Origin of the sequence: Streptomyces sp. CA-249302, assembly GCF_050936785.1 — a bacterium.
In the GTDB taxonomy this organism is placed as follows: Bacteria; Actinomycetota; Actinomycetes; order Streptomycetales; family Streptomycetaceae; genus Streptomyces.
This window is the reverse complement of the sequence record NZ_JBNJMG010000001.1, coordinates 8202502-8259385: the sequence shown is the minus strand read 5'-3', so window position 1 is coordinate 8259385 and position 56884 is coordinate 8202502. Positions and strand designations below refer to the sequence as shown.

The 56884-nt window shown below is 72.1% G+C and carries 47 protein-coding genes (2 of these 47 running past the window's edge); 23 read left to right on the top strand and 24 right to left on the bottom strand.

All coding sequences use genetic code 11. The features are described 5' to 3' along the window. Nucleotides 1–1087 carry the 3' portion of a nickel/cobalt transporter gene (locus ACQEWB_RS37445; protein ID WP_432839113.1) on the top strand. 434 nt of this gene lie to the left of the window's left edge, so only the last 1087 of its 1521 coding nucleotides appear in the window; its start codon lies beyond the left edge, outside the window; its stop codon occupies nucleotides 1085–1087. A gap of 344 nt (nucleotides 1088–1431) precedes the next feature. Here ACQEWB_RS37445 and ACQEWB_RS37440 read toward each other — a convergent pair whose 3' ends face one another. Beyond that, on the bottom strand, nucleotides 1432–2415 hold the full coding sequence (locus ACQEWB_RS37440) for a hypothetical protein (RefSeq protein WP_432839111.1): 984 nt from the start codon (nucleotides 2413–2415) through the stop codon (nucleotides 1432–1434). Nucleotides 2416–3013: 598 nt separating this feature from the next. On the opposite strand from ACQEWB_RS37440, the gene ACQEWB_RS37435 reads away from it, so the two are divergent. The 3 genes from ACQEWB_RS37435 to ACQEWB_RS37425 all read left to right on the top strand — a co-directional run bounded on the left by ACQEWB_RS37435 (nucleotide 3014) and on the right by ACQEWB_RS37425 (nucleotide 9029). Next, complete coding sequence (locus tag ACQEWB_RS37435; RefSeq protein ID WP_432839109.1) at nucleotides 3014–6376, top strand: BTAD domain-containing putative transcriptional regulator; 3363 nt, start codon at nucleotides 3014–3016, stop codon at nucleotides 6374–6376. A gap of 197 nt (nucleotides 6377–6573) precedes the next feature. Further along, nucleotides 6574–8361 (top strand): serine/threonine-protein kinase, encoded by a 1788-nt coding sequence (locus ACQEWB_RS37430; protein WP_432839107.1) that lies wholly within the window; start codon nucleotides 6574–6576, stop codon nucleotides 8359–8361. Continuing rightward, nucleotides 8358–9029: a hypothetical protein gene (locus ACQEWB_RS37425; RefSeq protein ID WP_432839105.1), complete on the top strand. Its 672-nt coding sequence runs from the start codon at nucleotides 8358–8360 to the stop codon at nucleotides 9027–9029. Before ACQEWB_RS37430 ends, ACQEWB_RS37425 begins: the two co-directional genes overlap by 4 nt. Before the next feature lie 36 nt (nucleotides 9030–9065). Here ACQEWB_RS37425 and ACQEWB_RS37420 read toward each other — a convergent pair whose 3' ends face one another. Then, entirely contained in the window at nucleotides 9066–12458 is a 3393-nt protein-coding gene (locus ACQEWB_RS37420; RefSeq protein WP_432839103.1) for a BTAD domain-containing putative transcriptional regulator, read from the bottom strand. A 79-nt stretch (nucleotides 12459–12537) separates the two neighbouring features. Between ACQEWB_RS37420 and ACQEWB_RS37415 the strand changes: the two genes are divergently transcribed. The 3 genes from ACQEWB_RS37415 (at nucleotide 12538) to ACQEWB_RS37405 (ending at nucleotide 14705) form a co-directional block, all read left to right on the top strand. Beyond that, nucleotides 12538–12981 carry an RrF2 family transcriptional regulator gene (locus tag ACQEWB_RS37415; RefSeq protein ID WP_432839101.1) on the top strand — a complete coding sequence of 148 codons (444 nt, stop codon included), beginning with the start codon at nucleotides 12538–12540 and terminating at the stop codon, nucleotides 12979–12981. 76 nt (nucleotides 12982–13057) lie between these two features. Next, nucleotides 13058–14251 (top strand): globin domain-containing protein, encoded by a 1194-nt coding sequence (locus ACQEWB_RS37410; RefSeq protein ID WP_432839099.1) that lies wholly within the window; start codon nucleotides 13058–13060, stop codon nucleotides 14249–14251. Nucleotides 14252–14276: 25 nt separating this feature from the next. Continuing rightward, a complete protein-coding gene (locus ACQEWB_RS37405; protein ID WP_432839097.1) occupies nucleotides 14277–14705 on the top strand; it encodes a hypothetical protein in 429 nt (142 codons plus the stop codon). Here the strand turns inward: ACQEWB_RS37405 and ACQEWB_RS37400 are convergent. Then, entirely contained in the window at nucleotides 14702–15619 is a 918-nt protein-coding gene (locus ACQEWB_RS37400; RefSeq protein ID WP_432839095.1) for an alpha/beta hydrolase, read from the bottom strand. The two genes, ACQEWB_RS37405 and ACQEWB_RS37400, sit on opposite strands and share 4 nt — an antisense overlap. Before the next feature lie 77 nt (nucleotides 15620–15696). Beyond that, nucleotides 15697–16776: an NAD(+)/NADH kinase gene (locus ACQEWB_RS37395; RefSeq protein ID WP_432839093.1), complete on the bottom strand. Its 1080-nt coding sequence runs from the start codon at nucleotides 16774–16776 to the stop codon at nucleotides 15697–15699. A gap of 223 nt (nucleotides 16777–16999) precedes the next feature. On the opposite strand from ACQEWB_RS37395, the gene boxC reads away from it, so the two are divergent. The 4 genes from boxC to ACQEWB_RS37375 are packed head-to-tail and all read left to right on the top strand — an operon-like array spanning nucleotide 17000 to nucleotide 22493. Beyond that, the gene (boxC, locus tag ACQEWB_RS37390; protein WP_432839091.1) at nucleotides 17000–18634 is read left to right on the top strand and encodes a 2,3-epoxybenzoyl-CoA dihydrolase; all 1635 of its coding nucleotides are present in this window, start codon (nucleotides 17000–17002) and stop codon (nucleotides 18632–18634) included. A 4-nt stretch (nucleotides 18635–18638) separates the two neighbouring features. Next, entirely contained in the window at nucleotides 18639–20060 is a 1422-nt protein-coding gene (boxB, locus tag ACQEWB_RS37385; protein ID WP_432839089.1) for a benzoyl-CoA 2,3-epoxidase subunit BoxB, read from the top strand. Between the two features lie 10 nt (nucleotides 20061–20070). Further along, nucleotides 20071–21639 (top strand): benzoate-CoA ligase family protein, encoded by a 1569-nt coding sequence (locus ACQEWB_RS37380; protein WP_432839087.1) that lies wholly within the window; start codon nucleotides 20071–20073, stop codon nucleotides 21637–21639. Beyond that, on the top strand, nucleotides 21636–22493 hold the full coding sequence (locus ACQEWB_RS37375) for an amidohydrolase family protein (protein WP_432839085.1): 858 nt from the start codon (nucleotides 21636–21638) through the stop codon (nucleotides 22491–22493). Before ACQEWB_RS37380 ends, ACQEWB_RS37375 begins: the two co-directional genes overlap by 4 nt. 13 nt (nucleotides 22494–22506) lie before the next feature. Here ACQEWB_RS37375 and ACQEWB_RS37370 read toward each other — a convergent pair whose 3' ends face one another. Beyond that, nucleotides 22507–23352, bottom strand: coding sequence for a PaaX family transcriptional regulator (locus ACQEWB_RS37370; RefSeq protein ID WP_432839082.1), 846 nt, complete (start codon nucleotides 23350–23352; stop codon nucleotides 22507–22509). 130 nt (nucleotides 23353–23482) lie between these two features. Beyond that, nucleotides 23483–23908: a DUF6299 family protein gene (locus tag ACQEWB_RS37365; RefSeq protein WP_432839080.1), complete on the bottom strand. Its 426-nt coding sequence runs from the start codon at nucleotides 23906–23908 to the stop codon at nucleotides 23483–23485. Between the two features lie 229 nt (nucleotides 23909–24137). Here ACQEWB_RS37365 and ACQEWB_RS37360 point away from each other — a divergent pair, with 229 nt between their 5' ends. Then, nucleotides 24138–24332 (top strand): DUF5999 family protein, encoded by a 195-nt coding sequence (locus ACQEWB_RS37360; RefSeq protein WP_432839078.1) that lies wholly within the window; start codon nucleotides 24138–24140, stop codon nucleotides 24330–24332. Between the two features lie 31 nt (nucleotides 24333–24363). On the opposite strand, the gene ACQEWB_RS37355 is transcribed toward ACQEWB_RS37360, so the two are convergent. Then, complete coding sequence (locus ACQEWB_RS37355) at nucleotides 24364–24762, bottom strand: RidA family protein (RefSeq protein ID WP_432839076.1); 399 nt, start codon at nucleotides 24760–24762, stop codon at nucleotides 24364–24366. Then, the gene (locus ACQEWB_RS37350; protein WP_432839074.1) at nucleotides 24759–26006 is read right to left on the bottom strand and encodes an acyl-CoA dehydrogenase family protein; all 1248 of its coding nucleotides are present in this window, start codon (nucleotides 26004–26006) and stop codon (nucleotides 24759–24761) included. The genes ACQEWB_RS37355 and ACQEWB_RS37350 overlap by 4 nt, the downstream gene beginning before the upstream one ends. Nucleotides 26007–26134: 128 nt before the next feature. Between ACQEWB_RS37350 and ACQEWB_RS37345 the strand changes: the two genes are divergently transcribed. The 5 genes from ACQEWB_RS37345 to ACQEWB_RS37325 all read left to right on the top strand — a co-directional run bounded on the left by ACQEWB_RS37345 (nucleotide 26135) and on the right by ACQEWB_RS37325 (nucleotide 31333). Further along, a complete protein-coding gene (locus ACQEWB_RS37345; RefSeq protein ID WP_432839072.1) occupies nucleotides 26135–27727 on the top strand; it encodes an AMP-binding protein in 1593 nt (530 codons plus the stop codon). 15 nt (nucleotides 27728–27742) lie between these two features. After that, nucleotides 27743–28579 (top strand): PaaX family transcriptional regulator, encoded by an 837-nt coding sequence (locus tag ACQEWB_RS37340; protein WP_432839070.1) that lies wholly within the window; start codon nucleotides 27743–27745, stop codon nucleotides 28577–28579. A 95-nt stretch (nucleotides 28580–28674) separates the two neighbouring features. Continuing rightward, nucleotides 28675–29226: an adenylyl-sulfate kinase gene (cysC, locus tag ACQEWB_RS37335; protein ID WP_432839068.1), complete on the top strand. Its 552-nt coding sequence runs from the start codon at nucleotides 28675–28677 to the stop codon at nucleotides 29224–29226. Then, nucleotides 29223–30125, top strand: coding sequence for a sulfate adenylyltransferase subunit CysD (gene cysD / locus ACQEWB_RS37330; protein WP_432839066.1), 903 nt, complete (start codon nucleotides 29223–29225; stop codon nucleotides 30123–30125). The genes cysC and cysD overlap by 4 nt, the downstream gene beginning before the upstream one ends. 2 nt (nucleotides 30126–30127) lie before the next feature. Then, a complete protein-coding gene (locus tag ACQEWB_RS37325) occupies nucleotides 30128–31333 on the top strand; it encodes a sulfate adenylyltransferase subunit 1 (RefSeq protein WP_432839064.1) in 1206 nt (401 codons plus the stop codon). A gap of 35 nt (nucleotides 31334–31368) precedes the next feature. Here the strand turns inward: ACQEWB_RS37325 and ACQEWB_RS37320 are convergent, their stop codons facing one another. Both ACQEWB_RS37320 and ACQEWB_RS37315 read right to left on the bottom strand, forming a co-directional pair. Further along, nucleotides 31369–33636, bottom strand: a complete 2268-nt coding sequence (locus tag ACQEWB_RS37320) for a bifunctional salicylyl-CoA 5-hydroxylase/oxidoreductase (RefSeq protein WP_432839062.1) — start codon at nucleotides 33634–33636, stop codon at nucleotides 31369–31371. A 7-nt stretch (nucleotides 33637–33643) separates the two neighbouring features. Continuing rightward, nucleotides 33644–34471 (bottom strand): enoyl-CoA hydratase family protein, encoded by an 828-nt coding sequence (locus tag ACQEWB_RS37315; protein ID WP_432839060.1) that lies wholly within the window; start codon nucleotides 34469–34471, stop codon nucleotides 33644–33646. Nucleotides 34472–34743: 272 nt separating this feature from the next. Here ACQEWB_RS37315 and ACQEWB_RS37310 point away from each other — a divergent pair, with 272 nt between their 5' ends. Then, complete coding sequence (locus ACQEWB_RS37310; protein WP_432839058.1) at nucleotides 34744–35196, top strand: ATP-binding protein; 453 nt, start codon at nucleotides 34744–34746, stop codon at nucleotides 35194–35196. Nucleotides 35197–35207: 11 nt separating this feature from the next. On the opposite strand, the gene argF is transcribed toward ACQEWB_RS37310, so the two are convergent. After that, on the bottom strand, nucleotides 35208–36215 hold the full coding sequence (argF, locus tag ACQEWB_RS37305; protein WP_432839056.1) for an ornithine carbamoyltransferase: 1008 nt from the start codon (nucleotides 36213–36215) through the stop codon (nucleotides 35208–35210). A gap of 85 nt (nucleotides 36216–36300) precedes the next feature. Beyond that, complete coding sequence (locus ACQEWB_RS37300) at nucleotides 36301–37524, bottom strand: arginine deiminase (RefSeq protein WP_432839054.1); 1224 nt, start codon at nucleotides 37522–37524, stop codon at nucleotides 36301–36303. A 130-nt stretch (nucleotides 37525–37654) separates the two neighbouring features. Here ACQEWB_RS37300 and ACQEWB_RS37295 point away from each other — a divergent pair, with 130 nt between their 5' ends. Together ACQEWB_RS37295 and ACQEWB_RS37290 are read left to right on the top strand one after the other, a co-directional pair. Further along, nucleotides 37655–38791 (top strand): SPFH domain-containing protein, encoded by a 1137-nt coding sequence (locus ACQEWB_RS37295; RefSeq protein WP_432839052.1) that lies wholly within the window; start codon nucleotides 37655–37657, stop codon nucleotides 38789–38791. Nucleotides 38792–38852: 61 nt separating this feature from the next. Further along, nucleotides 38853–39752, top strand: coding sequence for a hypothetical protein (locus ACQEWB_RS37290; RefSeq protein ID WP_432839050.1), 900 nt, complete (start codon nucleotides 38853–38855; stop codon nucleotides 39750–39752). A 252-nt stretch (nucleotides 39753–40004) separates the two neighbouring features. On the opposite strand, the gene ACQEWB_RS37285 is transcribed toward ACQEWB_RS37290, so the two are convergent. From ACQEWB_RS37285 to ACQEWB_RS37255, 7 genes are all read right to left on the bottom strand, one after another. After that, the gene (locus ACQEWB_RS37285; protein WP_432839048.1) at nucleotides 40005–42545 is read right to left on the bottom strand and encodes a polynucleotide kinase-phosphatase; all 2541 of its coding nucleotides are present in this window, start codon (nucleotides 42543–42545) and stop codon (nucleotides 40005–40007) included. Further along, nucleotides 42542–44011 carry a 3' terminal RNA ribose 2'-O-methyltransferase Hen1 gene (locus ACQEWB_RS37280; protein WP_432839046.1) on the bottom strand — a complete coding sequence of 490 codons (1470 nt, stop codon included), beginning with the start codon at nucleotides 44009–44011 and terminating at the stop codon, nucleotides 42542–42544. Before ACQEWB_RS37280 ends, ACQEWB_RS37285 begins: the two co-directional genes overlap by 4 nt. Nucleotides 44012–44109: 98 nt before the next feature. Beyond that, complete coding sequence (locus ACQEWB_RS37275; RefSeq protein WP_432839044.1) at nucleotides 44110–44487, bottom strand: nuclear transport factor 2 family protein; 378 nt, start codon at nucleotides 44485–44487, stop codon at nucleotides 44110–44112. Nucleotides 44488–44631: 144 nt separating this feature from the next. Beyond that, nucleotides 44632–45084 carry a MarR family winged helix-turn-helix transcriptional regulator gene (locus ACQEWB_RS37270; RefSeq protein WP_432839042.1) on the bottom strand — a complete coding sequence of 151 codons (453 nt, stop codon included), beginning with the start codon at nucleotides 45082–45084 and terminating at the stop codon, nucleotides 44632–44634. A gap of 121 nt (nucleotides 45085–45205) precedes the next feature. Next, nucleotides 45206–45745, bottom strand: coding sequence for a methyltransferase domain-containing protein (locus ACQEWB_RS37265; RefSeq protein WP_432839040.1), 540 nt, complete (start codon nucleotides 45743–45745; stop codon nucleotides 45206–45208). A 312-nt stretch (nucleotides 45746–46057) separates the two neighbouring features. After that, nucleotides 46058–47308 carry a 3-deoxy-7-phosphoheptulonate synthase gene (locus ACQEWB_RS37260; RefSeq protein ID WP_432839038.1) on the bottom strand — a complete coding sequence of 417 codons (1251 nt, stop codon included), beginning with the start codon at nucleotides 47306–47308 and terminating at the stop codon, nucleotides 46058–46060. Further along, entirely contained in the window at nucleotides 47308–48798 is a 1491-nt protein-coding gene (locus ACQEWB_RS37255) for a class I adenylate-forming enzyme family protein (protein WP_432839036.1), read from the bottom strand. The genes ACQEWB_RS37260 and ACQEWB_RS37255 overlap by 1 nt, the downstream gene beginning before the upstream one ends. A gap of 157 nt (nucleotides 48799–48955) precedes the next feature. On the opposite strand from ACQEWB_RS37255, the gene ACQEWB_RS37250 reads away from it, so the two are divergent. From ACQEWB_RS37250 to ACQEWB_RS37240, 3 genes are all read left to right on the top strand, one after another. After that, nucleotides 48956–49879, top strand: coding sequence for an AurF N-oxygenase family protein (locus ACQEWB_RS37250; protein ID WP_432839034.1), 924 nt, complete (start codon nucleotides 48956–48958; stop codon nucleotides 49877–49879). A gap of 24 nt (nucleotides 49880–49903) precedes the next feature. Further along, nucleotides 49904–52051 (top strand): aminodeoxychorismate synthase component I, encoded by a 2148-nt coding sequence (gene pabB / locus ACQEWB_RS37245; protein ID WP_432839032.1) that lies wholly within the window; start codon nucleotides 49904–49906, stop codon nucleotides 52049–52051. Nucleotides 52052–52123: 72 nt separating this feature from the next. Then, on the top strand, nucleotides 52124–52840 hold the full coding sequence (locus tag ACQEWB_RS37240) for a hypothetical protein (RefSeq protein WP_432839030.1): 717 nt from the start codon (nucleotides 52124–52126) through the stop codon (nucleotides 52838–52840). A gap of 46 nt (nucleotides 52841–52886) precedes the next feature. On the opposite strand, the gene ACQEWB_RS37235 is transcribed toward ACQEWB_RS37240, so the two are convergent. The 5 genes from ACQEWB_RS37235 to ACQEWB_RS37215 form a co-directional block, all read right to left on the bottom strand. After that, nucleotides 52887–53714 carry an aminotransferase class IV gene (locus ACQEWB_RS37235; RefSeq protein WP_432839028.1) on the bottom strand — a complete coding sequence of 276 codons (828 nt, stop codon included), beginning with the start codon at nucleotides 53712–53714 and terminating at the stop codon, nucleotides 52887–52889. Further along, nucleotides 53714–54436 carry a 2-hydroxychromene-2-carboxylate isomerase gene (locus ACQEWB_RS37230; RefSeq protein ID WP_432839026.1) on the bottom strand — a complete coding sequence of 241 codons (723 nt, stop codon included), beginning with the start codon at nucleotides 54434–54436 and terminating at the stop codon, nucleotides 53714–53716. The genes ACQEWB_RS37235 and ACQEWB_RS37230 overlap by 1 nt, the downstream gene beginning before the upstream one ends. 119 nt (nucleotides 54437–54555) lie before the next feature. Next, nucleotides 54556–55302, bottom strand: coding sequence for a 3-oxoacyl-[acyl-carrier-protein] reductase (gene fabG / locus ACQEWB_RS37225; RefSeq protein WP_432839024.1), 747 nt, complete (start codon nucleotides 55300–55302; stop codon nucleotides 54556–54558). A gap of 36 nt (nucleotides 55303–55338) precedes the next feature. Further along, nucleotides 55339–56676: a beta-ketoacyl synthase N-terminal-like domain-containing protein gene (locus tag ACQEWB_RS37220; protein WP_432839022.1), complete on the bottom strand. Its 1338-nt coding sequence runs from the start codon at nucleotides 56674–56676 to the stop codon at nucleotides 55339–55341. A 28-nt stretch (nucleotides 56677–56704) separates the two neighbouring features. Further along, nucleotides 56705–56884 carry the 3' end of a beta-ketoacyl-[acyl-carrier-protein] synthase family protein gene (locus ACQEWB_RS37215; protein WP_432839020.1) on the bottom strand. The gene runs 1071 nt beyond the window's last position, so the window shows 180 of its 1251 coding nt (coding positions 1072–1251); the start codon falls outside the window, past its right edge; it ends in the stop codon at nucleotides 56705–56707.

The following is a 56884-nucleotide window of genomic DNA, read 5'->3' as shown; positions in this document are numbered from 1 at the left end:
CGACCCGCCGGGAACGAAACTGACGACGGTACAGACGATGGTCATGACCGCCGACAACCGGCAGATCGACTCGGCGAACGTCAAACGCGCCGACAACGACCGCACCGTCACCGTCACCGGCGCCAGCGCCAGCGCGACGAACAAAACTCCGCAGAGCACCGCGGCCGGCACATCGGCCTGGGGCAGCAGCGCCATGCTCGACGCCCTGCGCACCCCCATGACCTCCCCCTGGGCCCTGCTGGCCCTGGTGGGCACCTGCGCTCTCCTCGGCGCCCTCCATGCCCTGACCCCCGGTCACGGCAAGGCCCTGCTCGCCTCCTACCTGGTCGGCGCCCACAGCACACCCCGGCAGGCGGTCATCCTGGGCGCCGTCATCACCATCACCCACACGGCATCCGTGATCGCCTTCGGTACGGCGGTGCTCTTCGCGGGACAGTTCGTCATGCCGGAAGTGCTGGTGCCGGCACTCCAGGCCGCCAGCGGGGCCGCGATCCTGTTCCTCGGCGCGCGGTTGCTACACCGCAGGTGGCTGCAGCAGCCGGCCGCCAACAGCCAAGGGCATGACCACCATCACGACGAGGGCCACCACCACAGTGACGCCCCCGCACTTGCCCACGCCCACACCCACGCGCTCAGTCACGGTGCCACCGACGACCATGGCGACAGCCACAGCCATCAGGATCACGGCGCCGACCACAGCCACAGCCACCATGACCATGGTCACAGCCACGGCGGGCATCACCACCATCACCCGACTGTCATGCCCACCACTTTCCGCGGCATCGCCGCCATGGGCGTGTCCGGGGGGATCATCCCCTGCCCCGAGGCCCTGGCTGTCCTGCTGCTGGCCATCGGCCTGAACCGCACCGCACTGGGCCTGACCATGATCGTCGCGTTCAGCATTGGCCTGGCCGGCGTCCTGGTCGGCCTGGGCCTGATCCTGGTGAGCGCCCGAACCAGCCTGACAGGACTCCGCCAACGGGGCTCCGGACGGCTGACGCACTGGCTACCCGTGGCCTCCGCCATCGTCGTGACCACCCTCGGCCTCATCATCACGCTCGAAGGAGTCAGCGGGCTCGCCAGCTAACTCCGTCCCCGGCCTGGGCACACCCCCATGCCCCGGCCTCGGACACACACCGACGGCGGGCGGGAGCCACCCAGGCGGCGTGGGAAAACCAGGTAAGCAGGAAAAGACCACCGGTCGGCCCTCACCGCCTCATCGAGGCCGGAGACCGTGCCAGGCGTCGGGGACAGGGACTGCGGAGGCCCGGCTGGTGAGAATCAGCGGATGCCGCGGGGACAGCGCGGACTCGGAGACATACAGTGGCCGAGGCGTCACTCCCGCGGCGGGGGCGGCAGCCGCAGGGCATCCCGTATGCCGAAGGTGGGGCCCCGTTACCGCCCAGACCGTCGCAACAGCCCAGAAGGCGTTCACCCGTTCAGATACGGCTTGAGCTCCTCCGGTGTCGGCTCACAAGTGTCCGGCATCCTGGGCAGCAGGGTCAAAGGGTCCGTCGTCCGTACATAGTCGCGCGCCCATGCCAGCCAGCGCCGGGCGGAATCCAGAGCCGATTCGTCCGCGCCACCGCCCAGTTCACCAAGGCGACGTTCCATGGCGTCGCAGTACTGCCTCAGCACAGCGGCCTCCCGCCATCGTCCGGCTTCCTCCCGAAGCACCTCGGCCAGTTGATCCTGCACTGCTTGCTTCCTGGCCTCCTCCAAGGCCGCCTGCCAACGGATCTGGCGTTCCGCCTTGGCCCGCTCCTCACCTGCCCGACGCTGGGCGTTGCGCACCGCCCGCACCTCGATCTCCCCGAGGATCACGCCCAGGAAGTCCTCCAACGTCCCGCTCTTCCGATCGCGCCAGCGGCCGGGACGACTGGTATGGCCGTGATCAAGCTCTACGACGAGGCGTGCGGCACGCTCCGGGTTGGTGGACTGCGGGAACTCCCGCTTGACGGTGACGCTGCAGGCGAAGCCCTCGACGACCACGCTCACCCCGCCCTCTCTCGGCGAGTAGTACGTCCGGCACTCCTGTACGCCGTACCCCCGCCGCTCCGCCTCGGCTGCCAGCGCCTGCAGGAGCAGAAGTGCCCGGTGCCGAAGCGCAGGAGGCATCACGAGCTGCTCCTCCGCGTCTCTGAGCGCGGCCACGGCCGGATGAAGAGAAGTCAGCCGCGTCGGAACCGGAACCACCGAGGCGTCGCCCGCCGGCTTCCGGCTCCGCGAGTTGGGATGTGGTCCCTCTGCGAGGTACAGCTCCCACCCGCCTGCCCCGAGGCGGACCTTCCCGATCCGTTTGCCGGGAGGTTCCAGTCCGTGCCGCTTCGCATAGTCGATGACCTTCCGCCATTCATCGACCTGGTCTTCATCGGCGAGACGGACACGCCCCTCGGTTAGCAGCCGCTCGACCAACTCGTTCGCCTTGGCTCGTCGCGCACGAGCGACGGGCCGTTCAGCGTGGGACGCGGAGCTACGCCCGCGCCCAGCAGGTCCGGCGGATGCCGCCTGGTCGCCCCCTTCAGCCGACATCGGCTCCTCAGGGCGATGACCGTGTCGAAGGTAGTGGCGACCGTCCTCGGTAACCTCCACGAGCGTCTCCCCACCGCCCCGATCGATCCTCAACAACCCTCGATCACGCAATGCATAAGCCGACCGCCACTCCCCCGGCGCCCAGGCTGCGGGATGTTCCTCACCGGCCGCGAGCCGCTCAAGCAGTGCGCGTTGCCGTTCATTCGGGCCAGACCGTCGATCCACGATCACCAGCCCACAGCGCACCCGTATGCCCTGTACAGAGCCGAAAGAGTGGCTCCTGGCCGTGGGAGTTCTCTGGGACTTTCCTGGGACTTCCGGCCGCATCAGCCAGCACCAGCGTGAAACAACCGAAAGGGAATTTACGCAGGTCAACGACCTACGACAGCAAGACCCCGCAGGTCACGGCGTCGGCTGGTCTCTTCCGGGACATCTGACAAGCGGGAACGAGCGGCGCTGCGTGCCGGGCACTATGGGGCGTATGGAGCACGCAGACGGAGAGGGGCCCAGACCGGGCCCCCGGGGACCGGACCCGCACGGGGCCGCCGGGCTGCGGGTCGGTGTCCTCGGCGAGTTGGCCGTGACGTGCGACGGACGGGCCCTGAACCTCGGTGGGCCCCGGCCGCGTGCCCTGTTCGCGCTGCTGGTGCTGGCACGGGGCGCCGTGGTCACCTGCGACCGGCTGATCGACGTCGTGTGGGGCGAGGAGCCGCCGCCCAGCGCGGTCGGTGCTCTGCAGGCGTATGTCTCGCGGCTGCGGCGGGAACTGGAACCGGCCCGGACGGCCGGTACCCGCAGCAGTGTCCTCGTGCGGGAGGGCGCCGGTTACGCGATCCGCCTCGACCCGGACGAGGTCGACGCCTGGCGGTTCGAGGCGCTGCTCGGGCAGGCCGCCCGGTCCGTGGCGTCCGCGCCGGAGAAGGTCGCCCTGCTCACCGAGGCACTCGCCCTCTGGCGGGGCCCGGCCTTCGCCGGGTTCACGGACGGACCCTGGGCCCGGGCCGAGGCGGCGCGTCTGGCGGAACTGCGTGAGGTGGTACGGGAACGGCTCCTGACGGCGCGCCTGGAGCGGGGGGAGCACGGCGAGGCTCTGCTCGACGAGGTCGAGGCCCTCGTCGCCGAACAGCCCCTGCGCGAGGAGCGCTGGTCCCTGCTGGCCCTTGCCCACTACCGAGCCCACGGCCAGGCCGAGGCCCTCTCCGTACTGCGTCGCGCCCGGCGTACGCTCGCCGACCGGCTGGGCATAGATCCAGGTCCCGCTCTGCGTGGCGTCGAGGCCGAGATCCTTTCCCATGCGCCGCGCCTCGCCGTGCCCCCACCACCGCCCGCGTCGGTGTCCACGCGCGCGTTCGGCCGACTCGTCGAGCGGGAACACGAGTTGGCCGACCTGCGGGACTGCCTTTCGGAGGCGGTCGCGGGCCGCGGCGGGCTGGTGTGCGTTCAGGGCCCTGCCGGGATCGGCCGGAGCGCACTGCTGGCGGAAGCCGGGCGGCTGGGCAGGGAGTGGGGCGTACGGGTACGGGGCGCCGACGGCGGCCCGGGTGATCCCTACGACGTCGTACGCCGGTTGCTGGGCCCGGAGCTCGCCGAGCGGGGCGGCACGCTGCCGGCCGGGGCGACGCCGGTGTCCGATGCGCAGGCCGTCGACGGGCCGGACGGCTTCGACGTGCTGCACGGGCTCTACCGGCTCACCGAGCGGCTGGTCACCGACGACGACCCGTCGCGGCGGCCCCTGCTCCTCCTCGTGGACGACCTTCAGGACTGCGACACGGCATCCCTGCGCTTCCTCGCCCATCTGCTGCCGCGCGTCCAGACACTGCCGGTCCTCGTCGTCACCACCCTGCGCACCGGGGAACTCCCCGCCCTGCCGGAGAGCGAACAGGTGCTGGCCGACATCACGCTGGACCCGGCGGTGGTGCATCTCCGGCCCCAGCCGCTCAGCGCGTCAGGAGTCGCCCGCCTCGTGCGCCGGCGGCTCGGCGCCCCGGTGCGCGAGGAGGTCGTCCGGGCCTGTCACCGGGTCTCGCTGGGGCTGCCGCTGCTGCTGACACACGTGCTCGGGATGCTGGAGACGGCGGAGAAGGTGACGGACCCGCGCGTTGTGGAGGAGTCCGGCGTGCTTGCCGTCTCCGACCTGCTGCTCGGCCGGCTGGAGCGGCTGCCGCCCGCCGCCACGGACGTCGTACGGGCGATCGCGGTCCTCGACGACGGGGCCTCGCTGCCGGCGGTGGCCGCCTTCACGGAACTGTCCGAGCAGGACGTGGCCGCGGCGACGGCGGTCCTGGTGCGGGCCGAAGTGGTCCGTGACCGCTACCCGTTGGAGTTCGTCCATCCCCTGGCCGGCGAGGCCGTGCTGCGGACCGTGTCGCAGCGCGAGCGTCCGGCCCTGCACGAAAGGGCGGCTCGGCTCCTCGACCGGGCCGGGGCGGCTCCGGAGCGAACCGCCGCACATCTGCTGCTGGTTCCCTACCGGGGCGACCCGTGGGTGATCGGCGTCCTGCGCACCGCCGCGGCCCGCGCGAGTGCCGGCGGCGCCAACGACGCGGCCGCCACCCTGCTCACCCGGGCGCTGCTCGAACCGCCCGCGCCGGACGTCCGGCCCGAGGTGCTCCTGGAACTGGGCCGGGCCGAAGCGCTGGTCGACGGGCCGGCGGCGGCCCGGCATCTGCGGGAGGCGTACGAGACGTCTCCGTCGGCCGCGGGCGCCGCGCGCCTGCTCGCGCAGACGCTGATCTATACCGGCAGGCCCGGCGAGGCGGCCGAGTTCGCGGCCCGGGCGGCGGCGGAGCTGCCCATCGGGCAGGCCGCCGCGGACGGTACCGACCGCATGGTCGACGAGCGGCAGGGGCTGCTGGCTCTGGCGCGGCTCGGCGCCTTCGCGCACGGGCTCTACACCCTGGGTGCGAGCGGCACGGAAGTCCCGGCGCCGCCTCCCCTCGGAGACGGGCCCGGTGCCCGCATGCTCGCTGCCGAGGCGGCGCGGGAGGCCGCCGTACGGGGGCTCGACCGGGGCGGAGCGATCGCCGCCGCCCGCTTCGCACTCACGGAACGGGTGCTCCTGCACGGCGGCGAGGTCCTCTCGTGGTGCACGGCGGGCGTGGTGCTGCACCTGGCCGGGGAGGACGTCAGGCGGCTGTGGGACGAGACGCTGACGTACGCCGGGCAGCGGGGGTCGCTGATCGGGACGCTCTCGGCGCAGCTGTGGAAGGGGTTCACGCTGTGGCGGCACGGCGAGTTGGATCAGGCCCGCCGCTCACTCGAAACCGCGCTCGAACAGTTCGGCGCGTGGGGGGTCACGCCCGGCGCCCCGCAGTGCCGGGCCTTCCTGACGGGCGTGCTGCTGGACCTCGGGGACCTCGCCGGAGCGCGCGCCTGTCTGGAGCGGATGCGGCAGCGGAGCGCGGGGGGCGAGGGGGCGCGACTGCGTGGGGAGAGCGAGGCTCGCGTGCTGATCGCCGAGGGCCGGTACGCGCAGGCGCTGGCCGTGCTGGACGGAGTACAGCATCTCCAGCCCGAGGTGGTGAACCCGGTGTGGTGGGACGGGGAACTGCTGCGGGTGCGGGCACTGACCGGGCTGGGGGCGCGGGACCGGGCCGAACGGCTGGCACGGGAGCAGCTGTCGATGGCTCGCGGGTGGGGTGCGCCCGGCACCGTCGGCCGGGTGCTGCGGCTGCTCGGTGAGGCGCGCGGGACCGCCGGCGCAGCCGAACTCCGGGAGGCGCTCGCCCTGACGGCCGATGGCCCGGCCCGTCTGGAGCACGCCCGTGCCCAGCAGTCCCTTCAGGCCGTGACCTGCGGTGATTCCGTCGAGGACGGCGTCGTACGCCGATTCCCCCCTGTGTGACCGGCGTACGACAGGCCGTCGGGAAGAGAATCCGGCGCCCCCCTTGCGATCGGCTTGCAAGCGGTTCGCAAGCTCGTTGGTGCATCGTCCATGTCCCAGACGAAGCAGACGCCTCACGAAGCAGACGCATCACGGGGCGGACGCACCGCAGGAGCACGAACGGGGGCGGCCCGGGGGACGGGCCGGAATCGAAGAACATGAGCGAAGCGATACGCGGCGGGGACCCGTGGGCGGTTCCCGGCTACACACAGCGCAAGGAGCTCGGCTCGGGAGCCAGCGGCCGGGTGGTCCTGGCCACGCACGACACGACCGGCACCCAGGTGGCGATCAAGTACCTCGCCGGCAGCCTCTGTGACGACCCCGCCTTCCGCGAGGTCTTCCGGGCCGAGGCCCGGCTGCTGGGCGAGCTCCGCTCCCCCCATGTCGTGGCGTTGTACGAGTACGTGGAGAGTCCGCGCGGTGCCGCCATCGTCATGGAGCTCGTGGACGGCGTACCGCTGCGCAAGCTGCTGCTCGAGCACGGCGCCACGACTCCCGAGGCCGCGCTCGTCGTCCTGAAGGGATCGCTGCTCGGCCTCGCGGCGGCCCACGCGGCAGGTGTCGTCCACCGCGACTACAAGCCGGACAACGTCCTGGTCGCCGCCGACGGTTCCTCCAAGCTGGTGGACTTCGGCATCGCCGTGCCGAGCGGGGTGGCCGCCAACGCCTCCGGCACCCCGATCTACATGGCGCCCGAGCAGTGGACCGGCGGCCCGGCCGGACCGGCGACCGACGTGTACGCGGCGACCGCGACCTTCTTCGAGTGCCTGACCGGCATGAAGCCCTACCCGGGCCGGACGCTGGCCGAGCTGGCCATCCAGCACATCGAGGCGCCGATCCCGGACGAGCTGGCGCCCGAACCGGTGCGCCCGCTGATCCGCAGGGGCCTGGCCAAGACGCCCGAGGAGCGCCCGGAGAGCGCGGCGGCGTTCGTCGAGGAGCTCGAGGCCGTCGCCGTGGGGGCGTACGGAGAGGAGTGGGAGGAGCAGGGCCGACGCGAACTCGCGGCCCTCGCCGCCCTGTTCCTCCTTCTCTTCCCGCTGGCGGACGGTACGGCCTCGGGTACGACGGCCCTGGCCACGACCGTGCTCGGGTCGGGTGGCCGTCGGCTGCCGGGCCGGCGGGGGAAGGCGCTGGCCGGGGTGGCGGCGGGGGTCGTGCTGGTGGTCGGCGGGGTCGCGGTGACGGCGGTCGCCACCGGCGGGGGTGCCGGGCACCACGCGTCGAACGGGGCCGGGTCCGACGCGGGGGCGAGCAGCTCCGCGGGCGGGTCGGCACCGAGCGGGTCGGCCGGAACCCCGGCCGGGAGCCCCTCGGCGTCGGACGGGTCCGCGTCCCCCTCCGGGACCGATTCGCCCTCCGCGTCGGCGTCCGGTGACGGCAGTGCCTCGCCCGGTGCGGACGGAACGTCCGGCGGCACGGGCGGCGGATCGTCGGGCACAGGAGGGACGACGACCACGACGGGCGGCGGTTCCGGCACCACGGGCGGCAGCACCTCCGACGGAGGTTCGACCACGACCGGCGGCTCCACCACCGGCGGCGGTACAACGACGAGCGGCGGTTCCACGAGCGGTGGCAGCACGTCCACACCGGCCCCCACCCTCGACGTCACCTCCGCACAGATCAACGCGGTCGGCCCGACCTCGGCCGCCTGCACCATCGTGGCCTCCGTGACCGTGACGACCGACGGTGCCGCCGACGGCACGCTCTACCTCAGTTGGTACGTCAGCGACTCGGCCGGCTCCGTCGGGACCGTCGTCGCCACCGACCCGGTCGCGCTGCCCGAGGGGAAGACGCAGGTCGCGGGCCGCTACACCCACGCCTTCCCCGTCCCGACGCGCTACGAGTACCTCGGCGTCAGGGTCACCACCGATCCCGCGGCCGACTCCGGCAACGGGTCCTTCCAGGCCACTGCGGCACCCGTCGATTGCGACCCGCCCCGATGAGTTCACCTGCCGAGGACCCCCGACTGCGGTTCGCCCGTACCGACCCGGCGTCCCGCCCCGACGATCCCGATCTCACCGCCACCCTCCCGCCGACGGATCCGGCGGCGACCCTTCACCTTCCGCCCTCGGAAGCGGCCGAGGGGGAGACCCGTTTCGGGCCCGGCGTGCCCGGTGCGCCGGGCACGGGCAACGACCTCGTGACGGGCATCTGGACGGGCACGATCCCCGCGGGAGCACCGTCCGGTGCGGTCGCCGGCCGCCCTCGGCCGTGGTGGCGACGCGAACTGCGGTTCCTGCTGGTGGTGGTCGCCGTGGTCGTGGCCGTCGTACTGGCCATGCGCTCCTGTACGACGACCGGTTCACCGTTGCGCGTGCTGGACGCCAAGGTCACGGCGCCCGGGGTCGGCCACTGCGCGAAGACGGTCGTCGTCACCGGAGTCCTGCACACGGACGGCCGCCAGGGCACCGTCGACTACCGCTGGAAGCGCAGCGACGGGACTTCCTCGGCCGTCCTCCATCAGGAGGTGGGCAGGAACGTCAAGATCTCGGAGGTGGTGCTGCGTTGGAGCTTCGACGGCCGCGGCACCATGAAGGCCACCGCGACCCTCGAAGTGCTGTCGCCGAACCGGGTGACGGCCTCGGCCGACTTCACCTACGACTGCTCCTGAGTCGATACGTCCGTTCCTGAATCCGACGGCTTTCGGTTACGGCCATGCGGCGAGGCCGTGTTCCGCGAGGCCCGCCGCCCCGCACTCCCCCGCGATGCCGCGACCCCGGCTCAGCAAGGAACCGGCCTCGTCCTCCGGGGCGTGGTCGGCGAGGGCGTACAGGGCGCGGGCGTACTCCAGGCGTGCCGGGCCGGGCGCGAGGAGGGCGACCGCCTCACGCAGTCGGGGCTCGCCCTCGGGCCCGCGCAGTTGTCCGACGATCCGCAGCACCCGGCCCAGCGTGCCGGGTGCTCCCCATCCGCGGGCGACCGTCAGCTGCTCCTCGGCCAGGGCCAGCGCCTCGTCCCGCCGTCCGACGCCTGCGAGCGCCCGCACCCGCAGCAGCGACCACGGCCACCACGCCGGGTTGGCCACCGCGGGCTGGAGGTGCCCCACGCCGTCGAGGGCGGCCAGTGCCTCCTCGTGGCGCCCCTCCGCGTTCAGCACGCGTGCCTCGCTCTCGCCGAGCAGCCGCTGCCCCTCCGCGCCCCGGATCCAGCCGCGCATCCGCTCCAGGCAGTCGCGGGCCCCGGCGGTGTCGCCGAGGTCCAGCAGGACGGCGGTCAGGAAGGTGCGGCCCTGCGGGGCGCCCGGCGCGAGTCCCCATGTCTCCGACTGCCCGACCGCGGTCTCCAGCGACCGCCGGGCCGCGTTCAGGTCCCCGTGGTTCCACTGGGTGAAGCCGCGCCAGAGGTGGGTGGCGAGCACGGAGAACAGTGAGCCGCGCTCGACGGCACGGGCCACGGCCGCGTCCCACAACTCGCCGACCTCCTCGTCGGCGAGGTGCAGCACGATGGCGGCGGTGTACCAGAGCATTTCCTCCCCGGCGGCCTGGAGCACTCCGTCGGCGACGGCGAAGCGGGCGAGCTCGACGGCACGGGCCCGGTCGCTGCCGTCCGAGGCGGCCTCCCGGGCGAGGTTGGCGGCGAGCATCCGGGCGCCGGGGCCCTCGCCCTCGACGCTCGGGTCCTCGACGGTGCGCCACAGCCGCGGGTCAAGGCCGTGCATGAACCCGCTGATCCGCTCCAGCGCCAGCAGCCCCTGCCGTTCGTCAACCAGTTCGGCGGGCAGTTCCGCCGCCGCCCGGCGGGCGAACTCGGTGGCCTGGCCGTGCCCGCCGGCGAAGACCAGGATCCGGGCGAGCAGCAGGGCCGCGGCCGCCCTGCGGGCCGGGTCGGTGAGCGTGTCGTGGGCCTGGCGCAGATGTTCCACGGCGGCCGGACCGTTGCCGAGCGTCTCGGCGCGCCCGAGTTCGAGCAGCACCTCGGGGCGGCGTTCGGGGGCGGGCGGCTCGTCGAGCACGCGGGTGAGGTAGGTGGCGGCGGCGTCGGGAGCGCCCCGGCCCACGGCCTCCCGGGCCGCCGCGCGGAGGATGTCCACCACAGCCGGGTCGCCCCGGTGCGGGGCGAGCAGCAGCTGGGCGGCCGTGCGCTCGGCCGGCGCGCCCGCGGCGGACAGTGCACCGGCCGCCCGTTCATGGCACAACTGACGTTCCCCGGGGGGCAGTTCTCGGTAGACGGCGTCTCCGACGAGGGGGTGCACAAAGGCGTAGGGCTGGCCGTCGCGCAGGATCTCGGCCTGCACGAGCGGCACGATCGCCCGCTCCGCCTCCGCTTCCGGCCGCTCCATGAGTGCCGCGACCTCGGCGAGCGTCGCCGCCCCGTCCCCCAGCACGGCCACGGCCTGCGCCGCGGCCCGGGCCCCTTCGGGCAGCCGCGCGATCCGGCCCAGCACCAGCCCGGACACCGCCCGTGCCCCGGTCTCCGCGACCTCCGCGCTGTGCGCGGCGTCGGGCCGTGTCCCACGTGCGTGCAGTGCCCGCAGCAACTGCCGTAGCAGCAGCGGGTTTCCGGCCGTGGCGCGATGGCAGGCCGCCGTGAACTCCTCCTGCGGCTCCTCGCCGAGCGTGTGGCGTACGAGTCCGGCGACCCCGTCGGCCGTCAAAGGTGCGGGCCTGATCCGTACCACCGAGGGGTCCGTCGTCAACGTCCCGGGCAGCTCCCCGCCCTGCTGCGGCTCCCCCGTCCGCAGCGTGAGGGCGACGAGCAGCGGCAGCCCTTCCATCCGACCCGCCAGATACGCCAGGAACCGCACCGAAGCGCTGTCGCACCACTGCACGTCGTCCACGGCCAGGACCAGCGGCCCACGGGCTCGCACCAGGTTCCGGGTCAGCTCGCACAGGCCGTTCAGCACCGCGAAACTCTGCGGCTGCGGTCCCGGTACCCCGCCGAAGACGGCGCCCGCCGCGACGGCGGCCCCGGCCAGGAGCGGCTCCTCGCTTCCGCTCACCACCCGCTCGAACAGCTGGCGTACGACCCCGAAGCCGTAGTCCTTCTCCCGCTGGCTGCCCCTGGCCGTCAGGGTCAGCGCCCCTTCCCCGGCCGCCAGTTCCGAGACCTCGCCGAGCAGGCGGCTCTTGCCGATGCCGGCCGGGCCCTCGATGAGCACCACGCCGGGTCTGCCGTCCAGTGACGCGTGCAGGCTGTCGCGCAGCTCGGCGAGCTGGGGGTCGCGCTCCACGAGCACGTCGGTGCGGGGAGCGGGGCGGGGCAGCTGCCGGGGCGGGGCGTCCAGGGCCGGGGACTGGGCCAGGATCCCGGCCTCCAGGTCTCCCAGGGGCGTCCCCGGGGCGGTGGATCCGGCGGGCAGCAGCTTCCTCCCGCGGCGGAGCGCCTCCAGGGCGTCGGCCTGGCGGTGGGCGCGGTAGAGGGCGAGGGCGAGCAGGCGCCGGCGTTCCTCACGGAGCGGGTCCTCGGCGACCAGGGATTCGAGTTCGGGGACGAGAACGGCGTCCTCGCCTCGGGCGAGGCGGGCGGCGAGCAGGTGGTCGCGGGCCAGCTCGCGCAGTTCGGCGAGGCGCGCGGACTCCGGTCCGGCCCAGGACTCGGCGGCGTACTCCGCGTAGGCCGGGCCCCGCCACAGCGCGAGTCCGGACTCCAGGACGGCCACCGCCTCCGACGGCCGGCCCTGGTCGGAGTGCACGGCGGCGGACCGCAGCGCCGCCTCGAACCGCCAGGCGTCCACCGCGTCGTCCGGCAGCCGCAACGCGTACCCCGCCCCCTCGCTGACGATGACACCGGCGCGTGCCCCCGCCTCCCGCTCCGGTTCGAGACAACGCCTCAGGTGGGAGACATGGGCGTGCAGGGAGGCGGCGGCGCTGGGCGGCGGCGTGCCACCCCAGACTCTCTCGACCAGCCGTTCGCGGGTGACGACCGAGCCCCGGGCGACGATCAGGAGGGCGAGCACGGCACGCTGCCGCCGCCCGCCCAGCTCCAGCGGCCGGGCGCGGAGCGCGGCACCGACCTCACCGAGGACTGTCATGTGCAGTTCGTGCAGCGACACGGGGGCATCAAACCAGAACATCGCCACACCGCTCCACAGCAGTCTCACAACAGGAACATACGTAGTTCGCCTGTACGCCCGAAGATGTGAATAGGCATCCAGGAAGCGTATTTGTTAGTGTCCTCCCGTGCGATTGACGAAGTTCACCGACCTGGCGCTGCGTGCCGTGATGCGTCTGGCGGTCTCGGAGCGGGACGAGTCCCTGACCACCCGAGAGGTGGCCCAGGCCATGGAAGTGCCCGTCACCCACATGGCGAAAGCGATCACGCGGTTGCAGCACCTCGGGGTGCTGGAGGCCCGCCGGGGTCGCGGCGGCGGGCTGGACCTCACCGAACTGGGGCGGCGCGCCTCGGTCGGCTGGCTGGTGAGGGAGTTGGAGGGTGAGGGCGAGGTCGTCGCCTGCGACGGCGAGACCCCCTGCCCCCTGCGCGCGGCCTGCCGGCTGCGCCGGGCGCTGCGCGACGCACAGGAGGCCTTCTACGCCACCCTCGACCCGTTGACCGTCGCCGATCTCGTCACCTCCCCCACCGGACCCGTCCTCGTCGGACTCATCGGCCACCGCCCCGAGTAACCACAGCCGCGCCCCCTCGGGCCTCGACAACGCACACCTTTAAATACGCAGATCACTTACCACTTAAGGAGTCCCTGTGCTGTCCGAGCAGTCCACCCCGGTCGTCCGTGCCACCCTGCCCGCAGTCGGCGCCGCCATCGGTGAGATCGCCGAGGTGTTCTACGGCCGTCTCTTCGCCGACCGCCCCGAGCTTCTGGGCGACCTGTTCAACCGCGGGAACCAGGCGAGCGGCGAGCAGCAGAGGGCCCTCGCCGGCTCCATCGCCGCCTTCGCCGGCATGCTGGTCGAGCACCCCGGGTCCCGGCCGGACGCGATGCTCGGCCGGATCGCCCACAAGCACGCCTCGCTCGGCATCACCTCCGAGCAGTACAAGCTCGTCCACCGCCACCTCTTCGGGGCGATCGGCGAGGTCCTCGGCGAGGCGGTCACGCCCGAAGTGGCCGCCGCCTGGGACGAGGTGTACTGGCTGATGGCCAACGCCCTGATCGCCCTGGAGGCGCGGCTCTACCAGGAGTCGGGCATCGCGGAGGGCGCGGTCTGGCGGGAGCTGGTCGTCGCCGAGCGGCACGAGGAGACCCCGGACGCCGTCTCCTTCGTCCTGCGCCGGAACGACGGCGCGCCCGTGGGGGCTTTCCGTCCGGGGCAGTACGTCGGTGTCCGGGCCGAACTCCCCGACGGCGCACGGCAGATACGGCAGTACAGCCTCTCCGGCGCACCCGGTGAGCCGTATTGGCGCATCACCGTGAAGCGCGTCCGGGACGGTGCGGGCCCCGACGGCGAGGTGTCCGCCTGGCTGCACGAGCACGCCCGCCCCGGCGACACGCTCACCGTCTCCGCACCCTTCGGCGACCTCGTCCTGCCGGACGGCGACGGGCCGTTGCTGCTGGCGTCCGCCGGAATCGGCGTCACCCCGATGCTGCCGATGCTTCACCGACTGACGGGCTCGACCCGACCCGTCATCGTGCTGCACGCCGACCGCACCCCGGCCGACCACCCCCACCGCGAGGAGCAGCGGCGGCTCGTCGAGGCGCTCCCGGGCGCCCAACTGCACCTGTGGTACGAGGAGTTGGGCGGGGCCGCGCCGGAGGCATCCGTCGGCCGGGCGGACGCCGGCGCGCTCGAACTGCCGGACGGGGTGACCGCGTACCTCTGCGGCCCGCTGCCCTTCATGCGCGCGGTGCGCGGCGACCTGCTCCACCACCACGGCCTGCCCGCGCGCGCCGTCCACTACGAGGTCTTCGGCCCCGACCTCTGGCTCGGTGGAGAGTAGACGGCGGCGAGCGAGAGGGGTGCACATGAACAGCGCGTCCGCGGCCGTCGCCTCCGCGGTCACCTTCCTGTGGCTCGGGATGGTGCTGGCGATCTCCTTCCTGGAGGCACCGTTGAAGTTCCGGGCCCCGGGCGTGACCGCGCCCGTCGGGCTCGGCATCGGCCGGATCGTCTTCCGGGCGCTCAACCGCGTCGAGTCGGTGCTCGCCGGTGTGCTGCTGACGGCGGTGGCGGTCGGCGGCCCGCCCCTGTCCGTCTCCGTGGTCACCGCAACTGCCGTGCTGCTGCTCGCGGTTCAGCTGCTGCTGATCCGGCCGGGCCTCAACCGCCGTTCCAGCCGCGTACTCGCCGGCGAGACCCTCCCGCGCTCCAGCGCCCACCACTTCTACGTGGCCACGGAGACGGCGAAGGCCCTCACCCTGCTCACACTGGGCGTCCTCGTCAGCCTGGCCTAGTCCTCGGCATCCTCGGCATCCTCGGCGGCGAGAGCCGTGCGCAGGGTCGTGGCCATCAGGTCGATGGCCTCCTTGCCCGCTGTTGCCGGGCCCGCGTGGGTGAAGTAGTGGTCGACGCCCTCGAAGACCCGGTGGGTGACCGGGACGCCCGCGGCCTCCAGGGCCTTGGCGTAGGCGTCGCCCTCGTCGCGCAGGCGGTCGTTCTCCGCGGTGATGACCAGGGCGGGCGGGAGCCCGGCGAGGTCGTCGGCGAGTCCGGGCGATACGAGGGGATGGGTCCGGTCGGCGGGGTCGGGGACGTAGGCGGCGGTGAAGGTCCGCATCAGCTGCGGGGTGAGCAGCGGCTTGGCGATGAGGGAGTTCTTGGTGGCCGGGTCGGCGAGCTGGTCGAGCGGTGCCGAGTCGATGATCTGGAGGCGGGGCGAGAAGGCGCCGCTCTCCCGTGCCAGGCGGCAGACCGCGGCGGTCAGGTTGGCGCCGGCGCTGTGTCCGCCGACGGCGATCCGCGAACCGTCCCAGTCGTGGTCGGAGCCGTTGCGGGCGACCCAGGTCGTGACGTCGTAGGCCTGGGTGACCGGTACGGGGTACTGGCGCTGCGGGGCGACGGCGTAGTCGACGTTGATCACGACGCAGCCCGCCTCGGCGGCGATGTAGCGGCAGATGTGGTCGTCCTGCTCGGGGCGGGCCACCACGAAGCCGCCGCCGTGGAAGTTGACGTACACCGGAGCGGGAGAGCTGCCGGGCGTCGGCGGGCGGTAGACCGTGCAGGTCACCGGGCCGGCGCCGGTCTCCACCCGGAGGGTCTCGGTGCGCTTCGGGATGTCGGTGAAGCGCAGGTCCTTGTGCACGCGGGAGATCACGCGGCCGAGGAGCAGCTGGATCGCTCTGGCCTTGGTTGCGGGGCTGAATGGCATGGCTCGCTCACCCATCGATACAAAGTTAAAGTATCAGGAATCCTGATGATGGTGTCCTGATGATGGGGGCTCGTTCGTCATTGCGCAATGGGCGACGAGGAGCCGTCCGGCACCGTCAGCAGGGCCAGGTGGGCGAGGTCGCCGGGCGGTGGCGTGGTCACCGACCAGAGCGGGGCCGGGGATCCGTCGGCGACGGCGGCGGGGGCGTCGGTCAGGTTCATGCGTTCGCGCAGGCGGCCGTAGAAGTCCATCGGGCCGAGCCGGACCGCGCGCAGTCGGCGCGGGGCCGCGTACACCCCGATCCAGTCCCCGGGGTCGAGCACACCCCGCAGCTGCCCGTCGATGCTGACCGCGGCCGACCCGGAGCGTTCGAGGATCCGCAGCCCGACGGGCTCGTCCGGGGCCGTGACGACGGACCGGTTGAAGGTCATGTGCGGGGCGACCGGCGTGAAGACGAGGGCCTCCGCGCGGGGCGAGACCACGGGTCCGCCGGCGGCGAAGCTGTAGGCCGTCGAGCCGGTCGGCGTGGCCACCAGCAGGGCGTCCGCGGAGTACGAGGCCAGGAGCCGGCCGGAGACGTAGACCCCGACGGACACCTGACGGTCCCGGGCCAGCTTCTCCAGGACCACGTCGTTGAGGGCCGTGACCTCGAGGGGGATGCCCCAGTCGACGTCGACCTGGCAGTCGGGGCGCACCTGGGGCGGCGGCAGCAGCGGACCGCGGCCGTACCGAGCCCAGGCCTCCAGGTCCTCCGGCAGCTCGAGGCGGCGGGAGGCGCGCAGGGTGAGCAGCATGCGACTGTCGATCCTGAGCCGGTCCTCCCGCACCGCGTCGAGCGCCGAACGCACGTCCGCGGCGGGCACCTCGGTCAGGAAGCCGACCCGGCCCAGGTCGATGCCGAGCACGAGGGCGTCGGCGGCCGCGGCCAGCCGGGCGCCGCGCAGGAAGGTGCCGTCGCCGCCCAGCGTCACGATCAGGTCGGGACCGCCCGCGGCCTCGACCTCATCCTGGGCGTTTCGGCGCCCGTGGTCGTGCCACACGTCGATGTCCGTGCACGGCACCGCGTGCTCCGCGCACCAGACGCGGACGGCCCGGGCCGCCTCCACCGCCTCGCCGCGCCCGCCGTGCACGACCAGGCCGAGCCGGTTCACCGTCATCGCTGCTCCAAGGGGTCGCGGTCACCAGCTCGTGGCGACGGTCCGAACGCCGACCCGGCCATCATCGGCGCAACCGCCGCGCACCCCCAGTCCGAAACCCGGCGTCGCGCCGCTCATTTTCGTACGACAGAAACTTCTACAGAACCTTCTACAGAACCTTGACGCACTTCCCGCTTCCTGTAGACCATCAAGGTATCGGTACCAGCGCGAGGAGGCGCTCGGCATGGTGGAGGTTTCCTTCGACCGGAGCCCGGACACGTACCGGCACTGGCGGCTGCGTACGGACGGGCCGGTCGCCTGGCTGGAGCTGGACGTCGACGAGCAGGGCGGACTGGTGCCGGGGTACGAGCTGAAGCTCAACTCCTACGACCTCGGCGTGGACATCGAGCTCTACGACGCCGTGCAGCGGCTGCGGTTCGAGCATCCCGAGGTGCGGGCCGTGGTGGTGACCAGCGCCAAGGAGAAGGTGTTCTGCGCGGGGGCCAACATCCGGATGCTCGCGGCCTCCCCGCACGGGTGGAAGGTGAACTTCTGCAAGTTCACCAACGAGACGCGCAACGGCATGGAGGACGCCTCCGAGCACTCCGGGCTCACCTTCATCGCCGCCGTCAACGGCTCCTGCGCGGGCGGCGGTTACGAGCTCGCGCTGGCCTGCGACCGGATCCTGCTGATCGACGACAACTCCTCGTCGGTGGCGCTCCCCGAGGTGCCCCTGCTGGGCGTGCTGCCCGGCACCGGCGGCCTGACCCGGCTGACCGACAAGCGCCGGGTGCGCAAGGACCTGGCCGACGTCTTCGCGACGCGCAGTGACGGGGTACGGGGCAAGACGGCCGTCGACTGGCGGCTGGTGGACGAGGTGGTGCCGCGGCGGGACTTCCGGGCGGTGGTCGAGCAGCGGGCACGGGAGGCGGCGGCGCGCAATCCTCGTCCGGGTGGGGTGCAGGGTGTGCAACTCGGGCCGCTGCACAGGGAGATCAGCGAGGCGGGAATCTTCTACCGGTATGTGCGGGCCGAGTTCGACCGGGCGCTCGGGCTCGCGCGCATCACCGTACGAGGCCCCGAGGACGGCGGGGACGGCTGGCTGCTCGCGCTCACCCGTGAACTCGACGACCTGATCCTGAGGTTGCGGACGAACGAACCCGAGCTGGGTACCTGGGTGCTGCGCACCGAGGGCGACCCGGCGCTCGTACTGGCCCATGAGCGTGAGCTGTTGGAGGCGAAGGACCAGAAGGACGGCTGGCTCGCGAACGAGGTCCTGCACTACTACAAGCGCACCCTGAAGCGGCTCGACGTCACCAGCCGGAGTCTCGTCGCGCTGATCGAGCCGGGGAGTTGTTTCGCCGGGCTGCTGCTGGAACTGGCGCTCGCCTGCGATGTGCAGTACATGCTGGACGGGCCGCCGGTCGAGGATCCGGACAGCGAGGAGCGGGCCCGACTCGCGCTGTCCGAGGCCAACTTCGGCCTCCTCCCCATGGGCAACGGGATCTCGCGGCTCCAGTCCCGTTTCCACGGTCATGACGACCACCTCGACTGGCTGCGCAGGGAGGCCGGGCATCTCGTGGGAGCCGCCCAGGCACGCGAGTTGGGGCTCGTCACCGACGCGCCCGACGACCTCGACTGGGAGGACGAGATCCGAATCGTCCTGGAGAACCGGGCCGCGCTCAGCCCCGACGCGCTGACCGGGATGGAGGCCAACCACCGCTTCGTCGGGCCGGAGACCATGGAGACCAAGATCTTCGGTCGTCTCAGCGCCTGGCAGAACTGGATCTTCATACGCCCGGGCGCCAGTGGTCCGGAAGGCGCGTTGCGCCGATACGGGACCGGGCAGCGGGCGGTCTACGACCGGAAGCGAGTGTGACCCGATGCCCACGGCCATCGACTACGACGCCAGGATCCCCAACAACGTCGGCCTCGCCGACGACCGCCGGCTGCAACGCGCGCTGGAGGGCTGGCAGCCCAAGTTCCTCGGCTGGTGGGGGGAGATGGGCCCCTCGCTGGAGAACCACGGCGTCTATCTGCGCACCGCCGTGTCGGTCGGCCGGGACGGCTGGGCCCACTTCGACCACGTCAACGTGCCCGACTACCGCTGGGGCATCTTCCTCGCCGAGCCCACCCCCGACCGCCGGGTCGCCTTCGGCGAGCACCAGGGCGAGCCGGTCTGGCAGCAGGTACCCGGCGAGTACCGCGCCGACCTGCAACGGCTGATCGTCATCCAGGGCGACACCGAGCCGGCCTCGGTGGAGCAGCAGCGGCTGCTGGGCCTCTCCGCGCCCAGCCTGTACGACCTGCGCAACCTCTTCCAGGTCAACGTCGAGGAGGGCCGCCACCTCTGGGCGATGGTCTACCTCCTGCACGCCTACTTCGGCCGGGAGGGCCGCGAGGAAGCCGAAGCGCTTCTCCACCGCAACTCCGGCAGCCCCGACTCGCCGCGCATCCTGGGCGCGTTCAACGAGGAGACCGCCGACTGGCTGGCCTTCTACATGTTCACGTACTTCACCGACCGGGACGGCAAGTACCAGCTCGGCTCGCTGAAGGAGAGCGCCTTCGATCCGCTGTCACGCACCTGCACCTTCATGCTGAAGGAGGAGGCGCACCACATGATGGTCGGTACGACGGGTGTCGACCGGGTGGTGACCAGGAGCGCCCAACTCGTGCGCGAGCACGACACCTTGGACATCGCCGCGTGCGGCGGCATCCCGCTCGACATCATCCAGAAGTACATCAACTTCCACTACACGGTGTCCCTGGACCTGTTCGGCAGCGAGACGTCGACGAACGCGGCGAACTACTACACGGCCGGACTCAAGGGCCGCTGGCAGGAGGAGCGGCGCGCGGACGACCACCGACTCACCGAGGACGGCGTGCTGTTGGACAAGCCCGGCAGCGACGGCAGCTGGGCGGTCGACGAGGTGTCCGCGCTGCTCGCCCTCAACCTGGACCTGCGCGACGAGTACATCGCCGACTGCCGGACCGGCGTCAAGCGCTGGAACCGCATCCTGGACGAGCACGGCGTCGACTTCCGCCTCGAGCTCCCGCACCCCGGCTTCAACCGCCAGGTCGGCCTCGCCGCCGGCCACCACGTCACCCCCGACGGCACGATCGTCGACGAGGAGACCTGGGAGGCGAGCCGGCGCCACTGGCTGCCGACAGCCGAGGACCTGGCGTTCGTACGGTCGTTGATGCAGCCGGTCTACGAGCGCGGGAGGATCGCGAGCTGGGTCGCGCCGCCGGTCAACGGGATCAACGGCAAGCCGTTCGACTACGAGTACGTCCGACTGGTGTGAGGCGGCCCTGATGCCCGAGCTGTTCAACGCGGCGGACTGGCTGGTCGACCGGCAGGTGAGAGCGGGTGCCGGCGGGCGCACCGCCGTCGTCACGCCCACCCGGTCGCTGACCTACGAGGAGCTGTCCGGCGAGGTCCGCCGGGTGGCCGCCGGACTGCGCGCCCTGGGCGTACGGCCGGAGGAACGCGTCCTGTTCTGCATGGCGGACGACATCGAGCTGTTCACCGGCATCCTGGCCGCCTTCCGCATCGGCGCGGTGGCGGTGCCCGCGTCCACCATGCTCACCGGGCCGGAGCTGGGCAGGCTGGTGGCGGACTGCCGTAGCAGAGTGGTGCTGGGATCGGCGGACTTCGCCCCGCTGGTGCGGGCGGCGCTCCAGGAGGCGCCGGAGGCCGAGCACGTCGTCATGGCCGGCGCGGCGGGCGGCACCACCGGGCTGCCCGCGCGGGTCCGGGGCTGCGGCTGGCGGGAGTTGGTGGACGCGGGCGCGGACGAGGAGCCGTATCCCACCTGGCCGGACTCCCCCGCGCTGTGGCTGTACACGTCGGGGACGACCGGCACGCCCAAGGCGGCGATGCACCGGCACTCGGACATCCGGTTCGTGGCCGAGAACTACGGGCAGGGGGTGCTCGGGATCGGGCCGGAGGACCGCTGTCTGTCCGTCGCCAAGCTGTTCTTCGCGTACGGGCTCGGCAACTCGATGTTCTTCCCGCTGGCGGTGGGCGCGACGGCGCTGCTGGAGCCGGCCCGGCCCTCGCCCGCGCTGTTCGCCAAGCGGGCGGCGGCCGACCGGGCCACCGTCCTGTACGGCGTGCCCGGGTTCCTGGGCGCGCTGCTCGCGGGCCTCGACATCCCCGACGACGCCTTCGCGAGCGTACGGGTCGGTGTCTCGGCCGGTGAGGCGCTGCCGGCGCGGATCCAGCGGGGGATGCTGGAGCGGTTCGGCGTGGAGGTGCTCGACGGGATCGGGTCGACCGAGATGCTGCACATCTTCGTCTCCAACCGGCAGGGCCGGGTGCATCCGGGTTCCTCCGGCGAGCCCGTTCCGGGGTACGACGTCGAACTGCGGGACAGGGACGGGCAGTTGGTCGAGGACGAGGGCGTGCCCGGTGAGCTGTACGTGCGCGGGGAGTCGGCCGCCGTCGGGTACTGGTGCCGGGCGGAGACCAGCCGACAGGTGTTCCTCGGGGACTGGGTGCGCACGGGTGACACCTACGTCCGTAACGCGGACGGCACGTACACCTGTATGGGCCGTACCAACGACCTGCTCAAGGCGGGCGGCATCTGGGTCTCGCCCGCCGAGGTGGAGGAGCGGCTGCTGGCGCATCCGGACGTCGCCGAGGTCGCGGTGGTCGGGGCGCGGGACGCGGACGGGCTCGACAAGCCGGTCGCGTGCGTGGTGCCGAAGCCCGGGCACGAGGTGGACGCGGAGGCGCTGGTGGCCTGGTGCCGGGAGGGGCTGGCCGCGTTCAAACGGCCGCGTGCGGTCGTCGGGCTGAGCGAGTTGCCGCGGACGCCGACGGGGAAGATCCGGCGTAACGTGCTGAGGGAGATCGTCGGCTCCGAGGAGGCGCCTTGATCGACGGCGAGACCGTGGTGGACGCGCACGTCCACGTACCGCGGCTGTCCACGCTCAAGCCGGCCTGGTTCGAGTGGGCGCAGACCTTCGGTCGCGGGCATCCGTGGCGGGACGCCTACGACGAGCAGGGCGATCCCGTGCCCGAACGCCTCGACGCGCTGCTGGAGTCGGAAGGTGTGGACCGGGCGCTGCTGTTCTGCGAGTACAGCCCGCGCGCCACCGGTATCCAGCCGATCGAGGACCTGCTGCCGATCGTCGAGCACAACCCGGTCCGCTTCCTGCTGGTGGCCAACGTCAACCCGCACCTGCACCACCCGGTCGCCGCGGAGGCCGAACGCCAGCTGGATCTGGGCGCGGTGGCGGTCAAACTCCATCCCGTGCACGGCGGTTTCGACCCGGCCGACAAGGAGCTGTACCCGCTCTACGCGCTGTGCGCCGAGCGCGGGGTGCCGGTGGTCGTGCACTCCGGTACGTCGAGTTTCCCGGGCGCGCGGGCCCGGTTCGGGGATCCGCAGCTGCTGCTCGACGCGGTGGAGGACTTCCCGGACGTGCAGTTCGTGTTCGCGCACGGCGGGCGGGGCTGGTGGTACGACACCGCGGCCTTCCTGGCACTGGCCAAGTCGAACGTCTGGCTGGACCTCGCCGGGCTGCCACCACGCAAACTGCCGGAGTACTACGCCCGGTTCGACCTCGCGCGGCTGGCGGGCCGCTGGATCTTCGGGACGGACTGGCCGGGCGTGCCCGGGACGGACAACAACGTGCGTGCGATACGGGAGCTGGGGCTGCCGGCGGAGACCCTGCGGGGTGTGCTGTCGGGGAACGCGGCGAAGGTCTTTCCCGCGCTGAACGTCTAGGAGCCCGGCACTCCTAGGCCGCCAGCTCCTCCCACCGTCGCTCCCCCGCCCCGCTCCACTCCGCGTGCCTGCCGTGGAAGAGGGCGGTGGCCTTGGCGCCGCTCCAGCCCGTGGGGAGCAGCTTGGGCGGGAGGCGGGGGTCGAGGAAGGGGAAGCGGCGCCACTCGTGGACGAGGAGGGTCAGGGCGTGCAGGGCGGCGTCGCCGTCGGCCGGGTGCAGGCCGGTGAACTCGTCGATGAAGGCCTCGTACCGCGCCTCCACCTCGCTCAGGTCCCAGGCGCGGGCCACCATGGCCGCCTCGCTGCCGAGGGCGCCGTAGGTCGCGGTGAACGACATGGCGCCGTCGGCCAGTTGGAGTTCCTTGAGGACGGCGAGCGCCTCCGTCTCGCGGTCGGCGTGGGGGGTGATCCAGACGCCGGGTTCCGGGGAGCCGAAGCCGGCCCAGCTGAGCCGGGTGCGCACGCGGTGGCGCAGGTCGCGCTTGGTCTCCGGGACCGAGACGAGGACGACCAGCCAGGTGCCGTCCCAGCTGCGCTCGCCGCTGCCGAAGTCGTATATCCGCTGCGCGCCCTCGGTGAGCAGCCGCCGCCCCGGCGGGGTGAGCGCCCAGCGCACCCGGCGGCCGACCCGCTCCGAGGCCAGCCAGCCCTCGGCCGCGGTGCGCGCGAGCGCCTGCCGCGCCGACTTCTCCTCTACGCCGAACAACGCAAGGGACTCGACCAGCGCCGACGTCCACACCGGGCGGCCGCGCGGCAGTACGTACTCGCCGAGCACGGTCATCAGCAGGGACCGCGCGCTGGTGTCCCCGACCTCCCGGCGCCGGCTCACCACCGGCCGCGGGGACGCGTCCTTCGCCATGCCCGCCCACTCCCCTCGCCGCCGCCATCGAGCCTACTGACACAATATCTTGTCGGAACGCGACATATCAGTGGAGTGTCAGGACCGTACGGCGAGGGAGCGGGCCGGGCGCGAGGGGTCGGCCCCCCGGTCAGCTCTGGGTCAGCGTGACGTCCTGGCGCTCGGCGGCGTGGAAGCGGGGCAGCGGCAGGCCGCCCTGCGGGTGCAGCTCCATGATCGTGGCCTCGACGTTGGCGCTGCCCGGCTCCAGGGTCTTCGGCGAGGGCGTGCCGGTGTTCTCCCAGCGGTGCTCCGTGCCGTCGCACAGGGCACGGGTGCCGCCGATGCCGTGGCGGACGTTCGGTTCGCTCTGGCTCACGGACGAACTGACGAAGACCGGGCCCGTGCTGCCGAGACAGCGGTAGGTGCCGGAGAGGGTGACCGTGCCGTCGGGGGCGATGGAGCCGGTCGGGTCGACGGTCACCGTCTCGTACGGGTCCGCGGTCGCGGGGGTGGCGGGGACGGCGGCGGCCAGCAGGAGCAGGGCGGCGGCACCGAGGGCGGAACGCAGGGACATGGAAGACCTCCTGGGGGGGTGGGCTTCCACTGGTACCGGGTGCACGGGCCCGGGGCCGTGATCGTCACTCCTTCGGTGGCGAGTCCGCACCGACGGTCGTGGAACCGTCCGGGTGTTGTCCGCGTGTTGTCACGCTTCCCCTCGGGCCGTTCCGATGAGTTCGCACCGGGAGCATGGTCTGTATATCGGGACCCCGACGGAGGGATCCCGGCCTATGTGGAGGTGCGCCATGTGTTCCCACCAGCCTTCGTGCCCTTCCTCCGACAGCCGCGCCGCGCACATCGTGGCGGCCCACCCCGAGCAGGGGTGGAGCCTGCTGTGCGACGGCGCGATCGTCTTCGACGACTGCGGCGAACTGACGGCCGACGGCCGGATCGTCGCGCCGCACCGGGCGCCGGTCGAGCGCCTGACGATGGCGGCCTGAACCGACGCACGCGGTGCGGCCCGGCAGGGGTTCAGGGCAGCACCGCGAAACCGTCCAGCTCCACCAGCGCCTGGTCGTCCCAGAGTCGTACGACCTCGACGACCGCCATCGCCGGATAGTCCCGGCCCGCCGACTCCCGCCAGATACGGCCGAGTTCGGGGGCGTGGACCCGATAGGCGGCGACGTCCGTGGCATAGACGGTGACCCGGGCGAGGTCGGCGGGAGTGCCCCCGCAGGCGTTGAGCGCGGCCAGCAGATTGCCGAGAGCCTTCTCGAACTGCTCGGCCAGGGTGTCGCCGACCACCTTTCCGTCGGCGTCCAGAGCGGTCTGGCCGGCCAGGAAGACCACGCGGGTGCCGGTGGCGACGACCGCGTGCGAGAAGCCCGTGGGCGGCGCAAGTCCGGGCGGGTTGACGCGCTCGGTACTCATCGGGCGGCCTCCGGGTTCGCGTGCGACTCCTTGTACAACTCCTTGTACAACTCCTTGGCGATTATGCCGCGTTGGACCTCGCTCGCGCCCTCGTAGATACGTGGGGCGCGCACCTCGCGATAGAGGTGTTCGAGGAGATGACCCCGGCGCAGGGCGCGGGCGCCGTGCAACTGGACGGCCGTATCCACGACATACTGCGCGGTCTCGGTCGCGAGCAGCTTCGCCATCGCCGCGCGCTTGGGGACATCGCAAGCGCCTTCGTCGTACGCCGTCGCCGCCGCGTAGACCATCAGGCGGGCCGCGTCGGTGCGCAGGGCCAGCTCGGCGACCTGGTGGGCGACCGACTGAAGATCCTTCAGCTTGGCGCCGAACGCGTCCCGCCCGGCCGTGTGAGCGAGGGTCGCGTCGAGCGCGGCCTGCGCCATGCCGACCGCGAAGGCGCCGACGCTGGGCCGGAAGAGGTTGAGGGTCCCCATCGCCACCCGGAAGCCCCGGTCGACCTCACCGAGCACGTCGTCGGCGGTGACGGGTACGGCGTCGAAGTCGAGGGCGCCGATGGGGTGCGGGGAGAGCATGTCGAGGGGGGTGCCGGTGAGACCGGGACGGTCGGCGGGCACGAGGAAGGCGGTGACACCACGGGCTCCGGCGGCGGGGGCGGTGCGGGCGAAGACGGTGTAGAAGTCGGCTTCGGGGGCGTTGGAGATCCAGCACTTCTCGCCGGTGAGGCGGTAGCGGGCGGGGCCGTCGGGGGTGGCGGTGAGGGGGGCGGCGGAGTGTGCGCCGTCAGGGGTGGTCGCGAGAGGTGCGGCGGCCGGTTCGGCGTCCGGGCGGGCTGCCTCGGGTTCCGCCCGCAGGGCCAGTGCCGCCGCGTCCGAGCCCGCGCCCGGCTCGCTGAGTGCGAACGCCGCCACCGCCGTGCCGGCCGTGACCCGGGGCAGCCAGTGGTCGCGCTGGGCCGGGGTGCCGTAGGCGTGCACCGGGTGCGCGCCGAGTCCCTGCAGGGCGAGGGCCGTCTCCGCCTCCGTGCAGGCGTACGCCAGGGACTCCCGCATCAGGCAGAGGTCGAGGGCGCCCGAGGTGAACAGCCTTTCCAGGAGCCCCAGTTGGCCGAGCTCGGCGACGAGCGGGCGGTTGACGTGGCCCGGCTCGCCCTTCTCGGCCAGCGGGCGCAGCCGCTCCGCGGCCGTCGCGCGCAGCTCGCCGCACCAGGCGATCTGTTCCGGTTCGAGCGAGAATGCGGGCATCACCGGTCCCCTCTCCGCCGCGTCTCCCCCGACGGTATCGCGCACCGTTGACTGTCGTCACCAACACGATACGCTCATTCCGCGAGCCCACCATCACGCCCATAAGGCAGGCAAGGGGGCGCATCGTCATGAACGTCTCGGCCCACGTCGACACCTTCGCGCGCGACCACCTCCCGCCGCCCGAGGACTGGCCGGAGCTGCGTTTCGAGCTGCCCGAGCTCCAGTACCCCGATCGGGTGAACTGCGCCGCCGAGCTGCTGACGGGCCAGGACCCCGACCGCCCGGTGTTCCACACACCCGCGGGACCGTCGTGGACGTACGGCGAGCTGCGGGCCCGGGTGGACCGGCTCGCGCACATCCTCACCGGGGACCTCGGTGTGGTCCCGGGGAATCGGGTCCTGCTGCGCGGGCCGACGACGCCGTGGCTGGCGGCCTGCTGGCTGGCGGTGCTGAAGGCGGGGGGCGTGGCGGTGACGGTGCTGGCGCAGCAGCGGCCGCACGAGCTGGCAGTGGTATGTGACATAGCACTGATCCGGCACGCCCTCTGCGACATACGTTCCGTCGACGACCTCGCCAAGGCCGAGATCCCCGGCCTCCGCATAGCGACCTTCGGCGGCGACGCCCCCGACGACCTCCTGCACCGCCCGGGGCCCGACACCCCGTACCCCGCCGTGGAGACCGCGGCCGACGACGTGGCGCTGATCGCGTTCACCTCGGGCACCACCGGCCGCCCGAAAGGGTGCATGCACTTCCACCGGGATGTGCTCGCGATAGCCGACACCTTCTCCAGGCATGTGCTGCAACCACATGTGGACGACGTCTTCGCCGGCAGCCCGCCCCTCGGCTTCACCTTCGGCCTCGGCGGCCTCGTGGTCTTCCCGATGCGGGCCGGCGCCAGCGCGCTGCTGCTCGAACAGGCCCATCCCAAACAGCTGTTGGCGGCCGTCGCCGAGCACCGCGCCTCGGTCGTCTTCACCGCGCCGACCGGCTACCGCGCGATGCTCGACGAGCTGGACGCGTACGACATCTCCTCGCTGCGCCGCTGCGTCTCCGCCGGCGAGAACCTGCCCGCCGCCACCTGGCAGGCCTGGCAGGAGCGCACCGGCCTGCGCATCATCAACGGCATCGGCGCGACCGAGCTGCTGCACATCTTCATCTCGGCCGCGGACGAGCACATACGGCCCGGGACGACCGGGGTGCCCGTACCCGGGTGGCACGCGCGCGTGCAGGACGCCGACGGGGAGCCGGTGGCCGACGGGGAGCCGGGGCTGCTCGCCGTACGCGGGCCGGTCGGCTGCCGCTACCTCGCCGATCCGCGCCAGCACGACTACGTCCGCAGTGGCTGGAACGTCACCGGCGACACCTACGTCCGCGAACCCGACGGCTACTTCCGTTACGTCGCCCGCGCCGACGACATGATCATCTCGGCCGGGTACAACATCGCCGGACCGGAGGTCGAGGACGCGCTGCTGCGCCACCCGGACGTGGCCGAGGCGGCGGTCGTGGGGCGGCCCGACGAGGCCCGCGGACATGTGGTCGTCGCCCATGTGGTGCTCAAGGAAGGTGCCGTACGGGACGCGGAAACCCTGCGCACCTTCGTCAAGTCCGAACTGGCGCCCTACAAATGCCCGCGCGAGATCGTCTTCCTCGACGCGCTGCCGCGCACCGCGACCGGGAAACTTCAGCGATTCAAACTGCGCACCGATGGTGACCAGCAGTGATGCCGACGACCTAAGATGATCAACGTGTCCGACCAGCATGCACCACGGTCTCTCATCGTCACGCTCTACGGCGCCTACGGCCGCTACGTCCCGGGCCCGGTACCGGTCGCGGAGCTGATCCGGCTCCTCGCCGCGGTCGGCGTGGACGCGCCCTCGGTCCGCTCCTCGGTCTCCCGCCTCAAACGGCGCGGCCTGCTGCTCCCGGCCCGCACGGCGGAGGGCGCGGCCGGGTACGAACTGTCGCCGGACGCCCGCCAGTTGCTCGTCGACGGCGACCGGCGCATCTACGCCGGCGCGCCGCCCGAGAACGAGGGCTGGGTGCTCGCCGTGTTCTCGGTCCCCGAGTCGGAGCGACAGAAACGTCATGTCCTGCGCTCCCGCCTTGCCGGGCTCGGCTTCGGCACGGCGGCACCCGGCGTGTGGATCGCGCCGGCCCGGCTGTACGAGGAGACCCGGCACACCCTGCGGCGGCTGCGCCTCGACCCCTACGTCGACCTGTTCCGCGGCGAGCACCTCGGCTTCGCCGCGACCGTCGAGGCGGTCGCCCGCTGGTGGGACCTGGCGGCGATCGCCAAGGAGCACGAGGCCTTCCTCGACCGGCACGCACCCGTGCTGCACAGCTGGGAGCAGCGGGACGACACCCCGCCCGAAGCCGCGTACCGCGACTACCTCCTGGCCCTCGACTCCTGGCGCCACCTCCCCTACGTCGACCCCGGACTGCCCGCCCGGCTGCTCCCCGAGGACTGGCCGGGGGTACGCTCGGCCACCGTGTTCCGGGAGTTGCACAAGCGCCTCCGGGACGCCGGGGCGGTCTTCGCGGGATGTGATCTCTCACACTTCACAGGTCCCTAAGGGAACCCTCAGGCTCTTCAGTCACTCTTCTCAGATTTCTTACCTAGCGTGCACCGAGTCGTAAAGCCGGGTAAGAAAAAAGAGGACTGTTGCGGATGACCACCACGGCAAGGGCTCAGGGAGCCACGGTCTGGCTGACCGGTCTGCCGAGCGCGGGCAAGACGACGATCGCCCAGCTGCTCGGGGATCGGCTCAAGGCCGAGGGGCATCGCGTGGAGGTCCTCGACGGCGACGAGATACGCCGGTTCCTCTCCGCGGGGCTCGGCTTCTCGCGGGCGGACCGCAACACGAACGTGCAGCGCATCGGCCTGGTCTCCGAGGTCCTCGCGCGCAACGGCGTGCTGTCCGTCGTCCCCGTCATCGCGCCGTACGCCGACAGCCGCGAGGCCGTCCGCAAGCGGCACGACGCCAGCTCGACGCCGTACATCGAGGTGCATGTCGCCACGCCGGTCGAGGTGTGCAGCGAGCGGGACGTGAAGGGGCTGTACGCCCGGCAGGCCGCGGGCCAGCTGAGCGGGCTGACCGGGGTCGACGACCCGTACGAGCCGCCGGTCGACCCGGATCTCGTGCTGCCGACGCAGGAGCAGTCGCCGCAGCAGTCGGCCGACGCCGTGTACGCGGTGCTGGCGGAGCGGGGGCTGGTGTGAGCGGGTTCAGCCTTTCCCACCTGGACGCGCTGGAGTCCGAGGCCGTCCACATCTTCCGTGAGGTGGCGGGCGAGTTCGAACGGCCGGTGATCCTGTTCTCCGGCGGCAAGGACTCCATCGTCATGCTGCACCTCGCGCTGAAAGCCTTCGCCCCGGCCGCGATCCCCTTCACGCTGCTGCACGTCGACACCGGGCACAACTTCCCCGAGGTACTCGACTACCGCGACCGTGTGGTCACCACACACGGACTGCGCCTCCATGTCGCCTCCGTACAGGACTACATCGACCGCGGTGTACTGCGCGAACGCCCCGACGGAACCCGCAACCCGCTCCAGACCCTCCCACTGACCGAGAAGATCCAGGCGGAGAAGTTCGACGCCGTCTTCGGCGGCGGACGCAGGGACGAGGAGAAGGCCCGGGCCAAGGAACGGGTGTTCTCGCTGCGAGACGAGTTCTCGCAGTGGGACCCGCGCCGCCAGCGCCCCGAGCTGTGGAACCTCTACAACGGCCGGCACGCGCCCGGCGAGCACGTCCGCGTCTTCCCGCTGTCCAACTGGACCGAACTGGACGTCTGGCAGTACATCTCCCGCGAGCGGATCGAGCTGCCCGAGATCTACTACGCCCATCACCGCGAGGTCTTCCGGCGCGGCGGCATGTGGCTGACCGCCGGTGAGTGGGGCGGGCCCAAGGCGGGTGAGGCCGTCGAGAAGCGGCAGGTGCGCTACCGGACGGTCGGCGACATGTCCTGCACCGGCGCCGTCGACTCCGACGCCGACACCATCGAGAAGGTGATCGCCGAGATCGCCGCCTCCCGGCTCACCGAGCGCGGCGCCACCCGCGCCGACGACAAGATGTCCGAGGCCGCGATGGAAGACCGTAAGCGCGAAGGGTACTTCTAGACATGACCGTTGACACGCTTCGGTTCGCCACCGCCGGTTCCGTCGACGACGGCAAGTCCACGCTGGTCGGACGGCTGCTGCACGACTCCAAGTCGGTGCTGGCGGACCAGTTGGAGGCCGTCGAGACCGCCTCCCGCAACCGCGGCCAGGAGGCCCCCGACCTCGCGCTGCTCACCGACGGCCTGCGTGCCGAGCGCGAGCAGGGCATCACGATCGACGTGGCGTACCGCTACTTCGCCACGCCCAAGCGGCGGTTCATCCTCGCCGACACCCCCGGGCACGTGCAGTACACCCGCAACATGGTCACCGGCGCCTCCACCGCCGAGCTCGCGATCATCCTGGTCGACGCCCGCAACGGCGTCGTCGAGCAGACGCGCCGGCACGCCGCCGTGGCCGCCCTGCTCCGCGTCCCGCACGTCGTCCTCGCCGTCAACAAGATGGACCTGGTCGGCTACGAGGAACAGGCCTTCGAGCGCATCGTCGAGGAATTCGCCGGCCACGCCGCCGAGTTGGGACTGCCCGGCTTCACGCCGATCCCGGTCTCCGCGCTCGTCGGCGACAACGTCGTGGACCGCTCGGCGCACATGGACTGGTACGCCGGTCCGGCGCTCCTGGAGTTCCTGGAGAACGTGCCCGTCGGCACCGAGGCGGCCACGGACGCCCCGGCCCGCTTCCCGGTGCAGTACGTCATCCGGCACGGCGAAGTCCGGCACTACGCGGGCCAGTTGGTCTCCGGTGAGCTGCGGGTCGGCGACCGGGTCGTCGTCCACCCGTCCGGGGAGACCAGCGAGATCATCGGCATCGACGCGCTCGGCGTTCCCCAGGAGGTGGCGCACGCGCCGCAGTCGATCAGCGTACGCCTGGCCGACCAGCGGGACATCTCCCGCGGCGACATGATCACGGCGGGGCTCGGCGCTCCGGTGCTCACGCAGGACGTCGAGGCGGCCGCCTGCCATCTGGCCGACCGCCCGCTGAAGGTCGGCGACCGGGTGCTGCTGCGCCACACCACCCGGACCGTGAAGGCGATCGTCAAGGACCTCGGCGGAGCCGCCGAGTTGACCGCGAACGACCTGGGCCGCGTCACCGTACGCACCGCCGAGCCGCTCGCCCTGGACGACTACGCGGTCTCCCGCCGCACCGGCGCGTTCATCCTGATCGACCCGGCGGACGGCGCGACGCTGACCGCCGGGATGGTCGAGCTGCCGTAAACCCGGAAGCCGTCGTAACCCTGGGAGCGGCGCCCTCAAGTCCCCAGTTTCAGACGGGGCTTGGGGGCGTCCGTGCGTCCGGTCTGGGGGCGGCGGCTGCCCGCGCGGTACGGGTCCGGCCAGACGACGCCGAGGCCGTCGTAACCCTGCTCGGCGGCCGCGTGCAGGGTCCAGTGCGGGTCGTAGAGGTGTGGGCGGGCGAGGGCGCAGAGGTCCGTACGGCCTGCCAGGATCAGGGAGTTGACGTCGTCCCAGGAGGAGATCGCGCCGACGGCGATCACGGGGACGCCGATGGAGTGGCGGATGCGGTCCGCGTACGGCGTCTGGTACGAGCGCCCGAACTCCGGCCGTTCGTCGGCGACGACCTGCCCGGTCGACACGTCGATCGCGTCGGCACCGTGCGAGGCGAAGGCGCGGGCGATCTCCACGGCGTCCTCGGCGGAGTTGCCGCCGTCGGCCCAGTCGGTTGCGGAGATACGGACGGTCATCGGCCGTTCCTCGGGCCACACGCCCCGGATGGCGTCGAAGACCTCGAGCGGGAAGCGGAGTCGTTTCTCCAGGGAGCCGCCGTAGGCGTCGATGCGGTGGTTGGTGAGCGGGGACAGGAAGCCGGAGAGCAAGTAGCCGTGCGCACAGTGGAGTTCGAGGAGATCGAAGCCGGCGCGGGCGGCCCGCCAGGCCGCGGACGTGAACTGCTCGCGGATGTCGGTGAGTTGGGCGCGGGTCAGCTCGCGCGGGGTCTGGCTGTCCGGCTTGTACGGCAGCGAAGAGGCGGCCACGAGGGGCCAGTTGCCGTCGGGGAGGGGTTCGTCCATGCCCTCCCACATCAGCCTGGTCGAACCCTTGCGGCCGGAGTGGCCCAGTTGCACGCCGAGCGCGGTGCCGGGTGACTGTGTGTGCACGAAGTCGGCGATCCGTTTCCAGGACTCGGCCTGGCGGCCGGTGTAGAGGCCGGTGCAGCCAGGGGTGATCCTGCCTTCCTCGCTCACGCACACCATCTCGGTCATCACCAGTCCGGCGCCGCCGAGGGCGCGGGCGCCGAGGTGGACGAGGTGGAAGTCGCCGGGAACGCCGTCGGCCGCCGAGTACATGTCCATCGGCGAGACGACGACCCGGTTGCGCAGGGTCAGGCCGCGCAGCCGGAACGGCGTGAACATCGGGGGCGTGCCGGGCGGGCAGCCGAACTCCTGCTCCACGGCGCCGGTGAAGCGGGCGTCGCGCAGGCGGAGGTTGTCGTGGGTGACGCGGCGGCTGCGGGTGAGGAGGTTGAAGGCGAACTGGCGGGGCGGCTGGTCGAGGTAGAGGCCGAGGTTCTCGAACCACTCCAGGCTGGCCCGGGCGGCGCGCTGGGTGGAGGCCACGACGGGCTTGCGCTCCTCCTCGTACGCCGCCAACGCCTTGTCCAGGGACGGCTGTTCCTCCAGACAGGCGGCGAGGGCGAGGGCGTCCTCGACGGCGAGTTTGGTGCCGGAGCCGATGGAGAAGTGGGCGGTGTGGGCGGCGTCGCCGAGCAGGACGATGTTGCCGTGGGACCAGTGGTCGTTGGTGACCGTGCGGAAGGTGGTCCACGCCGACTTGTTGGAACGCAGGGGTCGGCCGTGGAGTGCCTCCGCGAAGATCTTGGCGCAGCGGTCGACGGACTCGGCCTCGTCGGCGTCCTCGAAGCCGGCCGCGCGCCATACGTCCTCGTGCATCTCGACGATCACGGTGGAAGCGTCGGGGGAGTAAGGGTAGCCGTGCAGCTGCATCACGCCGTGTTCGGTCTCGGCGATCTCGAAGCGGAAGGCGTCGAAGGCGAAGTCCGCGGCGAGCCAGATGTAGCGGCAGCGGTGGGTGGCGAGGTGGGGGCGGAAGGCGTGGGCGCAGGCCTCGCGGGTGGTGCTGTGGACTCCGTCGGCGGCGATGACGAGGTCGTGGGTCTCGGCGAGCCACTCGGGGTAGGGGGCCTCGGAGCGGAAGCGGAGGTCCACGCCGAGGTCCCGGCAGCGGGTGTGGAGGATCTCCAGGAGGCGTTTTCTGCCGAGGGCGGCGAAACCGTGTCCTGAGGAGGTGTGGTGGGTGCCCCGGTGGACGATGTCTATGTCGTCCCAGCGGACGAAGTGCTTCTGCATCGCCTCGAACACGGTGCGGTCGGCGTGTTCGATGCCGCCGAGGGTCTCGTCGGAGAGGACCACTCCGAAGCCGAAGGTGTCGTCGGGGGCGTTGCGTTCCCAGACGGTGATCTCGCGGGACGGGTCGAGGCGTTTGAGGAGGGCGGCGGCGTAGAGCCCACCGGGACCACCACCGACGATCGCAACACGCATCGCGACCTCACCTTCCCTGCCACTTCGGCGGCCTCTTCTCGGTGAACGCCGCATGGAACTCCGCGTAGTCGTCACCGTTCATCAGCAATGCCTGGGTCGACGCGTCCAGTTCGACCGCGGCCGCCAACGGCATGTCCAGTTCCGCCGTCAGCAGGGCCTTCGTCTGGGCATACGCCAATGCCGGGCCCTCGGCCAGGCGGCGGGCCAGCGCCGACGCCGCCTCGTCGGCCCGGCCCTCGTCGGTCAGTTCGCTGATCAGGCCGATGCGCTCGGCCTCGGGGGCGCGGACCGGTTCGCCCAACATCAGGAGGCGGGTCGCGTGGCCGAGGCCGACTACGCGAGGCAGCAGGTACGCCGCGCCCATGTCGCCTCCGGACAGTCCGACCCTCGTGAACAGGAAGGCGAAGCGGGCCGTCGGGTCGGCCACCCGGAAGTCCGCCGCCAGGGCCAGGACCGCTCCCGCGCCGGCCGCCACCCCGTGCACCGCCGCGATCACCGGGAACGGGCACTCCCGTATCGCTCGTACCGTCTGGCCGGTCATGCGGTTGAAGTCGAGGAGCTGGGCCGTGTCCATGGACAGGGTCGCGCCGATGATCTCGTCGACGTCGCCGCCCGAGCAGAAGCCGCGGCCCTCGCCGGCCAGGACCAGGGCCCGTACCGACCGCTCCCGGGAGAGCTCGGCGAGCAGGTCGCGCAGGTCGGCGTAGGCGCCGAAGGTGAGGGCGTTGAGTTTGTCGGGGCGGGCCAGGGTGACCGTCGCGACGCCGTCGGTGAGCTCGACGCGCAGGTGCTCCCAGCGGGCGGTGCGGGCGGCGGAGCCGGTGAAGGGACTCATGACGTGCGGCCTCCTCGGACGGTGGCGCGGACACGTTTCGAAGTTATCACCTGTTCGTGACTGTCGTCAGGATGGCGATACAAGTCGGTCGGCGAGGGTCATTGTCACCGGTCGTCAATAACGCCGTAACAACGGGAGCTGTCGCGCGAGGCAAGCCGTTCCTACGGGTATGCCGCCCGGCAACGGGGCCGAAGGTCCCGCGCGGTGCCCGCCGGACGCCTCTGCCGGCGGCGCCGTACCATTCATACGGTTGAAAGCAGGACAGCCTGCTCATGAACGGACCCGCCTTGCAAGAACGCCCCGCCTCCTCCGCCTCCTGGCGCATCGCGCTGCCGCACTCCGCCGCGGCCGTGCCCGTGGCCCGTGCGCTGGTGCGCACGGCGCTGGCCGAGCTGGAGCACGGGGCGGACAGCGACACCGCGGAACTGCTCACGGCGGAGCTGGTCGCCAACGCCGTGGAACACACCGCCGGGGAGTCACCGATAGAGCTCGTGGTCGAGCTGCTGCCCGGGGGCTGCCAGGTCGAGGTGCACGACCCGGACCCGGCGCCGCCCGGCAATCTCACCCGCCCCGACGGCCATGAACCGGACCCGTGGCAGGAGCACGGGCGCGGTCTGCTGCTGATCCGCGCGCTGAGTTCGTCCTGCGGGCATCGCCCGACCGAGTCCGGCAAGGCGGTGTGGTTCCGGCTGCCGGTCGTGCCGCCGCAGTGGAAGCCGGCGTGAGCCGGAGCTGATCAGGCGAGGGTCGCGACCAGGACCGCCTTGATGGTGTGCATCCGGTTCTCGGCCTCGTCGAAGACGACCGAGTGCTCGGACTCGAACACCTCGTCGGTGACCTCCAGCTCGGTCAGACCATGGCGCTCGTGGATCTCGAGGCCGACGTCGGTGCCGAGGTCGTGGAAGGCCGGCAGGCAGTGCAGGAACTTGACGTCGGGGTTGCCGGTGGCGCGCAGCACGTCCATGGTCACGGCGTAGGGGCCGAGCAGCGCTATGCGCTCGTCCCAGACCTCCTTGGGCTCGCCCATCGACACCCATACGTCGGTGGCGATGAAGTCCGCGCCGCGCACACCCTCCTTGACGTCCTCGGTCAGCGTGATCGTGGCGCCGGAGGCCGCGGCGAGCTGCTGGGCCAGCTCCACGATCGTCCCGTCCGGCCACAGCAGCCGGGGCGCGACGATACGGACGTCCATGCCGAGCAGGGCGCCGGTGACCAGGTAGGAGTTGCCCATGTTGTAGCGGGCGTCACCGAGGTACGCGAAGGCCATCCCGTCCGTCGGCTTGTCGCTGTGCTCGGTCATGGTGAGGACGTCGGCCAGCATCTGGGTGGGGTGCCATTCGTCGGTGAGCCCGTTGTAGACGGGGACCCCGGCGTGCGCGGCCAGCTCCTCGACGACGCCCTGGCCGTGGCCTCGGTACTCGATCCCGTCGAACATCCGGCCGAGCACGCGCGCGGTGTCCTTCACCGACTCCTTGTGCCCGATCTGCGAGCCGGCCGGGTCGAGATACGTCGTCGAGGCACCCTGGTCGGCGGCGGCGACCTCGAACGCGCAGCGGGTGCGCGTCGAGGTCTTCTCGAAGACCAGCGCGATGTTCCTGCCGGTCAGATACCGCGTCTCGGTCCCTGCCTTCTTGGCGGCCTTCAGCTCGGCGGCAAGCTCGACCAGGCCGAGGAACTCCTCCCTCGTGAAGTCGAGCTCCTTGAGGAAGTGGCGCCCGGCGAGGGCGGTCGGGACTGTCGCCATGGAGGACTCCAGGAATGCGGGAACGTACGAATACCCTGGAACTCTATACGATGTTTTGCATTTCTATACAGACTCGCGTTCGACGCTACACAGCCTCACGCTCGACCGGACAGCTCATACAGCGCGGCCCGCCCCTCCCCCGCCCCAGCTCGCTGCCCGGGATCTCGATCACCTCGATGCCCTGTTTGCGCAGGTGGGTGTTGGTGGTGGCGTTGCGTTCGTAGGCGACGACGACGCCCGGCTCGACGGCCAGCACGTTGCAGCCGTCGTCCCACTGCTCGCGCTCGGCCGCGTGCACGTCCTGGGTCGCGGTCAGCACCCGGATCTCGTCGAGGCCGAGGGCGGCGGCGATCGCACGGTGCATGTGCTCCGGCGGATGGTCGGTGACCTTGAGCTCCTTGTCCCCGACGCCCGGTTCGATGGTGTACGAGCGGAGCATGCCGAGGCCCGCGTACTGGGTGAAGGTGTCGCCGTCGACCATCGTCATCACGGTGTCGAGGTGCATGAAGGCGCGTCGCTTCGGCATGTCGAGGGCCACGATCGTCCGCGCGGAGCCGGCCTCGAAGAGCTTGTGCGCGAGCATCTCGACGGCCTGCGGGGTGGTGCGCTCGCTCATGCCGATGAGCACGGCGCCGTTGCCGATGACCAGGACGTCCCCGCCCTCGATGGTGGACGGGTAGTCCGCCTGCCCCTCGGACCAGATCCGGAAGGTCTCGTCACGGAAGAGCGGGTGGTGCCGGTAGATCGCCTCGAAGTGGACCGTCTCGCGCTGCCGGGCCGGCCAGCGCATGGCGTTGATGGAGACGCCGTCGTAGATCCAGGCCGAGGTGTCCCGGGTGAAGAGGTGGTTGGGGAGCGGGCCGAGCAGGAACTCGTCGAGGTCCATGACGTGGAAGCGCACGGAGGTGGGCTCCGGGTGCGCCTCCAGGAACTCGCGCTTGGTCATACCGCCGACCAGGGCCTCGGCCAGTTCCGGCGCGGGCAGGGTCTCGAAGGCGGCTCTGAGGTGGTCGGTGGCGAGGACGCCGTACTCCTTCTCGTCGAAGACCCGGTCCAGGACGAGGGTGCGGGCCGCCGGGATCGCCAGGGCCTCGGTGAGCAGGTCGCCGAACAGGTGGACGCTGACACCGCGGTCGCGCAGGACGTCCGCGAAGCCGTCGTGCTCGGCGCGCGCCCGGCGCACCCACAGCACGTCGTCGAAGAGCAGGGCGTCCTTGTTGCTGGGGGTGAGCCTTTTGAGCTCGAGATCCGGCCGGTGCAGGATGACGCGGCGCAGCCGCCCGGCCTCGGAGTCGACATGGAATGCCATGCCTCCATCCTGACCATCGGGAGGCTTCTTGACCCGCCGGTCGGCAGTTTCTTCGATTACTTGTTTTCGTCCTCTTGACGATAATCGGTTGCGGCGATTATCGTCGACGAGACGAGAACGAGGGGGTCCGATGGCCGACATCACCCGGCGCCTTGGCTGGCGCCATCTGCGCGGGGCACCGACCGCGCACATCCGGCACCACAGCGGCGGCAAGCTGCTGCACGACGGGCCGGGGCTCAGCTTCTGGTTCCGCGCGCTGACCGCCGCACTCTCCGAAGTGCCGGTCGACGACCGGGAGTTGGCGATGACCTTCCATGCCCGTACGTCCGACTTCCAGGACGTGGCGGTGCAGGCGACGGTGACCTACCGGATCGGCGACCCGGCACTCGCCGCGGCCCGGCTGGACTTCTCCGTCGACCCGGACACCGGGGTGTGGCGGGGGGCGCCCCTTGAGCAGCTCGGCACGCTGCTGACGGAGACGGCACAGCAGCATGCCCTGGACGTCCTCGCCCGTACGTCCTTGTCGGCGGCGCTGGTGGACGGGGTGGCGGCGGTACGGGAGCGGGTCGCGGCGGGCCTGGCTGCCGAGCCGCGTCTCCCGGCCACCGGCATCGAGGTGGTCGCGGTGCGCGTGGTCGCGCTGCGCCCGGAGCCCGAGGTGGAGCGGGCGCTGCGCACTCCGGCCCGCGAGCAGATCCAGCAGGAGGCCGACCGGGCGACGTACGAGCGGCGGGCGGTGGCCGTCGAGCGGGAGCGCACGATCGCCGAGAACGAACTGGCCAGCCAGATCGAACTGGCCCGCCGCGAGGAGCAGTTGGTCGAGCAGCGGGGTACGAACGCCCGCCGGGAGGCGGAGGAACACGCGGCGGCCGACGCGGTACGGGCGGAGGCCGAGGCGGCGCGGACGGTGAAGCTGGCCGAGGCGGAGGCCAAGCGGTCCTTGCAACTGGCCGAGGCCGAGGCCAAGCGGTCCGTGCAGTTGGCGGACGCCGAGGCGCGGCGGACCGAGCGGCTGGCGGAGGCGGAGGCGGCGCGTTCCGTCCGGCTGGCTCGGGCCGAGGCCGAGGGTGCGCGGGAGGTCGGTGAGGCTCGGGCGCAGGCTCAGGCGGCCTGGTTGCGGGTGCACGGCGACGTGGACGTGGCGACCCTGCACGCGCTCACCGGGACACGGCTCGCGGAGAACCTGCCGAACATCGACAGCGTGACGATCTCGCCGGACGTGCTGACGGGGTTGCTGGCGAGGCTGGGCCACGGGGAGTCGGCGTGAGCGTGGTGAGCCCACCGGCGCGCCTTCCGTCGAGGACGGGCGGCACGGTCGGGGCGGCCCCATGAGCCTCGCGCCCCGGGTCGTCCTCGTCCACCGCACCACCGAATACGAGGAGTTGGTGGCCCACCACGGCACCCACGGGCAGGCCGCCTTCTTCCTCTCCACCCGGGGCCGGGACATCGAGGAGGTGGCGGAACGGCACCACCGTACGCGCCGCGCGCTCGCCGAGGTAACGGCGGCGATCCCGCTGACCTGGCGTCAGGCCCGGGTCGAGCGAGCCGACTTGGACCGGTTCCTGTTCGCGCCGGAGGACGTGGTGGTCGTGGTCGGCCAGGACGGGCTGGTGGCCAATGTCGCCAAGTACCTGTCCGGGCAGCCCGTGTTGGGCATCGACTCCGACCCCGGCCGCAACCCCGGCGTACTGGTGCGGCACCGCCCGCGGGACGCGGCCGCACTGCTCACGTCCACGAACACGTCGGCCGACGAACTCACCATGGTCGAGGCCGTCGCCGACGACACCCAGCGCATCGTCGCGCTGAACGAGATCTACCTGGGCGCCGCCGGACACCAGACGGCCAGGTACCGCCTGGGCCTCGAGGACGACGGGGGTGTCGTCGAGGCCCAGGCTTCGTCCGGAGTGCTGGTGGGCACGGGGACCGGGGCCACGGGCTGGATCAGGTCGGTGTGGCAGGAGCGGGGCGGCACACGGTCCGAACTGCCGCTGCCCCGCCCCACCGACGACCGCCTGCTGTGGTTCGTACGGGAGGCATGGCCGTCCCCGGCGACCGGCACGTCCCTGGTCTCCGGCGAACTCGCTGCCTCCGCCGGCCTCCGTCTCACCGTGGAGTGCGAACGGTTGATCGCCTTCGGGGACGGGATGGAGGGGGATGCGTTGGAGCTCACGTGGGGGCAGTCGGTGCGGGTCGGGGTCGCGGAGACGTCACTGCGGCTGGTCGGCTAGCGGGAGTTCCTCGGCGGCCGGCCGGTCCGAACCAGGTGGACGCGCAGTCCGTTCAGCGCGTGGGCCATTTCTCCACGATGTGCGGCTGCCGGTTGGTCTTCTCTTCCTCGCGGACGACTACCTTCTTGATCTCCGCGCGGGCCCCGCCCTCCTTGAACTCCCCTGATTCGCAAGGGCGTTCAAGTTAGGCGGGGATACGTGTGGGACACAAGGGTTCCCCGTCGGCTTCCGTGAGCAGGGCTCACGAATGGCTCAAAGCCGAGGGTCCACCGGCTCCGACTCCAGCGCCAGCACCCCGAACACGGCCTCGTGCACCCGCCACAGCGGCTCGCCCTCCGCCAGCCGGTCCAGGGCCTCCAGGCCGAGGGCGTACTCGCGGATCGCCAGGGACCGCTTGTGGTTGAGGAAGCGGTTGCGCAGCCGGGTGAGGTTGTCGGGGCGCGTGTACTCGGGGCCGTAGATGATCCGCAGGTACTCACGGCCCCGGCACTTGATGCCGGGCTGCACCAGTCGGCCCTCGCTGCCGCGTACGAGCGCGCCCAGCGGCTTGACCACCATGCCCTCGCCGCCGCGCCCCGTCATCTCCAGCCACCAGTCGACGCCCGCCCGCACCGACTCCGGATCGCCGGTGTCGACGTAGAGCCGTCGGGTGGTCTGGAGCAGGCCGCTGCCGTCGTGCTCCACCATCCGGTCCAGCAGGGCGAGTTGTTCGTCGTGCGGGAGCGCGGCGAGGCTGCGGCCCTGGACCGCGAGGATCTGGAACGGTGCCAGGCGTACGCCCTCCAGGCCGTCCGTGGTCCAGCAGTAGCGCCGGTACGCGTCCGTGAACGCGGCGGCGTTCGCGGCCCGTTCGCGCTGGCGGGCCAGCAGGTCGGCGACCTCGACGCCCCGGGCGGCGGCGCCCTCCAGTGCGACGAGCGCACCCGGGAACACCGCGCCGGAAGCGGCACCGACGGCGGCGTACTGCGAGCGCAGCAGGCCGGACGCCTTCAGCGACCACGGCATGAGCTCGGCGTCCAACAGCAGCCAGTCAGTGTCGAGTTCGGTCCAGAGGCCGGCCTCTTCGACCGCCCTGCGCACCCGCCCGAGGATCTCCTCCGTCACCGATTCGTCGTCGAAGAACGGTCGTCCCGTGCGGGTGTACAGCGCGCCCGTCGGCCCCTCCACCCCGAACCGCTTCCGCGCCGCCTCCGCGTCCCGGCACACCAGCGCCACCGCCCGCGAGCCCATGTGCTTCTCCTCGCACACGACCCGCTCGACCCCGTCCGCCGCGTACTGCGCGAAGGCCTCGACCGGGTGCTCCAGGTAGCCTTCCACCTGCGAGGTCGCCGTCGGCGCCATGGTCGGCGGAAGGTACGGCAGCAGCCGCGGGTCGACCGCGAAGCGGCTCATGACCTCAAGCGCGGCGGCCGCGTTCTCCTCGCGGACCGAGACGCGGCCCTGGTGCCGGGTCTCGACGACCCGGCGGCCGTGCACGTCGTTGAGGTCGAGCGGGCGGCCGTCTTGGCCGCCGGGCGCCTCGGACCGCAAGGGCTTCGCCGGCTCGTACCAGACCCGCTCGGCCGGTACGTCGGCCAGCTCGCGCTCCGGCCAGCGCAGCGCTGTGAGCTTGCCGCCGAAGACGGCGCCGGTGTCCAGGCAGATCGTGTTGTTGAGCCAGCTCGCCTCGGGGACGGGCGTGTGGCCGTAGACCACGGCCGCGCGGCCCCGGTAGTCCTCGGCCCACGGGTAGCGCACCGGCAGCCCGAACTCGTCGGTCTCGCCGGTGGTGTCGCCGTACAGAGCGTGCGAGCGGACCCGGCCGGAGGTGCGGCCGTGGTACTTCTCGGGCAGACCGGCGTGGCAGACCACCAGCCGGCCGCCGTCGAGGACGTAGTGGCTGACCAGCCCGTCGATGAACTCCCGCACCTCGGCCAGGAATTCCTCCGAAGCGCCCTCCATCTGCTCGATGGTCTCGGCGAGTCCGTGCGTGTGCTGGACCTTGCGGCCCTTGAGATATCGCCCGTACTTGTTCTCGTGGTTGCCCGGCACGCACAGCGCGTTGCCCGACTTCACCATCGACATCACGCGGCGCAGCACGCCGGGGCTGTCCGGGCCGCGGTCGACGAGGTCGCCGACGAAGACCGCGGTACGGCCGTCCGGGTGGACGCCGTCGGTGTAGCCCAACTTGCCGAGCAGGGACTCCAGTTCGGAGGCGCAGCCGTGGATGTCGCCGATGATGTCGAAGGGGCCGGTGAGGTGGGTCAGGTCGTTGAAGCGCTTCTCGGTGACGACGGTGGCGTTCTCCACGTCCTCGACGCCCCGCAGGACGTGCACCTTGCGGAAGCCCTCCCGCTCCAAGTGCCGTAGCGAGCGGCGGAGTTCGCGGGTGTGGCGCTGGATGACCCGGCGCGGCATGTCGGCCCGGTCGGCGCGGGCCGCGTTGCGCTCGGCGCACACCTCCTCCGGCACGTCGAGCACGATCGCGATGGGCAGCACGTCGTACTGCTTGGCCAGGTCGATCAGCTGGCGCCGGGCCTCCGGCTGCACGCTGGTCGCGTCGACGACCGTGCGACGGCCCGCGGCCAGGCGCTTGCCGGCGATGTAGTGCAGGACGTCGAAGGCGTCCCTGGTCGCGCTCTGGTCGTTCTCGTCGTCGGAGACCAGGCCGCGGCAGAAGTCCGAGGAGATCACCTCGGTCGGCCTGAAGTGCCGGCGGGCGAAGGTCGACTTGCCGGAGCCGGAGGCGCCGACGAGCACGACGAGGGAGAGGTCGGTGACGGGCAGGACGCGCCCCCTGCTGTTCTCGGTCATGCCGCCTTCGCCTCCTTCTCGTTCGGGTCGAGCATCGTGAATACGGCCATCTGGGTGGGCGGGCCCACCTCCGGGTCATCGGGACCGACGGGCACGAACTCCACGTCGTAGCCATGCCGTTCGGCCACCGCCGCCGCCCACGCCCGGAACTCCTCCCGGGTCCACTCGAACCGGTGGTCGCCGTGCCGGACGTGGCCGGCCGGGAGGGACTCCCAGCGGACGTTGTACTCGACGTTCGGGGTGGTCACGAGGACGGTCCTCGGCCGGGCCGCGCCGAACACCGCGTACTCCAGGGCGGGCAGCCTCGGCAGGTCGAGGTGCTCGATGACCTCGCTGAGCACTGCGGCGTCGTAACCCTTGAGGCGGTTGTCGGTGTATGCGAGGGAGCTCTGGAAGAGCTTGACGCGGGAGGCCTGGAGTTCGCCCATGCGGTCCAGCTTCAGGCGGCGGGAGGCGATGGTCAGGGCGCGCATCGAGACGTCGACGCCGACGATCTCGGTGTAGCGCACGTCCTTGAGGAGCGCCTGCACCAACTGGCCCTGTCCGCAGCCCAGGTCGAGGACGCGGGTGGCGCCGGACGCCTGGAGTGCGGCGATGATCGCGTCCCGGCGCTGCACGGCGAGCGGGGTCGGCTTCTCCTCCGTCTCGGTCTCGGCCTCGACGGCGTTGTCGATGTCCTCGACCTCGCTGTCGTCGGCCTCGGCGAGCCGGACCAGTTCGAGGCGTTCCATCGCCTCCCGGGTCAGCGACCAGCGGCGGGAGAGGTAGCGACTGGTGATCAGCTTCTGCTCGGGGTGCCCGGGCAGCCAGCCCTCGCCGGCCCTGAGCAGCTTGTCCACCTCGTCCGAGGACACCCAGTAGTGCTTGGCGTCGTCGAGGACGGGGAGCAGGACGTACAGATGGCGCAGGGCCTCGGCGAGGGTGAGCCGCTCGGCCTCCAGGACGAGCCGCACATAGCGCGAGTCGCCCCACTGGGGGAACACGGTGTCCAGCGGCACCGGCTCCACGGTGACCGCCCAGCCGAGCGGTTCGAAGAGCTTCCGTACGAGGTCGGGGCCGCCGCGGGCGGGCAGCGACGGGACCTCGACGCGCAACGGCAGCGGCTGCGCGGCGCGCTCCGGGCGGGCGGAGCACACGCCCCGCATGGCGCTGGAGAACACGCCGCTCAGCGCCACCGCGAGCAGCGAGGAGGCGGCGTACGGGCGGTCGTTGACGTACTGGGCGAGCGCCGCGTCGGGGGCGCCGCCGCGGCCCTTGCCCTTGCCCCGCCGGACCAGCGCCACCGCGTCCACCTCCAGCAGCAGCGCCGCCGTGCAGCGATCGGCGTCCGCCTCGGGGTAGAGGACGTGCGCCCTGCCGTAGGAGGTGGAGAACGCCTGCGCCTTGTCGGGGTGCTTGTGCAGCAGGTAGCCGAGGTCGGTCGCCGGGCGTTCGGGGGTGCCGGTGGTGGTGATCGTCAGGAACACTGTGGGCCAACCTCGAAACGCATGCTGAGCTGCGAAGATTCGCAGGGAGCGCCATTGCGGCGCGTCCGTTCAACCTACAGCGGACCCCTGGGATTCAGTCAGGGATTTTCCGCTCGGACGCGGCCGGCCGCGGCGGCCTTGCGGAGTTCCTCGGCGTCGTAGATCACCTCGGCCCGGACGAGGGTGCCGTCGCGGACTTCCAGGAGTTCGGCGGCGGTGGTGGTGCCGGGGACGGCGGCGAGGTTCCAGGAGACGATGGCGCAGGCCGTGTCCCCGTCGATGAAGCGGTGGCGGACGGTGAAATCGGTGGCGGCCTGGCCGAATTGCCCGGCCATCGCGCGGAAGCCGTCTGCGGAATCGAAGTTGCCCACCGGGCCGACGAAGACGAAGTCGTCGGCGAGTGGAACATCGCTCATGTCTCCGGCTCGGTTGATCCAGGCGTCGTAGTAGCGCTCGACGACATCTGCCGTGGTCATACGACCAACTCCCGTTGAGAAATGTGCAGGTGGTCACGGAAATACTAGTGGCGCCGCGGCGGAGCCGCAGAAGGACCAGGGCACGGGAATTCGGCCATATATGCACGGCGACCAAGCCGGGACCGCCATTCGGCGAACGACGGGTTAACCGCCGATGCGCTTCACCAATTCCCGCAGGTCCGGGTCGGAGTTCGCGCGGTCGAAGGCCGCCGCGAGGGTCTGCAGATAAACCGGTACAGCGGCTTCGAGCGTCTCACGGCCGGAGGCGGTGACGGCGGTGAATACGCCGCGCCGGTCCTTCTCGTAGTGAAAGCGCTCGACGAGATCCTGTCGCTCCAGACGGGTGACCAGGCGGCTGACCGAGCTCTGGTTCATGCCGACCGCCTCGGCCAGGGCCTGCATCCGCAGACCCGGCCGGTCGCTCCCGGAGACCTTGGCGAGCGCCTCCAGCGCGGTGTACTCGCTCAGCGACAGACCGAACCTGTCCTGAAGGGCCTTCTCGACCAGTTCGGAGACCTGGGTGTGGAAGGCGGCGAGCCTGTTCCACGTCCCCTGCTCGGCCTGGCTGGCCTGTCGCTCCGATGCGCTCTGGCTCATCGCCACCATCCTCCTGACGCCGGAGGAGCAGCTCACGGCAACCAACAACGGTACAACTGCCTAATGTACTCGTAAAGGTACGCGCAATCATTGCACAGGACTACATCCGGCTGCCACCGGGTCAAGTCGGCGCGCCGACGCGGGCGACGATCTCGAAGCACTCGGCCGCCGCCTGCCGGGTACTGCCGTGCAGCCGCTGGACATGGGCCACATAGGACTCGGCCATGCCGGGCCCGAGCGTCGCGCGCAGCCGGGCGCCGCCGAGCCGGGCCGCGCTGGCCAGGGCCGCGTAGTGGCCGGAATCGGCGGGTGCCTTCGCCACCACGTCGACGGTGAAGCCGGCCGCGGTCAGCGCGCTGGTCCACTGGCGCGAGGCGCGGTGGCCACCGGGCAGGTCGGTGCCGGTGACGATCACGGTGCCCGCCTCGGGCTCCAGGACGCGGCGCCAGTCGCGGGCGGCGACGGCGAGTGGCGCGGAGGGCCAGAAGTCGAGCGCCACGACCACGTCGAAGGAGGCTTCCGGCAGGTCCAGTTCGTCGAGGTCGACCACGGTGAAGTCGAGATCCCCGGCCGCGGGCACCGGTTGCGGTCGGGCCGTCCCCACGTCGGCCGCCTCGCGCACTCCGACGACCTGGAACTCCTTGGATTCCTGCCGGGTCATGCCACGTCGGAGCAGCAACGCACCGACATCCAGAATTCGTTGGCCGGATCGCACCCCGGCCCGGGCTAATATCCGTCGGGTTTCCGTCGTTTCGCCGTCGACCGGTCCGGTCTCCGGTTCGTGATTCCATTCTTGATCGACCGGGTTTTGTACGACCATGAGCGCCCCCATCCCCGTTATGGACCAAGTACCGTCTGGTCATGAGCAATTGACGGAGTCGGTCCCAGCACAAGCGTACTGCATCGGTCCGGCGAACCCCGTTGCGGAAGAACGGCGCTGTCCTGGACTTTTGCGGTCGGATTCGCGCCGACGTCAGAATCGCGCCAACTGTTCGGCGAAAAACTCGACCGTCTCGCGGGTCTGATCGGCATTGAGCCGCGGATCGCAGGAAGTCAAATAGGCGCGCGGCAGATCTTTCTCCGCGATCCCGGCGCGGCCGCCGACGCATTCCGTGACGGACTCGGCGGTGCTCTCCAGATGCAGGCCGCCGGGCCGCCCGCCCGCACCGCACACGGCCCGGACGAAGGCCTCGGTCTCGGCGAGCACGACGGCCAGGTGCCGGGTCTTGTGGCCGGTGGCCGAACGGACGGTGTTGCCGTGCATCGGGTCGCACAGCCACACCGGTGCGTGACCGGCCTTGCGGACCGCCTCGACCAGCGCCGGGAGGCGGTCCGCGACCCGGTCGGCGCCCATCCTGGAGATCAGCACGAGCCGGCCGGGCAGACGGTCGGGGTCGAGTGTCCCGGCGAGCCGGACGGCCTCGGCCGGGGTCATGCCCGGGCCCACCTTGCAGCCGACCGGGTTCGACAGCCCGGCGAGGAAGCGCACATGGGCACCGTCGGGGTGCCGGGTCCGCTCGCCGGTCCAGGGCAGGTGCGTCGAGGTCAGCACCCAGCCGTCGGCCTCGGTGTCCCAACGGGTCAGCGGCTCCTCGTAGTCGAGGACCAGGGCCTCGTGGCTGGTCCACAGCGCGGGCAGGCCGTCGCCCCAGTGGCCGCGCATGGGCAGCCCCTCGTCGGCGGCGCGGCGCAGCAGGAACACGGTGCGCGCCGCGTGTTCGTAACCCCAGAGCATGCGGCGCGGATCGGGGCGGCGGGCGGTGGCGTCCGGCGCCGGGTCGTTGACCAGGAAGCCGCGGTAGGCGGGCAGTTGACGCCCGTCGATCTCCTCGACCGGTGAGGAGCGCGGCTTGGCGAACTGCCCGGCGATCCGGCCCACGGTGAGCACGGGCAGCGCGAGCCGCTCCTCGACGGTCCGGGAGACGTCCCGGAACAGCGCGAGGGTGCGGCCGATACCGGCGGGGGTGGCCGGCGCGAAGGGTTCGGCGCAGTCCCCCATCTGGATCACCAGGCCGCGCCCGTACGCCACTTCGGCCAGTCGGCGCCGCAGCGTCCGCACCTCCTGCCCGGTCACCAGGGCGGGCCGGGCGGCGAGTTGCTCCCGAGCCTGCCGCAGCCGGTCGTCGTGCGGCCAGCCCGGGAGCTGCCCGGCGGGCAGCCTGCGCCAGCGCGTGGGGTGCCATGGGGCGCGTGCCTGCAGAGAGGCGGGCGTCGACTTCGACATCAGGACCGCCCGTTCGCCATGTCGCGCAGGATCGTCTTGAGGACCTTGCCTGAGCGGTTGCGTGGCAGGGTGTCCAAGAAGGCGATCAGGGCCGGGGGCTGATGGTCCGTCAACTCCCTGCTGATCAGCCGGGAGAGTTCGTCGGGGGTCGGCCGGGCCGCCGTCGGGGCAGGCACCACGTACGCGATCGGCACCTCGCCGTGGGCCGGGTCCGGGCGGCCCACCACCGCCGTGTCGGCCACCCCGTCGTGGGTGAGGAGGACGCGCTCGATCTCCGCCGGGTGGATGTCGCGGCCACCGGTCGTGATCACGTCGGTCTGCCGGCCGACCAGCGTGAGCCGTCCGGCGGTGTCGGACCGGCCCAGGTCGCCGGTGTGCAGCCGGCCGCCCCGGGTCGCCTCGGCCGTGGCCACCGGGTCGACCCAGTAGCCGCGCATCAGGCTGTCGCTGCGTACGCAGACCTCGCCGGTCTCCCCCGGTTCGGCCTCGGTGCCGTCCGGGCGGCGGATCCGCACGTCGACGCCGGGCAGCGGGCGGCCCGCGCCCAGGACGGGGTGCGGCTCGGTGTCCGGGTCCGGGTGTTCGTGCGGGGCGAGCATGGCGAAGTGACCGCCGGCCTCGGCGGCGCCGTAAGCCTGCCGGAAGGCGCAGCCGAAGGTGCGGGCGGCCTCGCGGTAGACCTCCCAGGGCAGCGGGGCGCCGCCGTAGACGATCTCGCGGAGGCCGCCGGTGTCGTGGCGCCGGGCGCGGGCCGCTCCGAGCAGGTGCCGGAGGGTCTCGGGGTCGAGCCACAGGTGCGTGGCGCGGTGCCGGGCGACCGCCTCCAGCGTGCGCTCGGGGTCGGCGGCGGGCGGCAGCACGACACGGGCGCCGGCCGCCAGGTAGGTGAAGGCCATGGCGACGCTGCTGTGGAACAGCGGCGCGCAGTTGACCAGCGTCGCGTCCTCGGCGGGCCCGGACACGGCGAGCCAGGCGAGGCAGACCTGCATCAGGCCCCGGTGGTCCCAGACCACTCCGCGGGCGTGGCCGGTGGTGGCCGAGGTGTGCATGACGGCCGCCGGATCGTCGGGGCGCACCTGCGGCCAAGGCCCTTGGCAGGGAGGCAAGTTGGGCTCATCGGCCGCTTGTCCTACGAGGGGCAGGTCGAGGTCGGGCGCCCAGGAGGGGGCCGCCGGGTCGGCGAGGACGGCCACCGCGCCGGTCCGGCGGGCGACGGCGGCCGCCTCCTGTGCGGGGGCGAGCGGATCGAGGGGCACGGACACGGCGCCGATCCGGGCCAGGGCGAAGTACGCCTCGAACACCTCGATCCGTTCCGCGGCCGGGACCAGGATCCGGTCGCCCGGCTGTACCCCCCGCGCGAGCAGCCCGCCGGCCAAGTGGTCCACGCGCTCGGCCAGTTCGGCCCAGGTGACGCTGCGGCGCTCGTCCACGAGGGCGGTGCGCCCGGCGTGTGAACGGTGGTTTCGGTCGAGGAGCTGGGTCAGCCACATGCCAGGTCATCCGTCCGACGGTCCGTCATCGAGTCCTCCAGAAGGGCTCCGGGTGCCCGAAGGGGCTTCCCTGCGAAGTATAGACCCGTACAATGTATGCATGAGTATTGATTCGTCATTACCGAATCACGACCCGACGCACCCCGTGGAAAACGCCGTGATCGGCAGGCTGTCCGGCAACTGGCACCGGCGGGCCGCGGTCAAGCGGCAGGAGCCGGACCTGGACGACCTGTTCGAACCGGAGCGGCCCGACTGCCCCGAGAGCCTGCTGCCGTTCCGCGACCACCCGACCTATCTCGCGCTGGACGACGGGACGAAGGCGCGGCTGCGCGCCTGGGGCTGGATCGCGTTCAACAAGAACATCCAGGACATCGAGCAGCGGGTGGTCAATCCCGGGTTCGCGCTGATGGCCACCGACACCTACCGCACCGGGCTCGGCGAGGCGATGGCGCTCGCGGTGACCCAGGCGATGGTCGACGAGCAGTACCACACGCTGATGCACCTCAACGCGAGTGCGGTGACCCGGCGCCGGCGCGGCTGGGCCATGCCGGACGGCGCGCTGCCGCTCGGCCACAAGGCCCGCCGGCACCAGGAGCGGCTGCGGGCCACCTCGACACCCGGCCTCCGCGAGCTGGACCTGCTCGCCTACACGACGGTCGCCGAGATCTCCATCAACGCCTATCTCGACCTGGTCGCGGACGACCCCGAGGTCCAGCCGATCAACCGGGTCACCGCCGACCTGCACAATCGCGACGAGTACTGCCACTCCTCCATCGCCGCCGAGGTCGCCAAGGCCGCGTACGGCCAACTCGACGCGGAGCACCGGAAGTTCTTCCTGGCCGCGCTCGCCGACGGCATGGAGGCGTTCGCGGCGAACGACTACACCACCTGGCACCGGATCGTCGAGCTGACCGGGGTGCCGGGCGGGCGCCGGATGCTCCAGGACGTGGCCGAGTCGGCGCAGCGGCGCCGGCTGCTCCAGGACTTCAGTGGGCTGCACCGGCTCTGCGGCGAGCTGGAGGTCCTCGACGAGCTGCCCTTCGACTGGTCGACCGTCTCCGTCGGCCGACCGATCACGTGACCGTTCCGACCCTCTGAAGGGGCCATGCGCACACTGCTGATCGACAACTACGACTCGTACACCTACAACCTCTTCCAGCTGCTGGCCGAGACCTACGGCAGCGAGCCAACAGTCGTCCCGAACGACGACCCGGACTTCGGCCGCCTGGACCTCGACGCCTTCGACGCGGCCGTCATCTCGCCGGGCCCCGGACACCCCTCCGGACAACGGGACTTCGGCCACTCCCGCACCCTGCTGGAGCAGACCGGCCTGCCCGTCCTGGGCGTCTGCCTCGGCCATCAGGGCATCGGGCTGCTGGCCGGCGCGCGGGTGGTCGGCGCGCCTCGGCCGCGGCACGGACACCTCACCACCGTCGAGCACACCGGCCGGGACGTCTTCGCCGGTCTCCCCGAGCGTTTCACGGCGGTCCGCTACCACTCCCTGTGCGTGGCCGAACCCCTGCCGCCGGAGCTGGAGGTGATCGCCCGCGCGGAGGACGGTGTGATCATGGGCCTGCGCCATCGTGAACTGCCGCGCTGGGGCGTCCAGTTCCACCCCGAGTCGATCAGCACCGAGTACGGCGCCGAACTCGCCGCGAACTTCCGCCGGTTGGCGCTGGCGGCCCGGCCGGGACGCCGCCCGGTGCCGGTGGCGGGCCGCCCCGTCACGGCCCCGGTCGAGGAGCCCGCCGAGCAGCCGTCCCCCGCTCCCGCCCTCCATGCTCATATACGGCGCCTGGAGCGGGCCGTCGACGCCGACGCGGCCTTCACCGCCCTGCACGGCACCAGCAGCCGGGCGTTCTGGCTGGACAGCGCGCGCGTGGAGCCGGGGCTGTCCCGCTTCTCCTTCCTCGGTGACGCCGACGGGCCCGGCGGCGAGGTGCTCACCTACCGCGTCGGCGACGCCTCGGTGATCGTCGAACCGTCCGGCGGCATCCCCTACTTGGAGCCCGGCACCATCTTCGACGTCCTGGACGGCCGGCTCGGCCGCCAGGTGACCGGCGCCGAGGAGCTGCCGTTCGACCTCACCGGCGGCTATGTGGGCTACTTCGGCTACGAGTTGAAGGCCGACACCGGCGCGAGCAACGCCCACCGCGCCCCGGCCCCGGACGCCATGTGGCTGCGGGCGCACCGGTTCCTGGCCGTCGACCACCTGGAGCACCGCACCTATCTGGTGGGCCTCGCCGAGCCTGCCGACGACGCCTCGACCCGGGAGTGGCTGGACGACACGGCGGCGGTGCTCCGTACCCTCCCCGACGCCCCGTCCACACGGCCCGCACCGCCCTCGGCCGACCCCGACGTCACCCGCTGGCTGGCCCGGCCCCGCGAGCAGTACCTGGCCGACATCACCGCCTCCCAGCGGGAGTTGCACGCCGGTGAGAGCTACGAGATCTGCCTCACCAACAGCCTCCATCTGCCCGCCCCGGACGACGACCTGGCCTACTACCGCAGGCTGCGCCGGCTGAACCCGGCACCGTACGCGGCGCTGCTGCGGCTCGGCGAGCTCACCGTGTTCTGCTCCTCGCCGGAGCGCTTTCTGCGCATCGACCGGGAGCGGACGGTCGAGAGCAAGCCGATCAAGGGCACCACCCGGCGCAGCCCCGACCCGGTGCTCGACGCGGCCCTGCGCGACTCCCTGCCCGGCGACCCCAAGACCCGCGCCGAGAACCTGATGATCGTCGACCTGCTCCGCAACGACCTCGGCCGCATCTGCGAGATCGGCAGCGTGGGCGTACCGGCGTTCATGGCGACCGAGACCTACACGACCGTGCACCAGCTGGTCTCCACGGTCCGGGGCACCCTGCGTCCGGACGCGAGCGCCGTCGACTGCGTCAAGGCGTGCTTCCCCGGCGGTTCGATGACCGGCGCGCCCAAGCTGCGCACCATGGAGATCATCGACTCCCTGGAGGACCGGGCCCGCGGCATCTACTCCGGGGCGCTCGGCTTCCTCGGCTACTCGGGCACGGCGGATCTCAACATCGTGATCCGTACGGCCGTACGGTGGCGGGACGAGCTCAGTGTGGGCGCGGGCGGGGCGATCGTGCTCGACTCGCAGCCGCTGGCGGAGTACGACGAGATGCTGGTCAAGGCGGAGGCGACGCTGCGGGCACTGCCCGTACCGGCCGCGGTGGCCACCGACACGCCCAGGCGCACGGCGGACACGGCCCGCTCGGTCGGCGACCGCATCGGCTAGCTTGGGGCGGGCGCCCGATCCGGGCCGCGTAACGCGGCCGCCGCACCTGCGACATGCCGACCGGAGGTGGCATTGTTTGCCAGCGACCAGATCAAGCTGTTGGCCGAATCGGGCTGGAACGCCTGCGAGTCCGTGCGGGAGGGCGTACGCCGGGCGGGGCTGCCGCTGCCGACGGCGGACTATCTCGAGCGGGCCTTCGACACCCCGCGATGGGAACGGGCGCGGCGCGCCGTCGAGGCTCTCACCGCCCACTTCCGGGACGCCCGGTTCGCCGACGAGGCCGTCTTCGGCATCCTGCTGGTGCCCGACCCGGACAAGCTGGACACGCGCGGTGCGGTCGATCCCGCGATGCGGGCCGACCAGACCGGGAAGACCGGAAAGGGCGCGGTCGATGTCGTCGACCGCGCCCTGCCTGCGGGCCGGCTGGTGGTGGAACCGGGCGCCGACTGGACCCCGGTGGCCACCGTCACCGGCCCGGCGGGCCTGCACTTCGGCAGCTACGAGGAGATCGGGGCCGCGGACGCCGGAACCTTCACGGTGGACGGCGTCGACACCCGGGAGCTGATGGTGCGGCAGATCTGGGGCGCGCGGGTGCTCCAGTCCGGGAACGAGCTGCCCGACTGCGAGGTCGGCGGCGGCTGGACGTTCACCCTGTTCCCGGGCGAGCAACTGGTCGACGGGAAGGCCGCGTCCGGGACCGTGCTGCACGACAAGGTGCGGTTCCGGCTGGGGCGGAGCGACCGGGGGATCGCGGTGGTGCGGGTCTGTCCGGCGCTGGTGGTGGCGTGATCGGGCCGCGCTGATCGAACTGGGTACGGCGTCGGAGCGGCGACCCTCAGGCGGGGGACGCCACCGGAGCGCCGAGGTGTTCCAGGCGGGCCTGCCACTCGGGGGCGCGTCGGGCCGGGGCGGCCGTGAGGTCGGTTACGGCCGTTGCTCCCGCGCCGGTTCCGAGCCAGGCGGTGACGGGGCGGATGCCGTGGAGGGCGTTCACGGCCCACACCTCCAGCCCGTCGAGGTCGCGGGGCCGGGGCGACTCGAAGGCGACGGGTACGTGCAACTCGGCCGCCAGGCGCAGGAGTTGGGCCCGGGTGACGCCCGGCAGGATGTCCGGGCCGTCGGCCGGGGCGCACAATGTGTCGTCGCGCCACCACAGGATGCTGGTGGTGGCGCCCTCCCGTACCCGACCGTCGGGAGAGAGCAGCACTGCCTCGTCGGCGCCGACGGCGTTCGCCTCCGCGCGCAGGGCGGTGAGGTAGGGGAGGTCGGGGCCCTTGACCGCGGGGCGGGTCCGCCGGTCCGGGTCCGGTGGCACCCACAGCCGTACGATGTCACCGCGCGGAGGCGCGGGCCTGATCAGCAGCTGGAGCCGGCGCCCGCCGTCGGCCTCGACGAGCTCCAGCCGCGGGAACCACCGTCCGGCCGTGGGGAGTTGGGGCAGCGCCTCCCGCACGAACGCGGCGACGTCCTCCGCCGACATCGACGGTACGAGCGCGCAGGCACCGGAGAACCGTGCGAGGTGGGCCGGGAGGGCCTTGACCCGCCCGTCCTCGACCAGCCAGGAGTCGGCGACGAGCAGCGCGGAGGACGCGCCCGCCGCCACCGGCACGAAGCCCGGCTCCGGTCCCGCCCAGCGCAGATGCGCCGAACCGCCGACGGACATCAGCCACAGCCTCCCGCATGCCCGAGGTCACTGGAGCTCGGATCGTACGCCGCCACGGACGCAGGCGCGGGCACGGGCTCCGCCGGCGCGGGCTCGGGCGATCCGAGCTCCCCCAGCACCGACAGAAACTCCTCCAGCCGGTCCACTCCCCAGAACTTCTGCCGACGGTGGATGAAGAACGGCACGCCGAACACGTCGTCGCGGTGGATGTCCAGCAGCGCCCGCACCCCCTCGGCGCGGATCCGCTCGTCGTCGGCCGCGTTCTCCGCGGTCTTCGGGTCGACGCCGACGTCCGCGGCCAGCCGCCCCACCGTCGCCCGGTCGGAGATGTCGAGCCCCTCCTGCCAACGGGCCCGGTACACACGGTCGATGAAGGCGAGCCCCCGCCCCTCCCCCACGGCGACCAGATAGGCGAGGTGGGACGCCTCCCACCAGGGGTCGGTGTCCCGCGGCCAGGTGGGGGCGAGGCCGCGGCGGGTGGCCAGGCGGCGTACGTCGGTCAGCATGTAGAGGTGTTTCTCGCGCGACATCGGCGTGTACGGGAACCGCCCGCCCGCCTCGGCGAGCAGCCGCTCACTGTGCTCGTCCGGCTCCCAGAACGGCCGCCATTCCAGGGCGTCCACCAGCTGCGGACGGCGGGTGGTGAGGTCGTGGAAGGCGAGCCAGGAGTAGGGGCTGCGGAAGGAGAAGTAGATACGGGGGCGGCGCGGTGCCGGCGCCATGACGGTCTCCTCGTGGGCTGGACGGTGACGTGCGCTGGACGGTGACGTGCGCTGGACGGTGACGTGCGCTGGACGGTGACGTGCGCTGGACGGTGGCGTGCGCTGGACGGTGGCGTGCGCTAGATGGTGATGCCGCCGTCGACCTGCATGACGGCTCCGGTGATGTACGAGGCCCGGTCCGAGGCGAGGAAGCCGACCAGGCCCGCGACCTCGTCCACCGTGCCGAACCGGCCCAACGGCACGCTGTCGACGGCCCGTTGGTGTTCCCGCTCGCGCAGCACCGAGGTCATGTCGGTGTCGATGTAGCCGGGGGCGACGGCGTTGGCCCGGATGCCGAAGCCGCCGACCTCCTTGGCGAGGGCGCGGGTGAAGCCGATGATCCCGGCCTTGGAGGCGGAGTAGTTGGCCTGGCGCGGATTGCCGTAGACACCGGAGACGGAGGAGAGGGTGACGACGACTCCGCGGCGGCGCTTCATCATTCCCATGATCACGGCGTGGCAGGCGGTGAAGGTGCCGTCCAGGTTGATCCGCAGCACCTGCCGCCAGTCCTCGTCGGACATGGTGACCAGGGGGTTGTCCCGGGTGATGCCGGCCGAAGTGACCAGCACGTCGATCGGGCCGAGCTCCTCCTCCACGTCCCGGACCAGGGCCCGCACGTCCTCCGGGTCGGTCACGTCGGCGGGGCGGGACAGGACCCGGGCGCCCAGTTCCTCGGCCTCCTTCTCGACCTCGCGGGCCGCGTCGGCGCGGGCGCGGTAGCAGAAGGCCACGTCGTGTCCGTCGCGGGCGAGTTCGCGTACGACGGCGCGGCCGATGCCGCGGGAGCCGCCGGTCACCAGCGCGACTGGCCGCCGGTCCTGGTCCATGGGGTTCCTCTCGTGGGCGGGGTGGGTCCCGGGCGTTCAGGCGAGGCGCAGCACGGCGCAGCCGACCACGCCGTCGGGGTCGGCGGTGGTGACCAGGGCCGCCCGGCCGTGCGCGGTCGGGTCGCCCTCGGCGGTGGCGAGGAGCGCGGCGATCTGGAAGGCGGCGGACGCGGCGCCGGCGTCGCCGAGCAGGTCGGTGCAGGACAGCCTGAGCGGGTCGTGGCCGCCCAACACCTCGGCGAGCGCGGTGTGTTCCTGCGCACCGTAGGGTCCGGGTGTGCCCGCCGGGGCGAGCGCCCAGAGGTCGGCGGGGGTCAGGCCGGACCGGTGCAGGGCGCGTCGTACGCAGTCGGCGAGAACCGGTCCGGCGTCCTTCTCGTCGGCGGGCAGGGCGATCTCGACGGCGGTCACCTCGGCGAGGGCGGGGCGGCCGGAGGAACCGACCTCGGTCTCCAGTAGCAGCACCGCACAGCCCTCACCGGTGAGCGGGGCCTCGGCGGCTCGCGTTGGCCCTCCCGCGAGCGGGGCCTCGGCGGCTCGCGTCGGCTCGCCCGCGAGCGGGGGCTCGGCGCCCGACTTCGGCCCACCGGTGGGCGCGGTATTGACGCCCTCGCCGACCCGCGACGGCCCACCCTTGAACGCGGCCTGCGCGCCCTCGTCGGTCCGCAACGGCCCACCCGCAAACGGTGGTTGGCCCGTTCGCGCCGCCTCGCCCACCCCCGGTGTCCCGGCGGCCTCCGTCGGCTCCTGCTCGGTGCGGGCGTGCCAGTCCAGCCAGGCGCGTTCCGGGGAGAACTCCTCGGCCGCGCCGCACACCACCGAGCGGGCGTGGCCGCAGTGCTGGAGGCGCCGGGCGTGGTTGAGGGCCAGCAGGGCGGAGGCCCGGCCGCCGGCGATGGTGACGTTCGGGCCGCGCAGGCCATGGCGGATGGCCGACTGGCCCGCGGCGCAGTTCATGACGGTGTTCGGGAAGCGGGTGGGGTCGACCAGGTAGGGCCGTTCCTCGGTCAGCGAGTCCCGGGTGAAGGTCATGATGCTGCTGACGCTGCCGTTGGAGGTGCCGAGGACGAGGCCGGTGTCCTCCTCGAGCCCCGGGATGCGCTCGCCGCTGCCGTCGTCGAGCAGTCGGCCCACGGCGGCGACGGCGAGTCCGGTGACCCGGTCCATCGAGCGGGTGCCCTTGCGGCCGAGCAGTTCGCGCGGGTCCCCGCCGGGCACCAGACAGGCCCGGCCGACGGGTGCGGGCCAGCGCTCGCGGTCCAGGTCGGTGACCACGGGCCGCCCGCCCCGTACACCGGCGGTGAACGGCTCGCGTCCGACGCCGAACGCGGACACCGCAGACCAGGCAGTGATGACCGGTCCGGTGGCGCTCATCAGCAACTCCCTTGCGTGGTAGGGCAGTTCATGCCGCTTCCCTCTCCGCCGCTGCCGGGTCGCCGGCGGGCTCGTAACGGCCCAGGATCAGCACGGCGTTGTTGCCGCCGAAGGCCAGCGCGTTGTTCTGCACCACCTTCAGGTCGGCGTCGATCGCCCGGTTGGGCACACAGTCGATGTCGCACTCCGGGTCGGTCTCCACGTGGTT

Coding starts and splice junctions, on each gene's coding strand:
- ACQEWB_RS37435 (WP_432839109.1), top strand. CDS start 3,014: ATGGAGCACGCAGACGGAGAGGGGCCCAGACCGGGCCCCCGGGGACCG.
- ACQEWB_RS37430 (WP_432839107.1), top strand. CDS start 6,574: ATGAGCGAAGCGATACGCGGCGGGGACCCGTGGGCGGTTCCCGGCTAC.
- ACQEWB_RS37425 (WP_432839105.1), top strand. CDS start 8,358: ATGAGTTCACCTGCCGAGGACCCCCGACTGCGGTTCGCCCGTACCGAC.
- ACQEWB_RS37405 (WP_432839097.1), top strand. CDS start 14,277: ATGAACAGCGCGTCCGCGGCCGTCGCCTCCGCGGTCACCTTCCTGTGG.
- ACQEWB_RS37400 (WP_432839095.1), bottom strand. CDS start 15,619: ATGCCATTCAGCCCCGCAACCAAGGCCAGAGCGATCCAGCTGCTCCTC.
- ACQEWB_RS37395 (WP_432839093.1), bottom strand. CDS start 16,776: ATGACGGTGAACCGGCTCGGCCTGGTCGTGCACGGCGGGCGCGGCGAG.
- boxC (WP_432839091.1), top strand. CDS start 17,000: ATGGTGGAGGTTTCCTTCGACCGGAGCCCGGACACGTACCGGCACTGG.
- boxB (WP_432839089.1), top strand. CDS start 18,639: ATGCCCACGGCCATCGACTACGACGCCAGGATCCCCAACAACGTCGGC.
- ACQEWB_RS37380 (WP_432839087.1), top strand. CDS start 20,071: ATGCCCGAGCTGTTCAACGCGGCGGACTGGCTGGTCGACCGGCAGGTG.
- ACQEWB_RS37370 (WP_432839082.1), bottom strand. CDS start 23,352: ATGGCGAAGGACGCGTCCCCGCGGCCGGTGGTGAGCCGGCGCCGGGAG.
- ACQEWB_RS37365 (WP_432839080.1), bottom strand. CDS start 23,908: ATGTCCCTGCGTTCCGCCCTCGGTGCCGCCGCCCTGCTCCTGCTGGCC.
- ACQEWB_RS37360 (WP_432839078.1), top strand. CDS start 24,138: ATGTGTTCCCACCAGCCTTCGTGCCCTTCCTCCGACAGCCGCGCCGCG.
- ACQEWB_RS37355 (WP_432839076.1), bottom strand. CDS start 24,762: ATGAGTACCGAGCGCGTCAACCCGCCCGGACTTGCGCCGCCCACGGGC.
- ACQEWB_RS37350 (WP_432839074.1), bottom strand. CDS start 26,006: ATGCCCGCATTCTCGCTCGAACCGGAACAGATCGCCTGGTGCGGCGAG.
- ACQEWB_RS37345 (WP_432839072.1), top strand. CDS start 26,135: ATGAACGTCTCGGCCCACGTCGACACCTTCGCGCGCGACCACCTCCCG.
- ACQEWB_RS37340 (WP_432839070.1), top strand. CDS start 27,743: ATGATCAACGTGTCCGACCAGCATGCACCACGGTCTCTCATCGTCACG.
- cysC (WP_432839068.1), top strand. CDS start 28,675: ATGACCACCACGGCAAGGGCTCAGGGAGCCACGGTCTGGCTGACCGGT.
- ACQEWB_RS37325 (WP_432839064.1), top strand. CDS start 30,128: ATGACCGTTGACACGCTTCGGTTCGCCACCGCCGGTTCCGTCGACGAC.
- ACQEWB_RS37320 (WP_432839062.1), bottom strand. CDS start 33,636: ATGCGTGTTGCGATCGTCGGTGGTGGTCCCGGTGGGCTCTACGCCGCC.
- ACQEWB_RS37315 (WP_432839060.1), bottom strand. CDS start 34,471: ATGAGTCCCTTCACCGGCTCCGCCGCCCGCACCGCCCGCTGGGAGCAC.
- ACQEWB_RS37310 (WP_432839058.1), top strand. CDS start 34,744: ATGAACGGACCCGCCTTGCAAGAACGCCCCGCCTCCTCCGCCTCCTGG.
- argF (WP_432839056.1), bottom strand. CDS start 36,215: ATGGCGACAGTCCCGACCGCCCTCGCCGGGCGCCACTTCCTCAAGGAG.
- ACQEWB_RS37300 (WP_432839054.1), bottom strand. CDS start 37,524: ATGGCATTCCATGTCGACTCCGAGGCCGGGCGGCTGCGCCGCGTCATC.
- ACQEWB_RS37295 (WP_432839052.1), top strand. CDS start 37,655: ATGGCCGACATCACCCGGCGCCTTGGCTGGCGCCATCTGCGCGGGGCA.
- ACQEWB_RS37290 (WP_432839050.1), top strand. CDS start 38,853: ATGAGCCTCGCGCCCCGGGTCGTCCTCGTCCACCGCACCACCGAATAC.
- ACQEWB_RS37285 (WP_432839048.1), bottom strand. CDS start 42,545: ATGACCGAGAACAGCAGGGGGCGCGTCCTGCCCGTCACCGACCTCTCC.
- ACQEWB_RS37275 (WP_432839044.1), bottom strand. CDS start 44,487: ATGACCACGGCAGATGTCGTCGAGCGCTACTACGACGCCTGGATCAAC.
- ACQEWB_RS37270 (WP_432839042.1), bottom strand. CDS start 45,084: ATGAGCCAGAGCGCATCGGAGCGACAGGCCAGCCAGGCCGAGCAGGGG.
- ACQEWB_RS37265 (WP_432839040.1), bottom strand. CDS start 45,745: ATGACCCGGCAGGAATCCAAGGAGTTCCAGGTCGTCGGAGTGCGCGAG.
- ACQEWB_RS37260 (WP_432839038.1), bottom strand. CDS start 47,308: ATGTCGAAGTCGACGCCCGCCTCTCTGCAGGCACGCGCCCCATGGCAC.
- ACQEWB_RS37255 (WP_432839036.1), bottom strand. CDS start 48,798: ATGTGGCTGACCCAGCTCCTCGACCGAAACCACCGTTCACACGCCGGG.
- pabB (WP_432839032.1), top strand. CDS start 49,904: ATGCGCACACTGCTGATCGACAACTACGACTCGTACACCTACAACCTC.
- ACQEWB_RS37235 (WP_432839028.1), bottom strand. CDS start 53,714: ATGTCCGTCGGCGGTTCGGCGCATCTGCGCTGGGCGGGACCGGAGCCG.
- ACQEWB_RS37230 (WP_432839026.1), bottom strand. CDS start 54,436: ATGGCGCCGGCACCGCGCCGCCCCCGTATCTACTTCTCCTTCCGCAGC.
- fabG (WP_432839024.1), bottom strand. CDS start 55,302: ATGGACCAGGACCGGCGGCCAGTCGCGCTGGTGACCGGCGGCTCCCGC.
- ACQEWB_RS37220 (WP_432839022.1), bottom strand. CDS start 56,676: ATGAGCGCCACCGGACCGGTCATCACTGCCTGGTCTGCGGTGTCCGCG.